Below are 57,671 nucleotides of genomic sequence, written 5' to 3'. Positions count from 1 at the left end.
TTATAAGCAACTTAAAAGCTCGATCGGTAAAGCTCATTCATCTAACCTTGTATCTTCAGAAAACCTTGGTATTGATTGGCTGCAGACACGTATTTCAGCCGAGATCGAGACATACAAAGAATTAACAGAAATCACAAAGAAAATTGTTGAACAAACATTTTCTAATATAGAAATAACTCCAAGTGTTACTTCTACACACGACATCGTCGCATGGATTAATCAGAGAGTATTGGACCTTGGATTAAGGACTTCCTTTTATCCAACAGTGGATATTCAACGAATGGATGGATCTGCTGACAGAATAGAAGGAACGATATTGCAAGGTGATATTCTGCATTTAGATTTTGGCATCGAATATCTTGGTTTGTGTACAGACTTCCAACAATTAGCATATGTTTTAAAATCAGACGAATCAGAAGTTCCATTCGAATTAAAAAAAGCAATGAAGATTGCTAATTCGTTTGAAGATATTTTCTTTTCTGCATGTGAAGCTGGTATGACAGGTAACGATATCTTCCAAAGTGTTTTAAAAAAAGCAGCAGAACATGATATTTCTGCCATGCTTTATTCACACCCGATTGGATATCATTGTCACGGAGCCGGCCCTCTAATCGGATTATACGATAAACAAGAATCTATACCTGTAAGAGGAGATTTGCAGATTGAAGAAAATACATGCTACGCTTTGGAATTTAATATTAGACATTTTGTTCCTGAGTGGAACAAAGACATTCCAATCTATCTTGAAGAAACGGTATGTTTTAAGGACAATAAAATGCAATATTTGACGAATAGACAAAAAGAATTTTACCTCATTCATCCAAATTGTTAATAAGTAACATTTGAAATGTTTCACCGCCTCTAGTACAATGAGAAACTGTGTGTTTCAGCTTCTTGTATGAGGAGGAGATTTTGTGTTATTACTTGGGCAAGAACAAGAAAAGGAAACAAAACTTGATCGGAACGAACTTGAATTTCAGTTATTACGCATGCAGAACGACATGAAGCAAATTGCAAAAAATTATGACGTGATAGGTGTAGATCAAACAAAAGAAGATAATCTTGTTATTGTATATAAATCTGAGCAGCTTGATCAGTGCAAGATTATGATTAATGATTGTGAATCGAGATATGATGGCTGGGACTTTTCAATTGATGCTGTATACGAAGATGAAAATACGCTTCATATTGGGGATATCAAAGGACCTGCGAATAAAGGATACGGTTCCATCTGTATGCAATATTTAAAAGAAACGGCAACTGAAAAAAATATTCCCATCATAAAAGGTGATATTGCAGCAAGAGACTGGGGCCATGTTGAAAGACTCGTCCACTTTTATGAAAAGCATGATTTTGAAATTGAACTGGATTCAGATAATAAGTGCGGAAAAATTGAATGGAAAGATTATTAAACAAAAGATGTGTATATAGATACGCGTCTTTTTTTTGTTCATTTTTCTGAGTAATCATTACACTATTTATAAAATAAACGAGGAAGCATTTTGTTAGTACCGATAAAAATTAAGCACTGAAAACCTGCTCATATACAGAGAGCAGGTTTTTTCGTTGACATATTAAACAAGGTGTTTTAAGATATAAATCGAAATGATTACGATTTAAAGGAGTTAAACATGATACATACACTTAAGAGAAGAGTACCTGTTACAGTATTAAGCGGTTATTTAGGAGCGGGAAAAACCACACTATTGAACCACGTTTTATCAAATAGGGACGGATTAAAAGTTGCCGTAATCGTTAATGACATGAGTGAGATCAATATAGATGCTTCCCTAGTTAAGAACGAGACAAAGTTATCAAGGACAGACGAAAAGCTCGTTGAAATGACTAACGGCTGTATTTGCTGCACATTAAGGGAGGATCTCTTAATAGAAGTTGAACGTATCGTAAAAAATGGAGAAATTGACTATATTCTGATTGAATCTACTGGAATCAGTGAACCAATTCCTGTTGCACAAACTTTTACTTATTTAGATGAGGAATCAGGTGTTGATCTCGCTTCTTATTGTAAATTAGATACAATGGTCACAGTAGTTGACGGGAATCGTTTTTGGAACGACTTTGCTTCAGGAGAAAGTTTGTTAGATCGGAAAGAAGCTTTAGATGACCTCGACACAAGAGAAGTAGTAGACTTACTGATCGATCAGATTGAATTTTGTGATGTTCTTATTCTAAATAAATGTGATCTTTTAGAGGAGGATGATCGAGAAGAGCTAAAGAGAGTCCTAAAAAAACTACAGCCTCAAGCAAAATTAATTGAAACAGAATTCGGAAAAATCGAACCGAAAGAAATTCTTTCTACTGGCTTATTTGATTTTGAGAAAGCTAGTGAATCCGCTGGTTGGATGAAGGAACTCGAAAATGAACATATTCCTGAGACAGACGAGTATGGTATTTCCTCTTTTGTCTATCGAAAGAAAAGACCCTTTCACCCCGAAAGGCTATATAATTTTTTAGAAAATTGGCCATCAGAAATTGTTCGGGCAAAAGGTTTTATCTGGGTTGCCTCTAGAAATGATTGGGCTATACTCTTAAGCCAAGCAGGAACGAGTATCATTTTTCAGCCTGCTGGACAGTGGGTTGCAGCATTACCATTAAGTGAACAAGAAGAGCTGTTAGATGATGAAATGAATCAAAACCCAAACTGGGACAATGAATTTGGAGACCGAATTACAGAACTGGTTTTAATAGGTATTGATTTTAATAAAGAAAAGATTATATTCGATTTAGATCAATGCCTTTTGAGTGATAAGGAGATGAGTGATCTTCAATGGGAAAACTTGAACGATCCATTACCCCTTTTCCCAGAAAGTGAGTAACTGCAATAAAAACGAATCCAAGAATGGGTTCGTTTTTTGTTTAAGTTGTTTTCTAGATTATTGTGGCCGTCGGCGAGGAAGTCCACTTCGTTAATATTGTACTTGTATACGCAGGAGCACAAATGCTGTAATGAATGGAATGTCCATCTTCATGGTGGCCTACCGGAAAATGAGCATATTGAAACGAAAATCAACCACTTCCAAAAGCATCATATACGTGAAAACAATTTTGGTTTAATATGTGAACATTTAAGGGTAGTAAATGGGTAGTGCAGTATAAATAAGGGGAGATAAAGGATGACTGTTACTCACATAAAATCAAATAAACAAAACAGCTTATCGGAAAGATTTGAAATTTCCTTTAACCAGATCCACAAATGCTTAATAGACAAAGTAAAAGATACGAAAGATGACAGATTTAAAAACTTAGTAGAAACAGGCATGTCGAAACATTCTCTTATTCGTTCTTTTTATAATGAACTCATTCAGTTTGCTAAATTGAGGAACGCCATTGTTCATGAAAAGATAGATCATGATTATTACATTGCAGAACCTCATTTAGAAATCGTTGAGCGAATTGAAAAAATCGCAGGCTATTTTATGAAACCCGAAACGGCTTTAAATATTGCAACTAAGAAGGTGCAACATTTTAAAGAAAGTGACCGTCTTGAAGATGTGTTAAGCTGTATCAGAAAAACATCTTACTCTCGTTTTCCCATATATAATGAAAAAGGAGAGTACCTTTGGCTTTTAACAGCAACTTACCTTTTGAACTGGTTGACTGATCGCCTTGCTGATCAAGTAATTGACTTAAACAACGCAAAAATTTCAGACATTGCCGACAATGCAAATAAACAACTAGTTGCATTTATTTCAAAAACTTCAAGTATTTTTAAAGCAGAAGAAATATTTGAGAATATTCATAGAGAAGGTAAAAAGCTGGAAGCCATCATTATCACCTTAAATGGAAGTGAAAATGAAAAACCATTAGGCATCGTAACCTCTTATGATCTTATTGAAATTGACCTAGATAACTAACTGTTAAGACACTCCATTGAGAGTGTCTTTTCAATTGCCTAATAAAGTGATCCGGTACTGATTAGACCTTTTTGTTTAAGGAGATAACGATTAGGGAATCGGGAAATTAAGATGACTGAATTTTTTGTAAGTTAATTTCTTTATGAAAGGGTGAAGATCATTTGTCAGATTTCACAATTAAAATTAATGGCTCAGAAAAAAAAGCAATGAAAGATCAAACGATACTAAATTTACTCACTGATTCCCCTGATCAAGTTCCCCATGTTTGTTATCATCCAAGCCTTGGACCTATCGAAACTTGTGACACCTGTATCGTAAAAGTGAATGGCGAATTTGTAAGAGCGTGTTCAACTACTGTGAATAAAGGAGACGAAATCGATACGAATTCTGATGAGGTAAAAGAAGCCCAAGTTATTGGTATGGACCGAATCCTCTTTAACCACGAGCTTTATTGTACGGTGTGTGATTATAACAATGGTGGATGCGAAGTACATAATACGGTAAAAGAAATGAAGATTAACCATCAAAGCATCCCTTTTGACCATAAGCCATATGAAGTGGATAACTCTAATCCATTTTATAGATATGATCCTGATCAATGTATCTTATGCGGACGCTGTGTGGAGGCCTGTCAGGATGTTCAAGTAACAGAAACGCTCTCAATAGATTGGGAACGCGAAAGACCTCGAGTGATTTGGGACAAAGATGTTCCTATCAATGAATCTTCTTGTGTATCTTGCGGACATTGTTCAACAGTCTGCCCTTGTAATGCCATGATGGAGAAGGGCATGGAAGGTGAAGCAGGGTATATGACCGGGATCAACCGTGAGACTCTGCGCCCGATGATTGAGATAACGAAAAGTGTTGAAACTGGTTATGGATCCATATTAGCCATTTCAGACATGGAAGCGGCCATGAGAGAACAAAGAATCAAGAAAACGAAAACGGTCTGTACCTATTGCGGTGTCGGATGCAGCTTTGACGTTTGGACTAAAGGCAGAGAAATTCTAAAAGTAGATCCACAAATTGAGGCACCTGCAAACGGGATTTCAACTTGTATAAAAGGAAAATTCGGCTGGGATTTTGTTAATAGTGAAGAACGCTTAACAAAGCCATTAATCCGTGATGGAGACTTCTTTAGAGAAGCATCTTGGGATGAAGCATACAACCTAATCGCATCCAAGTTTACAGAGATTAAAGAGCAGTATGGGTCACAAGCATTAACATTTATTAGTTCATCTAAATGCACGAACGAAGAATCTTATTTGATGCAAAAATTAGCACGGGGAGTTATTGGAACTAACAATATTGATAACTGTTCACGCTACTGCCAGACCCCAGCCACCATGGGGCTGTTCCGTACTGTAGGACACGGGGGTGATTCTGGTTCAATTAAGGATATTGAAAAATCAGAACTCGTTATTGTAATTGGGTCGAACACATCAGAATCTCACCCTGTATTAGCAACACGTGTTAAGCGCTCTCATAAATTACACAACCAAAAACTAATTGTAGCTGACCTTAGAAAACATGAAATGGCTGATCGAGCCGATGTATTTATTCAACCACGTGCAGGATCTGATCTTGTGTGGCTTTCAGCAGTTACCAAATATATTTTAGATCAAGGCTGGGCTGATTACGAATTCTTGCAAAAACATGTTAACGGTTTAGACACGTTTAAAGAAAATCTTGAAAAGTTCACATTGGATTATGCTGAAAAAGCAACAGGGCTTTCCAAAGATATCCTTATTCAATTAGCTGAAACGATCTCTCAATCAAAAAGTGTGTGTGTCCTTTGGGCGATGGGTGTTACACAGCATATGGGCGGAAGTGATACTAGTACAGCTATATCCAACATGCTATTAGTTACTGGAAATTATGGACGGCCAGGTGTAGGATCGTATCCGTTACGCGGACACAACAATGTTCAAGGAGCTAGTGATTTTGGAAGCATGCCAGATCGTCTTCCTTCTTATGAGAAAGTGGCTGACGAAAAGGTAAGATTCAAATATGAACAAGCATGGGGTGTGAAGATTCCTGAAGAACCAGGCCTTAACAATCACGAAATGGTTCAGGGAATACATGATGGAAATGTAAAAGCAATGTATTTAAAAGGAGAAGACATGGGAATTGTTGACTCAAACATCAACCACGTTCACGCTGCATACGAGAAACTAGACTTTTTTGTGGTTCAAGACTTGTTTTTAACAAGAACAGCTCAGTTTGCTGATGTCGTTCTTCCCGCTAGTCCAAGTCTTGAGAAGGAGGGCACATTCACGAACACGGAAAGAAGGATACAACGACTTTATCAGGTGATGGAACCACTAGGTGACTCCAAACCGGACTGGGAAATCATCCGCGACATTGCTAACCGACTGGGAGCCGGATGGGATTACACACATCCTAGTGACATTATGGCTGAAGCAGCTCAATTAGCACCGCTTTTTGCAGGGGTTTCTTACGAAAGATTAGAGGGATACAAAAGCCTTCAATGGCCTGTAGCAGAAGATGGCACAGATACTCCTATTCTTTTTACTGAAGGATTTCCATTTGAAGATAAAAAAGCCCGTTTGTTTCCGGTTGACTGGACACAGCCAAAGGAATTTGGAGAAGAATATAATATCCATGTAAATAATGGAAGATTATTAGAACACTTTCATGAAGGCAACATGACATATCAATCGAAGGGAATAACGTCAAAAACTCCAAATACTTTTTTAGAAGTCTCTCATGAACTAGCCATAGAAAGAGGACTGAAAGACGGTACGCTTGTGAGATTATCCTCTCCTTATGGAAGTGTTAAGGTTCATTGTTTAATAACTGATCGGGTAAAAGGAAAGGAGGTCTATCTCCCTATGAATGATAGTGGAGAAGCAGCTATCAATCTACTTACAAGCAGTTATTCTGATAAAGATACTGATACACCTGCATATAAAGAGACAAGTGCTAAACTAGAGATTTTAAAAGAAGAAGGTGTTAATCCACTTCCAAAGACAAACTACCGCTATGGCAATCCACAGCCGCAAGTGGGAGTTGGAGTTGAGAAAAAGTGGGCACGAAAGGATTATATCTTTCCAGGAGATGCTGTGAAAAAGGAGCGTAACCAACATGGCTAAGGCGATTAAGAACATTCATAAACTATCGATATCAGACGAAGAAAAACGTTCAAATGACCTGCGTGAGGTAGAAGATGCTCTCATCGAAAACAAGGCAGCCATTTTGCAGACACTGGAGATTATGAACCATATGCAAGACAAAGGGCTTCTCACACTTCTAAACGGGTTATTTGGTCAAGGAGATAAAGTACTAGATATTGCGGTTAAAACGATGGACAAGCCAGAAAACACCAATACAATGAAAAACCTTCTCTTGCTTCTTGGTACACTTGGCATGATCAATGTGAAGCAGCTTGAACCGTTCTTATTAAAGATCGATGCGGGAATTGCTCGAGTCGCAGAACACAAAGACACGGAAGAGAAAACCAGTTACTTTGATTTGGTTCGTTCATTAAAAGATCCAGAGATCAACAGAGCAGTCACGATACTCATGCAGTTTTTAAAAGGAATGGGACAAGAAACAGAGCCTTATGAAAAAACAACTCAAAATACGCCACAAAAACGTGTTAATCAAACTAAAGATAAAACGTTAGAGTAAATCCAACTAAAGGAGAAAAACGGATGGCTAAAAAAGTGAAGAACCGCTGGTTGATTGCTGCGGCAGCTGTAGGAATACACATTTCTATCGGATCCGTATATTCCTGGAGTGTATTTACAAATCCACTTCGGGAAGAACACAACTGGGGACTAAGTGAAATTTCATTAACATTTAGTATTGCGATTCTTTTTTTGGGACTTTCTGCAGCCTTTATGGGTCATTTTGTTGAAAGATTCGGTCCTAGAATTTCGGGAATGATAGCTTCGATCTGCTTTGGTGCCGGACTGATTGGAGCTGGGTTTGCTGATAGTATAGGTTCATTGTATATGCTTTACTTTTTTTATGGAGCTCTTGGAGGAATTGGACTTGGTATCGGCTATATTACACCTGTTTCCTCTCTTGTAAAATGGTTTCCTGACAGAAGGGGATTAGCAACTGGTCTTGCCATCATGGGGTTTGGTTTCGCATCTCTAATAGCAAGTCCTGTCATTGCAAGATTAATATCTGGGATCGGGATTTCAAACACATTCTACTTATTAGGAGCTGTATACTTCACGATTATGTTTCTATCTTCTCTGTATCTTTCTCCGCCTCCAAAAGATTGGAAGCCAGAGGGAATGAGCGAAGAAAAGGTGAAAGACGAGAAACAAACAAAAGATCTTGCCCAATTAACCGCTAACGAAGCAGTTAGAACGATTCGTTTTTGGGCATTGTGGGCAATGCTTTTTATAAACGTGACATGCGGAATTGCTATTATTTCCGTAGCTTCACCTATGGCACAAGATATTGCTGGCTTAAGCGCTGCAGCTGCAGCAACTATGGTAGGCATTATGGGATTATTTAATGGTTTCGGTCGAATAGGATGGGCATCTGTGTCCGACTATATCGGTCGGCCAAATGTGTATACAACATTCTTTGCGCTGCAAACTGTAGCCTTTGTGTTGTTACCCAATGTTACTAACGCCTTTTTCTTTCAATTGTTAGTGTATGTCATCCTTACTTGTTATGGTGGTGGTTTCGCATCCATACCGGCTTATATCGGTGATCTATTTGGGACGAAGCAGCTCGGAGCTATTCACGGTTATATCCTAACAGCATGGGCCGCAGCAGGTCTTGTCGGGCCGCTAGTTGTTTCATGGATACGCGAATCAACAAACAGCTATTCTTTAACGCTTTATATTTTCACAGGAGCATTTGTTATCGCACTTGCTATATCTTTACTTATTCGGATTAATATTCGCAACGTTCGAAAAGAGAGCAGCCAATCTCATGCTGCTAGTTAACGAGAACTTAAACAACAAACACAATATGAGGCAGAGTTAAGAGAAGCCTGGCTTTATGCCGGGCTTTTTTCATTTGCAATAGGTGTTGATTAATAGATGATTTATAAAAAAACAGAATCTAATTAAGTAATAAAGAGCGATAATCACGGAAATTTTGATGATAATCACGGAAAAAATGCCATTAATCAAGGAAAAGTGATAACATCTGAATTCTTGTCCTTCCCAAAAGGACACTGCTTCTAAATCCACACAATAAAACCGATTGCTCCTTATTAAAAGGGAACTACCGTATATAAAAAGAGACATTTTATTGATATTGCTCTAAAACCGAGAAGAATTTAATGACAAATTCATAAAATACATGTTCTGCTGGGGCTAATTCTCGGCTGCGCGGTGTAATAATTCCCACTGTCCGTTTTACGTCTGGGATATCAATCGGAATCTTAACCGTAAAACGTGGTTTCGTTTCATAAAAGGAACTATCGGGTAAGAGTGTAACACCCATACCAGCAGTAACTAATCCTTTTATCGCATCTAAGTCTTCACCTTCACACGCAATTTTAGGAACAAAGCCTGATTCTTTACAAGCATTAACAACTACATCACGTAAGATATACCCATCTGGGAATAGAACAAATTCATCATTTCGTAAATCGCTTAATAACAAACTTCTTTTTTCAGATAAATGGTGCTGATCAGGCAATAATGCCGATATTTTTTCGGTAAAAAGAATATGCCCTTCTAAATCAGGATCATTAGTTGGTACTGGTCCTAAAAACGCGAGGTCAATATCACCGTTTTTTACGCTTTCAGTTAAAAAGCGGTAAGATCCTTGCCTTAAATGAAAGGCAATATTGGGATGTTCCCTTTTAAAAGCAGACACAACAGTTGGGAGAAGATGGCCGGCTAAACTTGTTGGGAAACCAATCTTAATCGTACCTCTTTCAGGATCAAGATATTCATCAATTTGCTTTTTCGCATGTTCTATTGCTTTCATAGCTGTTTTAGCATGGGTTAGAAACAAACGTCCAACTGGCGAAAGTTTAATGTTTCTTCCTTCTCTCTCAAATAATTCAACACCTAACTCTGACTCTAAGTTAGCGATCTGACGGCTGACAGCAGATTGTGCTACATGTAGAGCCAAAGCTGCTTCAGACACGTGTTCGCGCTCAGCAACTTCAATAAAATACTGTAATTGTCTGATTTCCATTACATTGTCACAACCAATCATTCTCATTTTGAGATCGTTTTAATCTAAATTATATATTGTTTCGATTAATTATTAAACTTAAACTAAATGAAAGAAAGTTTCGAATATTCAAGTTGAAAATGTTAAGGGGGAGTTAAAAATGACCTACAGTCAATTTCCAGCACCACAAGGGTTATATAGTCCGAAAAACGAACATGATGCTTGTGGAATTGGTCTATATGCTCATCTAAAAGGGCATGCTACCCATCAGATTGTTAAAAAAGGACTTCATATGCTATGTCAGCTTGATCACCGCGGGGGACAAGGAAGCGATCCTTTAACAGGTGATGGAGCAGGCTTAATGACTAAAATACCGTATAAATTCTTTAATAAGGTAACGAATTTTGTTCTGCCTGAAAAAGGACGTTACGGAGTTGGAATGATCTTTTTCCCAAATGACAAAGACGCTCAAGAAAAACTAGAAAATCAGATTAATTTATTTATTGAACAAGAACAACAAACACTTTTAGGGTGGAGAGAAGTACCTGTAAATACGGATTCTATTGGAAAGAAAGCTCAAGAGACTTGTCCTGTTATAAAACAAGTCTTCATTGCTTGTAATGATTCGATCACTGACGAGCTTATATTTGAACGAAAACTGTTTGTTATTCGGAAACAAGCTGAACATTGGGCTAGACAAAACGGACTTCAAACGTATTTTGCAAGTTTGTCTTCACAAACAATCGTTTATAAAGGACTTTTAACACCAGAACAAGTGGATACTTTTTATTTTGATTTACAAGATGAGGATTTTTTGTCCCCATTCGCTTTAGTGCATTCCCGTTTTAGCACAAATACATTTCCGACTTGGGAACGTGCTCACCCTAACCGTTATATCATTCATAACGGTGAAATCAATACGTTGCAAGGCAATATGAATTGGATGAAAGCTCGGGAAAAGCAGTTTGTATCTGAAGCTTTCGGAGAAGACATTCATAAGCTTCTTCCGATTTTAGATGCTGATGGAAGTGATTCATCCATATTGGATCAAGCATTTGAATTTTTTGTACTTGCAGGGAGAAAACCTTCTCATACCGCAATGATGCTAATTCCAGAACCTTGGAGTGAGAACCCCCATTTAGACGCAGAAAGAAGAGCATTCTATGAATATCATAGCTGCTTGATGGAGCCATGGGATGGCCCAACAGCGATCTCGTTTACAAACGGAAAGCAGATTGGAGCGATTCTTGATCGAAATGGGCTGAGACCTGCAAGATATTACGTTACGAAAGATGACTATATTATCTTTTCTTCAGAAGTTGGTGTAATTGAAGTTGAAGAAGAGAATGTTTTGTATAAGGAACGATTAAGTCCCGGCAGAATGCTTCTAATCGATTTAGAACAAGGACGAATCATAACTGACAATGAAATCAAAACAGAAATGGCAAGTGAACATCCTTATGATGTCTGGCTGACTAACGGACTTCATCATCTAAATGAAGAGGGCGAAGAGCCGTCTGTTTCATTAGAGAATGTCAGAAGCAAACAAAAAGCTTTTGGCTATACGTATGAAGATATTCATAAGTACTTAATCCCGGTAATAACAGAGGGTAAAGATCCAATCGGTTCTATGGGTAACGACACACCACTCGCTGTATTATCCGATAATCCTCAATCCTTATTTAATTATTTTAAGCAATTGTTTGCACAAGTGACGAACCCGCCGATTGATGCTATACGAGAGAAAATTGTAACTTCAACAATGACATTGCTCGGAGCTGAAGGAAACCTTCTTCATCCTGGACCGCAAAATGCGAAAAGAATTCAGTTAGATTCACCAGTACTTACAACAAAAGAATTTAATCAGATTAAGAATTTTACAATCTCTGACTTTAAAACGGCAAATCTGCAAACTCTTTTTTCGGAAGATTTGGAAAATGGTTTGGAATCTTTATTTCAAAGTGCTGAAAAGGCTATATCTGATGGAGCAAGTCTATTGATCTTGTCTGATCGCGAAATGAACGAAACCGAAACACCTATCCCTGTGTTGCTTGCTGTAAGTTCTTTACATCATCACCTTGTGAAAAAGGGATTACGAACGAGAGTAAGTTTAATTGTGGAATCTGGGGAAGTAAGGGAAGTTCATCATTTTGCAAGTTTAATTGGATATGGAGCTGATGCGATCTATCCATACTTAACCTACAGAACATTAGAAGAGGCGATTCAAGAAGAACATATTCAACTATCACTTACAAAAACGATCGCTAAATATAAAAAAGGAATTACAGACGGAATAGTAAAAGTGATGTCTAAGATGGGGATCTCAACTGTACAAAGTTATCGTGGTGCTCAGATTTTTGAAGCAGTAGGAATTGGTAAAGAAGTGATTGACCGTTACTTCCCCGCTACAGCTTCTCAGATCGATGGTATTACGTTAGCTGAGATTGAGAGAGAAACAAGATTACGTCATCAGCAAGGATTCGAGCATACAATCGATGACACATTAGACTCAGGAAGTGACTTCCAATGGAGAAATAAAGGTGAACATCATGCCTTTAATCCAAAAACTATTCATACGTTACAATGGGCTTGCCGAAAAAATGATTATTCGTTATTTAAAACCTTTTCTAAACTGGCAGATGATGAGAGAACAACCTTCTTAAGAAACTTGTTCTCATTCAAACCAGAAATGAATCGAGTTCCGCTAGAAGAAGTGGAACCGGTTGAAGAGATCGTTAAACGATTTAAAACAGGAGCTATGTCATTTGGTTCACTTAGTCAAGAAGCACATGAATCACTCGCTATCGCAATGAATCGTCTAGGCGGAAAAAGTAACAGCGGAGAAGGCGGAGAAGATCCTGCTCGATTTGTTCCAGACGAACTTGGCAACAACCGAAGAAGCAGCATCAAACAAGTAGCCTCTGGAAGATTCGGTGTTAAAAGTCACTATTTAGTAAACGCTGATGAACTGCAGATAAAAATGGCACAAGGAGCTAAACCGGGTGAAGGCGGGCAGCTTCCAGGAAACAAGGTATATCCATGGGTAGCAGATGTCCGAGGATCAACTCCGGGAGTAGGATTGATTTCACCTCCACCACATCACGATATTTATTCGATTGAAGATATGGCTCAATTGATTCATGATCTAAAAAACGCTAACAGAGATGCAAGAATAAGTGTGAAACTCGTTGCAAAATCAGGTGTTGGTACGATTGCGGCGGGTGTTGCTAAAGGTTCAGCAGATGTCATTGTAATCAGCGGATATGACGGAGGAACTGGAGCTTCTCCAAAAACGAGTATCAAGCATACGGGACTGCCGTGGGAACTTGGGCTTGCTGAAACTCATCAGACGCTGATGCTAAATGGACTCCGTGAACGTGTCACCCTCGAGACGGATGGAAAACTGATGACAGGGAAAGATGTTGTTCTTGCCGCTTTATTGGGTGCTGAAGAATATGGGTTCGCAACTGCTCCACTTGTTGTTTTAGGATGTGTGATGATGCGCGCTTGTCATTTGGATACATGTCCTGTAGGTGTTGCTACGCAGAATCCGGAACTTAGAAAAAAATTCATGGGTGACCCGGATCATGTGGTAAATTACATGCGGTTTGTAGCAGAGGAAATTCGTGAAATCATGGCAGAACTCGGCTTTAGAACAATGGAAGAAATGGTAGGACGTACGGATGTACTAACGGTAGGAGAGAAGGCAAGAAATCACTGGAAGGCAAAGCATCTTGATCTTTCAAGACTTCTTTATCAGCCTGAAGGCGTTCGTACACGACAGACTTCACAAAATCACAAGATTGAACAATCACTAGATATAAAGCAAATTCTGCCACAGCTGCGTCCTGCGTTAGAAGATCAGAAGCCTGTTTCATTAAATCTTTTAATTAAAAACACGAATCGCGTAACAGGAACAATCGCAGGAAGCGAGATTACTAAACGATATGGGGAAGAAGGACTTCCGGAAGATACTGTAACCCTTACTTTTACTGGATCAGCAGGTCAAAGTTTTGGCGCATTCATTCCACGAGGTATGACGATGTACCTGAATGGAGACAGCAATGACTACTTCGGTAAAGGATTATCTGGAGGTAAGATGATTGTTGCTCCTCCAAAAACGTCTGAGTATCTGGCTGATGATAATACGATCGTAGGTAACGTAGCATTTTATGGTGCAACGAGCGGTGAAGCATATATTAATGGCCTTGCAGGTGAAAGATTCGCAGTTAGAAACAGTGGTGCTAACATTGTTGTTGAAGGTATCGGCGACCATGGCTGTGAGTATATGACAGGCGGCCGAGTAGTTGTATTAGGTAATGTAGGAAAGAACTTCGCTGCTGGTATGAGCGGTGGTATTGCGTATATCTACACACAACAACCTCTACTGTTTAAACGTTTATGCAATAAAGAAGGCATTGAATTTGAAAGATTGATTGATTTGGAAGAAACAGAAGCTGTTAAACAACAAATCATTAATCATTACGCTTATACACAAAGTGAAAAAGCTGCAGCAATTCTACAAAACTGGAAAACGGCACAATCACATTTCGTAAAAGTGATTCCTAAAGATTACAAAGAAATGATTAAGAAAATTGACGAAGAGAAAAAAGCCGGATTTACGGAACAAGAAGCCATCATGAACGCATTTGAAGCTGGATCAGCTCCAAAAAAAGCATCAGGCAGACCAGGCCCGACAAAATTAATTCTGAAATGAGCTGAGATGAAAGGAGAGATTTAACATGGGTAAACCAACTGGATTTTTGGAATTCCCTCGTGAAGACACGATAGAGAGAAAACCTCTCCACCGTCTTAAAGATTGGAAAGAATATACTGAGAAACAACCTGAAGATATGTTAAAAAGACAAGGTGCAAGATGTATGGATTGTGGAACACCTTTTTGTCATATCGGGTTTGAAATTAACGGGGCAGCGGCAGGCTGCCCCATTAACAATCTGATACCTGAGTGGAGTGATCTTGTTTATCGCGGAAAATGGAAAGAAGCTCTCGAACGGCTGATGAAAACAAACAATTTCCCTGAGTTTACAGGACGGGTTTGCCCAGCTCCTTGTGAAGGTTCATGTACCGTCGAACTAGCTGGACCAGCTGTAACCATTAAAAATATAGAGAAGGCGATTATTGACAAAGGCTTTGAGAACGGCTGGATCCAACCTCGAATTCCTGTAAAAAGAACTGGAAAGAAAGTAGCGATTGTTGGTTCAGGGCCAGCTGGACTTGCAGCAGCTGATCAATTAAACCAAGCAGGTCATTCTGTAACTATTTACGAACGAGATGATAGAGCAGGTGGATTGTTAACATATGGAATACCTAATATGAAGCTGGATAAAGATATCGTCGAAAGAAGGATTTCTTTATTAAGACAAGAAGGAATTGACTTTGTTTTAAATACTGAAGTGGGTAAAGATATAATGCCTGAAGAATTAAAGTCTCAATATGATTCCATTATTCTTTGTACAGGTGCTCAAAAACAGAGAGATTTGAACCTTGAAGGTAAAGACTCCAAAGGCGTTCATTTTGCGATGCACTATTTGACTCAGGCGACTAAAAGACTGTTGAACATTGAAGTGAATGAGCCTTTAATTGACGCAGCTGGGAAAGACGTTATTGTAATTGGCGGTGGTGATACAGGTGCTGACTGTGTAGCTACGGCTCTTCGTCAAAAATGTAAAAGCGTTGTTCAATTCGGTAAACATCCAAAACTGCCTAATGCAAGAAGCGATTCTAACATGTGGCCAGAGCAGCCTAACATATTTACAATGGACTATGCTTATGAAGAAGCTACAGCTCAATATGGGCATGACCCTAGAGAGTACTCTGTTCAAACAAAAAAAATTGTATCTGATACAGAAGGTAATTTAAAAGAACTTCATACCATTCAAATGAAGAGAACTTCAGATGATAAAGGTAATATTGTATTTGAAGAGATTGCTGGATCCGAAAAAGTATGGCCGGCAGATCTTGTTTTCATTGCAATAGGTTTTGAAGGTACTGAACAGCCAGTTTTAAAAAAATTCGGAGTAGAAACAAAGAACAATAAAGTAGATGCTAGGCACGGCGACTATAAAACAAATGTAGATGGAATATTTGCAGCAGGTGATTCAAGACGAGGTCAAAGTTTGATCGTTTGGGCAATTCAAGAAGGACGTGATTGTGCTCGTCAAGTGAATCTATCATTGATGGGAAGTACGGTTTTGCCTTAGAGCTTTTTTCCATGCTACAATAAACTCCAAAAGCCAAAAGCTGTTTTTATATGATAGAATAAGGCTTGGCTATCAAAAAATAATTTATGTATTTATAAGGAGTAGAAGCATGGAAAAAGTACTTATTTTTGGACACAAGAATCCAGATACTGACACGATTACTTCAGCAATAGTTTACGCTGATCTTAAGTCTAAATTAGGACAAAATGTAGAAGCAATCCGCCTAGGTGAAATTAATGGTGAAACAAAGTACGCTCTAGATTACTTTAAAGCTGACTCTCCGCGTTTAGTTGAACATGTTTCTGCTGAAACAAACTCGGTTATTTTAGTCGACCACAATGAACGTCAGCAAAGTGCAAACGACATCGACAAAGTTCGAGTACTAGAGGTCATTGATCATCACCGAATCGCAAACTTTGAAACAAGCGATCCTCTATACTACCGTGCAGAGCCTGTTGGATGCACTGCAACCATACTGAACAAGATGTACAAAGAAAAAGGTGTTGAAGTAGAGAAAAATATTGCAGGACTTATGCTTTCTGCTATTATTTCTGATTCTCTTTTATTCAAATCACCAACTTGTACAGAAGAAGATGTTGAAGCAGCACGTGAGCTAGCTGAAATTGCAGGCGTAGATGCTGAAACTTACGGACTTGAAATGCTTAAAGCAGGTGCTGACTTAAGCGATAAGTCAGTTGATGAGCTTATCTCTTTAGATGCTAAAGAATTCAATATCGGACCTAGTAAAGTTGAAGTAGCACAAGTAAATACTGTTGATGCTAGTGATGTATTAAAGCATCAAGCTGAACTTGAAAGTGCGATTTCAAAAGTGATTGATGAAAAAGGCTTAGATCTATTCATGTTCGTTGTAACAGATATTTTAACGAATGATTCTACAGCTCTTACACTTGGTAAAAGAGCAGAATCCGTTGAAGATGCATACAATGTGAAATTAGAAAACAACACAGCGGTTCTTAAAGGCGTTGTTTCTCGTAAAAAGCAAATCGTACCAGTACTAACTGAGGCGATGAGCAAGTAATTGTTGGCTGTAAAGGGCGAAACCAATTTAGGTTTTAGCCCTTTTTATTTTGATTTCCTGAATCTACTCGCTCACCGCACGCCGTCATGGAATAGAATTCAACCATTTCCAAGAGAGAGTCTAAAATTGTCCTCCCGAAGCAGACTTACTCAAAAACTGTTGACAATCAAAACTAGCCTGCTATTATTTAAAACATACAACCAACTAAATATTAAAAACCACTAGGGGTGCCTTTCATAAGGCTGAGATCGAAGTGTGACTTTGAGACTCTTAGAACCTGATCTGGATTATACCAGCGTAGGGAAGTGGTGTTGCGGAGACCTATATCATACATAGAGTTTAATTCTCCATATACAACCACTTTCTCGCTGAAAGTGGTTTTTTTGTTGGGTTCTTTTTAAAGGCTTTTTTTTAAAGATTGTTGCTTTTGAGGAATTTCGTTCAAGCCTCTTCTTAGATAAGTTGATTGGAGTGTAAGGGTGCGTGCCCGCCACATGATAAGCTTCTTGCAAGGCATGCGACGAGGAAACTTACAACGGCAGCATTAACTTGTAGACGCAGGAGCAAGGAATCTTCCTTGAAGCGGTCAGGTGAGACCCTTTAGGGCGCAAAGCGGCAAGGGGCTCACCGGTCGCCCCGCGGAAAGGGAGCACCTGAAACGGAAATCAACCACTTTCACAAGCAACAAATTTTGCGAAAATAGCATAAAAAACAAGGAGGATTCACATGAAAACATTCACCGAAACTTTACGAGAAAAAGCCAACCCAATTTGGGAAGCAAATCTCCATCATCCTTTTGTAAAAGGTATTGCAGAAGGAGACCTCTCTTTAGAATGCTTCAAATACTACGTATTGCAAGATTCCTATTATTTGTCTCATTTTGCTAGAGTTCAAGCAATAGGAGCTGCAAGGGCTGAAGATCTATACACCACTTCAAGAATGGCTGCTCACGCACAGGGTACGAATGATGCAGAGTTAGCACTTCACGAAACATTCATGAAACAGCTACAGGTTACCGAAGAAGAATTAGCGAACTTTGAACCCGCTCCAACCGCGTACCATTATACATCACATCTATACCGAGTAGCAGAGTCTGGTAGCTTAGGAGAAATTATTGCTGCTATCCTCCCATGTTATTGGATTTATCACGAGATCGGTGAACGCTTTAAAGATGCCACACCACTTGAACCGATTTATCAAGAGTGGATTTCAGCTTATGGTGGTGAGTGGTTTTCACAACTTGTCCAAGAACAAATTAACCGGTTGGATGATTTAGCAGAAATAGCAAGTGAACAGGAAAAGGATAAGATGACTCGCCATTTCTTAATCAGCTGTGAGTACGAATATTTATTCTGGGAAATGGCTTATACACTGGAAAAATGGCCAGTTGCATACGGCACAGCTGCAACAAAAGTTGGGAGGGAAACAAAAAATGTATAAAGGACTGAAGTTAACTGATATTCTAGTAACCATTGTTATATCCATTGGGTTCGGCATTATTTATAAAATGTGGGGACCTCTTTATTATGCGGTTAAGCCGCTCGGGCTTCATATTGATCAATTGATCTATGGAATGTGGTTTATGGCTGCAACCGTTGCTTTCTTGATCATTCGAAAACCAGGGGTTGCTCTTTTAGCAGAAATTGCCGCTTCCTCAGGAGAATTTCTAATGGGGTCTGAATTTGGGCTTGAAGTTTTATTATATGGTGTTGTTCAAGGACTATTTGCAGAATTAGTCCTTATGACGTTTCGCTATAAGCGGTTTGATTTATTTGTTATTTCTCTCGCAGCGATAAGCGCTTGTGCAGGCTCTTTCATTTTAGACTTTTATAAAGGTTACGTTGGTGATCTATCAACATGGAATCTTACACTATTTATTATATTCAGGCTCATTGGCTCCATCATCTTTACTGGAATGTTAGCTGTTTCAATCGCTAAAGCACTAGAAGCAACAGGAGTGACTAAACTGGTTCGCCCCTCATCAAAGGAAGATTATGAGGCACTGGATCAATAAATGAGGTGGCTGAAATGGATACCGCAACATCTGTAAAACATTTAAGATTAAAGTTTCCAGGGGAAGATGACTTGCTCTTTAAAGATATAAATTTATCTTTCCAAAAAGGAGAGAAAGTGCTTTTGCTCGGACCTTCTGGATCTGGAAAATCTACTCTCCTGCAAGTTCTTTCTGGACTTATTCCTCATTCTGTAGAAGTTCCTATTAAAAGCGAAGGTATACAGAATCCTGATAAATGGGGGTTTGTGTTTCAAGATCCTGAAACACAGTTTTGTATGCCGTATGTCGATGAAGAAATAGCATTCGTGTTGGAGAACTTACAAGTCCCAAGAGAAGATATGCCAAGCAGGATAGAGGAGTTATTGCATGAAGCAGGTTTACATTTGAATGATATCCATACACCGATTCAGAACCTTTCGGGCGGAATGAAACAGCGTTTAGCTATCGCATCGGTGTTAGCACTCGATCCCGATGTCATTTTTTAGACGAACCTACTTCACTAATTGACGAAAGTGGTACTGAGCAAATTTGGGAAACGGTAAAAAAGATTGGCGAGGATAAAACGATAATTATAGTGGAGCACAAAATTGAACTGATCGTTGATTTTGTTGACCGTATAATCGTTTTTACTCCTGAAGGAAGAATTCTTGCTGATGGGGATTCTTCCACCATTTTTTCACATTACAAAGAGAAACTTAAACAGTATGGCATTTGGTATCCAGGTGCATGGAACGAATACAAAAAGGAAAGCTGTTCGACGATCCAGTGTATGCAACATAACAAATTGTATCTAGAAAGCTTTAAGGGGTATCGTAACAAGCAATTAAAAATATCGTTAGAAAGCACAACCGTTCATTCTGGAGAGTGGATAATGGTAAGAGGAGAGAACGGTGCAGGTAAGAGTACGCTATTGTTATCGCTAATGCAGTTGATAAAAACATCTGGCACCTATCAGATGAACGATTTTACCATAACGAAAATTAATGATTTGTATGGCTTAGCTTATCTCGTTTTTCAAAACCCTGAATTTCAATTTTTAACAAATTCTGTATACGATGAAATGACATATGGATTAGCTATAGATCATGAAATTACAGCTAGAGCAGAAGAAATACTAACTACTTTCGGGCTAGCAACAAAAGAGAAGCATCACCCGTATCACCTTTCTATTGGTCAAAAGAGAAGGTTAAGTGTCGCTTCAGCATTCATACAACATCCAAAGGTCCTATTGCTTGATGAACCAACATTTGGTCAAGATTCTATAAACACGTTTAAGATTCTAGAGTGGTTGGAAAACGAAAGGCAAAAAGGAACCATTATTATAATGGTGACACACGACTCCAAAATCGTTCAACATTTTGGAACAAGGCTATGGGAAGTGAAGAATGGAAAGGTAGTCACTGATTGCAAAATAAATGGGTCGTTGAGGTCTAAAGAGGAGCACTTATATGAATACAGTCTTTAGAGGCAAAGGGACTTGGCTGCATAAAATTAATCCTTCATTAAAACTTCTAACGATGATGATTTTATTTGTTTTTGCAATCACTATTCATCAACTAAATTTTATGATCGGATTTTCAGTAGTTATATCTCTACTGTTTCTATTCGGTACAGGATACTCATATAAGCATATCCTTCTACTTTTGATTCCATTTTTACTTATATTTTTATCAACATCTTCGTCTATGATCCTGTTTGGGAAAGGAGAAACCACGTTATTTAAATGGGCGTACGTCCATATAACAGAAGAGAGTTTACTTCGGGGTATTCATTTAGGATTTAGAGCTTTATCATTTGCCATGCTGAGTTTAACGTTTGTCTTAACAACACAGCCTGTTAAACTGTTTTATTCATTAATGCAGCAGCTTAAACTTTCACCAAAGTACGCATATAGCTTTATGGCTGCTATTCGGTTAATTCCAATTTTGATAGAAGAATTCCAAACCATACGTAACGCCCAAAAAGTAAGAGGGGTTATAGGGTATAAGAATCCGTTGAAAAGATTGCAGCATCTTGTAATCCCTTTGTTATCACAAAGTATTCGGCGAGCACATCGAATTGCAGTTGCTATGGAAGCAAAAAGGTTTGATTCAAGTAAAAAGCGAACCTTTTACTATGAAGTTGGGTTCTCAAAGTTCGATTCTCTTTTTGTGAGTTATTTTCTAATCATGTTTACGCTTGCGTACATTTTCTCCATGTACTTCCCATTATTTTCTACAGATGTTAGATTTTAAACAGACAAAGAAGCTGAATTTACATTTCAGCTTCTTTGTTTTAACAAGGTCATGTTGTCTTTTTGCTTTATTACAACAGCATAACGATCTTCTTTAATATTTTTGTATATGTAATAAGGCACCGTTAACTCTTTCCCGTCAGTAAATACAATTTTATAGCTCGGCTGTGTAACAAGTGAAGTACCTATATCTTTAGTCAGCTCAATTCTCTTTTTTTCAATCACGTGGCCACGATATTTGATAACCTCAAATTCTTTTTCAACATAACCAGACCAAGCGAAAAAAAGTAAAAATCCAGAAACAAAAGTGCATAGTATGGAAACCATTCTCATCATAAGATCACCTCTGTCTATTGTTAGTTAAAAGTCTAAAATTTATAGAAGAGGGAAATCACATAAAAAGGGTTTACATTGAAATTATCTAATATTATTCAAGACCTTTGTTTTTCTTTAAAATCATGATCATGTATTAAACGGTTATGCCAGCGAGTTAATAACAATAGAACAATGATTGAACCGATCAGTGTAAGTGACATATCCCATTGTGCATCCCACATGTCACCTTGTGCACCAACAAAGTCTTTTGTTTCACGTTTAGCTATTTTTCCTGCAAGCCACTCTATGATTTCATAGCAAGCAGACACCGTTAAAGTCATACAAAAAGCGAGAAACTGAACCCATTTTCCAGATGTTAAAGGTGTTTTTAAAATTAAAATTTCACGAAAAACAATGACAACTAATCCTTTCAAAAAATGTCCAAACCGATCGTAATCATTTCTCTTTAGATCATATTGGTTTTGCAGAAAATCAAATAGGGGAACATCGTCATAAGTATAATGTCCACCAATAAAAGTGAGGATGGCCAATAACGCAATAATACAATACGAGAGAGACGTAAGCCTTATTTTATTATATTGAGAAATTACAATAATTAATATTATCACTGATGGGCCAACTTCTAGAATCCAAATGGGATAATGTGATGGTTTAATGATGGACCATATAAAAAATCCACTAACAAGTATAAGAAGGAAAACATGAAACCGATTTATCTTCAATAACAACACCTCGCATTCTGGGTATTAGTATTGATGATTATCCATACACGTATTCTTTCATTATAAGAATCCACTAATATATAAAGGACGTGAAAGAACAATGACAAGAAAAATAGCTGTAGCGATTCTGCATGGGATCGGTGACCAAACGGAGGATTTTTCAGATTTATTTTCTGAAGTTTTAACAAAAAGATTCTCCCAAAACATCAAGCCTTATTTTCCTACACCTGAAAAAGAACTGATTATTCAGCCCATTTATTGGGGAAGTGTGTTCAATGAAAAAGAAAATGTTTTGTGGCAAAAACTTAATCAAGAAACAGAATTGGATTTCAAGAAATTAAGGCAATTTGTCATTCACTTTTTTGGTGACGCAATTGCTTATCAGCCAACGGACCATCACAATCCCAATTACATAAAAGTCCACGAGGTATATGCAAGAGGATTAAAAATTTTAAGTGAAAAAGCTGGTGAGGATGCTCCGTTGTTTGTTGTTGCTCATAGCTTAGGGACAGTTATTACTAGCAATTACTTTTATGATTTGCAATTTATCTCTGATCGGATTCATGAAGATATAAAACAAACTATAAATGAAACACCATTAGAGAAAGGGGATACGCTAACCGGATTCTATTCACTAGGCAGCCCGCTTGCTTTATGGAGTCTTCGATATGCTGATTTTGACGTTCCGATTCAAGTTCCATCACCTCATTTAAAAAACTATTACCCCGCTCTTGAAGGTAAGTGGATTAACATGTATGACAAAGATGATGTATTTGGTTATCCATTAAAATCGTTAAATGAATCATACAAAAGGGCAGTTGCAGAAGATATTGAAGTGAATAGCGGAGATTTCATCAGCAGCTTCACACCAATTTCCCATAAACATTATTTCAAAACGAATGAAGTGATCAATGAGATAGGTGATACGTTAGCAGAAACCTGGAAACAATTAAATTTGGCAACAAAAAGTAAATAACCATCACTCCCGTCCAAGAATACATTAAAGAATCTTAATATATGGACGGTTTTCTATGGATAATCAGCTAAAGCAGCAAGTGGGTACTGTCATACAAGCGATCGGAACCGTTATTTCAGCGATAGCAAACACACCGATATCTTTTTTGAGTGATTCTTTTCAAGATGATCTCGATTTAATAGGGAACACATTGCAAGCTGTGGGGAGTGGTCTAGTTGCAGACGGACTGCAGCCCTGCTCTTTAAGCAGAATCGGGAATGAAGTTCAAGCGATCGGCAATACAACCGTTATTGCTGGTATGCTTTTACCATTAGAAGACAAAACATCTCAAATACTGAATATTAAAGGTAACTTACTTCAAGCATTTGGAGCTGGAATAGAGCTAGGGGATGAGCTTGATGAAGAATCTTCAACAGGAGAAGCTTTATCTGTTATCTCTAATCTGCTGCAAGTTGCAGGAAACTCATTGCAGGCGCTTGGAGGGAAGTATGAACTGGATAACCCAAATGGCGATGATGCCTATAGTCAATCGTTAACAGTAGCTGGCAGTTGGATTCAGGCAGTGGGTGCAGTAATTTCGGCATTACCGCAACAATGAAAAGGAGTATTTGTCATGGAAAATGTTCATACAGTCATAAAAGAATTCATAAAAATACATAACTTAGAAGCGTCACATATTGTTCTTTCAGAATCGTGCCATACCGTACAAGATGCCGCTAATGCGATAGGTGCTTTTGGTCATGAATTTGTGAAGAATATTTGTATGATGGATGCTGATAACCATTTGATCGTCGCCATCGTAAATGGAGAAGATCGAGCAAGTACATCACGCGTTGCAAAAGCGCTGAACATAGAACGACCTCGACTAGCAACAGAAGACGAAATAATATCCCTTACAGGATTTCCTCCTGGTGGAATTCCATCTTTTGGGTTTAAAGCAACGTTTTTAATTGACCCAAAGGTAACAGAGCTTAATCACATTTATACAGGAGGAGGCTCACCTTATTCTTTAGTGAAAATTAATGTTAAAACGATGATACAAGTTAACGGCGGACAAGTAGTTCGAATTAGAAAATGAGTGTTGTTTAAGGATTAAATTATTTCTAGGCCCTAATCAGACATTTATAGACCTTCAAAAAGAAATATGGTCCTACAAATATTTTTATAGTCCTTCAAAAAAATTTATAGTCCTTCAAATTCATTTAAAGGCTGTTCGACTTTTATGAGCTTTTATCGCCTCTTCTTATTTAGCGTTCCTCCTTACTTCATATGCAACCGCATCACCCATTTTAATAACGGTGGTACAGCAAAAAAGATAAATAATATCCTAAAGAGTTGATAACCTGTGATCATTGAAACATCTGCTCCTAATTCGTGTCCTATAATCCCCATTTGATCGGCTCCTCCAGGGGCGAGACTAAGGAAACTAGTTATGGAAGAAAAATGGTAGAGGTTAATAAGCAGAAAACTAAGAGCCAGTGCAATACTCACTAACAACATTCCACTAATCAGGGCTACTGGAATCATCCTTGCATTACTTTTTACCTTTTCCGGTTTTAACAACAACCCAATATATCCTCCTATTAATAATTGAGAAACATCAAGCATAGATCCTGGCAGTGAAGGACCTGTAATTCCGGAAACATTTAATATTGCGATTCCCAAGATCGGACCTAAAAGGTGGGCAGTTGGTAATTTTATTTTCTTTCCAATAAAGGCCATTAAAATGGAGAAAAGGGCATATATGATGATTTGAGGAAAAAAAGAACTTTGTGTACCTTCCATAAAAACATCTGGTACAGATTGAACCCCTTCTTTCGAAAATAATGGGCTAAATATGAGAAACGGTACAGCAAAGATTATAACAATGAGACGTGTTACTTGAAAAAACGTAACTGTTGTTATATCTATACCTTTTGTTTCTTCTGCAAACGTGATGATTTGTGATAAGCCACCCGGAATAGAGCTTGTTAGTGCAGTTGGGAAATTGATGCTGGTTAATCGGGATATGATAAATGCCATACCAGCACAAATTATTAATAGAAGGATCGTCATGAACGCCATGGATGGAAGCTGTGAAATCATTAGTTGTAAGGTGTGTTTTGTAAAGGTTAATCCTATTGAATAACCAACTATGATTAAACCTGTATTTCTCAACACGATCGGCCAATACAGTTTTGTCCAACTCAATTGGTTTACTAGTAAAACAGCAGTCATGGAGCCTAACAGCCAAGGAATTGGCCAATTCATGATGGTGAAGATCAAACCGCCAATACTTGCCGAAATTAGTGTGAGTATTAGTTGAAAAAGCTTTCTCTTTTCATAACTTTTACATCTCATAATAAAACCTTCTTTTTGTATTCCTAATCGTTTAACTAGCTATCTTCTTTTTTTCCTCTATTGAAAACAATAACTTATTTATCCACTTCTTACATAATAAAAAGGACCTTTGGTAGATCGGACTTTGTATGAACGTGTAGATGAATGTGAAAACAAAGACATGGCCTCCAATAGCAAAGCCAATTACAAGTATGAGGCACTCAACCATTATTCTAACTCGGCTAATAGATAGTCCCGTTTTTTCTGAAATAGAAAGCATAAATCCATCTCTTGGACCAGCTCCAATTTCAGCGGCAGAATACATTCCTCCACCAATACCCATCAAAATAATACCTGAAAACAACAGTGAAATATCAAAATATAAATTGCTCGCAGAAGGAAGTAGCTGAAAATACAAGAATAAGTCCACAAAGACTCCTACCAAGACAGCATTTAAGAAAGTGCCAATGTTTATGTACTTCCTGTTAATTAAAAGTGTAGCTGATATCAGTATGAGACCTACAATGATGTTCCACGTTCCAATAGTAAAGCCGAATATCTCAAATAAAGAAATATTAAGTACATCCCATGGACTAACTCCTAAATACTTTACATTGATGGCCATTGCTATACCATAGCTAAAGATTAATAATCCTACAAAAAAGAAGAGAAGTTTAAGTCCGATCCTCATTTACTTTGCCTCTTTTCCAGAATAAGTCTATGAATATATAAGACTATAAAGCAATCCGTAACAAAAATAAACCAAGATGCAAGCTCTTTTCCAAAAAGATTGTTGCTTATTGGAGTCTAAGGTTGGTAGATTCTTTGGGATTAGCAACATGAGAGACATTAAAAAGCGAAATATACAAATGTGGCTCACCGACTGCCCCGCGGAAAGCGAGCACCTGGAACGGAGATCAACCACTTCCAATAACAACAAAGTTTACGAACACAGCCTTTGAAAAAGAAGGAACTGTTTATTTTTGGCGAAAAGTTAATGTCTAGAATAAAAAGCAAGGGAGTTTAAATATGAGATCTTTTGTTGAAGCAGAAGAGAAATATCTTGATCAAATAACAAAAATGGGTATGGATTTGTGGCCTGACAATAATTCGGATGAGTTAAAGGAGGAATTCGCACAACTTCTTTCCTCCCATAAAGATAAAGTGCTGTTATGTCTAAATGATGATGAACCGATCGCATTTATTCATGTTTCGCTCAGAATTGACTATGTTGAAGGATCTCGATCTAGTCCTACAGGTTTTGTAGAAGGAATCTATGTAAAACCTGAATATAGAAGGAAAGGGATTTCCAATAAACTAATAGCTGAAGGGGAGCGTTGGTTAAAAACTAAAGGATGCAAACAAATTGGTTCAGATATTGAGTTAACCAATGATACAAGCTATCACTTTCATACGAGTGTTGGTTTTATAGAAACAAATCGTTTGATCGCATTTATTAAAGATATAAATTAAGACTTTTTTTAAAACGCTCTTTTCTAACAGATTGTTGCTTTTACATTTTGTCTTCTACGATTGTTGATTGGAGTGTAAGATGCGAGACTCCTGCGGGACAGGCGGGCAGTCCTAAAAGTGGAAGTGGCTTGTTTAGCCCCGACAAGCAAAAGGTGAATGGGCTAGCAAGGCGCACTTTGCCTTGTGGACCATTTAACTTTTGACCTCGAGGGGCTAGCCACTTCAACTAGACAGGTGTGACACTTAAGAGTGAAACGTTACGAATGTGGCTCACCGCCTGCCCCGCGGAAAGCGAGCACCTGAAACGGAAATCAACCACTTTCTAAATTAATAATCATTTAAAGGCACATCATAGTGTCTTTTTTTATGGATAAAATTAGAGTATACAAAGTTTTTATTATGTGAAACCTGTTAATCGACTCTATTTTAATGATGGGGTGTTATGAGTGTTTCTTAAAAATGTTAATCCTTTTGAACGTAAATGTTTATATTTTTCATTTTTTGTTATCCTTTTATATTTATCTCCCTTACTCATTTTAGGTGAAAATGCACACATTCGTGTCCACGATAATCTTGATTCCAACCTTGCTTGGTACAAGGTACTTAATGAGAGCGGTATGCTGTTTGGAAATGTTAATTCAACAATTCCTCAAATTATTAACGGTCTCCCAAGAAACGCATTAGGAACAGAATTTAGCGGTATCGTTTGGCTGCATGCCATTTTTCCCACTATGACCGCTTATTTTATCAGCCAAGCGATCACTAGAATTTTCGCATTTATCGGCATGTATTTATTATTAAAACAACATTATTTGCCTGAGCAAAAGTACACTCTAATCACGATTGGCACAGCACTTGCATTCGCACTTACTCCATTCTGGCCTTCTGGAATGCTTAGTACACTTGGTATGCCCTTAGCATTGTGGGCTTTTCTAAATATCCGTAATGGAGAAAAAGCGTGGAGAAACTATTTGGTTCTCACATTGCTTCCGTTTTACTCAAGCTTTGTGCTCGGTTTTTTCTTCTTCTTATTTGCCTTAGGAATCTTTTGGCTTATGGATGTTATCCGAGGAAAAGGGTGGAATTGGCGATTTTTCTTATCCATTGTCTTTATGACTTTCGTTTTTCTCCTCATTGAGTATAGACTTGTCTATTCGTTTATTTTTGATGATGAACCAAATACAAGAGACGAATATTTTCATGCACGATTACCCTTTTGGTGGGTAACGAGACTCACTTTTAAGAATTTTGTGCTCGGACATACTCATGTAATGACCGTTCATGGTTTATTTATACTTCTCGCAACCATTCTTGCATTATTTTTAGTCTTGTTTAAAAAACTATGGAAACAAGAGAAAGTTTTTGTTTTTTTATTTGTTTTTAATTTCTCATTATCTGCTTGGTACGCTTTTTGGTTTTATAAAGGGTGGCTGCCATTGACAGAACGTTTTCACTTTATGGACACGTTTAATTTTGCAAGGTTTCACTTTTTACGTCCACTCGTTATATACATGGGATTTGCTCTCGGTCTGAAGATAATTATGAATCATGGCAAGGTACTAAAAGCCGCCATTCCTTACTTTATCATTGGTCAAATTATCATTCTCTTTTTGTTTAACGATGAAATCATTTATAGAAAAAAGCCGAGCGTAAAAGAATTTTATGCAGAAGACTTGTTTCAGGAGATTGAAGAGTACATAGCAAAACCATTGGCGAGTTACCGTGTTGCTAGTATTGGCATTCATCCTGCAATTGCACAATATAACGGTTTTTATACTCTTGATACGTATAACAATTTCTACCCATTAACATACAAATATAGGTTTCGGGAAATAATGGAGAAAGAGCTCCAAAAAAACAAAAGACTTCGTAGGTATTATGATGAATGGGGAGGACGCTGCTACATATTTACCGATCAGCTCGGTAAGCATTATATGTTTAAAAAGAACTCAACAGAGAGGCTGAACAACCTCCAGCTTAATATTGAGCCTTTTAAAAAGTTAGGCGGAGAATACATATTTTCAGCTCTGCCAATCGATCATGCGGAGGATCTTGGATTGAAGCTAGAAAAGATTTTTGAATCGGATACAGCAGCGTGGAAAATTCATTTATATAAAGCGAGGTAAACAGCCAGGAGGGCACATATGAAACAACCGGTTTTAACGATTGTTGTTCCTTGTTACAACGAGGAGGAAGTATTGCCGGCAACAATTGATTGCTTGCATAAACTTTTGATTACAATGATAGCCGAGGAACAGATCTCAAGTGAAAGTAACTTGTTATTTGTTGATGATGGCAGCAAGGACCTAACATGGTCGATCATCCATAAAGGAAGTTTAACAGACAATCATATCAGAGGATTAAAGCTTTCTCGAAATGTTGGACATCAGAATGCTTTACTAGCTGGTCTTTTTACTGCAAAGGATACATCAGATTGTGTTTTATCCATTGATGCTGACCTTCAAGATGATATTCAAGTAATCCCGACTTTTGTTGATATGTTTAAAAAAGGGCATGACATCGTATATGGTGTGAGGAAAAAAAGAGATTGTGACACATTTTTTAAGCGTAACAGCGCAGAGTTCTTTTATAAATTAATGAATAAAATGGGTGTAAGCCTTGTTTACAATCATGCAGACTTTCGATTAATGAGTAAACGAGCATTGCAAGAATTAGAAAAATTCGAGGAAGTCAATATGTTTTTACGAGGTATTGTGCCTTTAATCGGATATAAATCAACTTCTGTTTATTATGATCGAAAAGAACGTTTAGCAGGAGAGACAAAATACCCGCTGAAAAAGATGCTCTACTTTGCATTCGATGGTATTACCTCTTTTTCTGTAACCCCAATAAGGTTTGTTCTCATTACAGGTCTTGTTTCTTTCTTCGTCAGCCTTCTATTCGGTGTATATTTTTTCTCCTTAAAATTTATTGGGGATACCGAAACAGGGTGGACGTCCCTTATTACATCCATTTGGCTGATTGGAGGACTCCAATTAATAGGAATTGGACTGATCGGTGAATATATAGGAAAGATTTATAAAGAGTCAAAGCGCCGGCCGAAGTATACCGTTGAAATTGATTCAAAAACCTTTACACAGCCTCTTCCATTAAAAAATACACAGAGAGTGAAAGATGAATCTTATAATATCAACCTTCGAAAACTTCCTGAAACCAACTAACTCCTTTATCCGTTTTTTATTGGTTGGCATTGTAAATACAGGCATAGGTCTTTCCATCATTTTTCTCTTGATGAACGGAATTGGATTAAACTTCTGGATGTCTACATTTATCGGCAACACATGTGGTGCTGTAATTAGTTATATATTAAACCGTAATTTCACATTTAAAAGCAGCAAATCATTGGAAGCAAGTGGCCTACGCTTTGTGGCCATTATTGTAATTTCATATTTTGGTGCTTATGGTTTAAGTCATTTAATATGGTCCGGAATACTTAACCATACAAGCCTCATACTCGTTACGAATAAAGAAGCTTCTGTATTTTTCGGAGCTTGTTTCTATACCCTAATGAACTATTTCGGACAAAAATACTTTGTATTTAATAAAACGAGGTGACCATATCGTGAAACGTAAATTTCTTCTAATACTAAGTGCTGCGTACGTCATATTTATGGCTTGCCTTTGTTTTTATTATTTTTCGAAAGGTGAAACACATAGTTATCAAGTTGCATTTGGGGCAATATTATGCGGACTTATTCCGCTATGTTTAATCCTTTTCACGAAAATAAAGTTCAATATGCCGATCATGATATCCTATTTTGCCTTTTTATTTGCTTCACAATATTTAGGGTCCATTTTAGGATTTTACCATTTAGGTTGGTGGGATACCTTCTTACACCTATTAAGTGGCGCTTTATTGGCCTTTGTGGCCATCGCTCTTTATGAACGAATGACACATCAACATACTAGGAATGATATTTCTTATTGGCTCGTATTCTTATTCGTACTTGCCTTTTCCGTTTTTGGCGGGGTTGTGTGGGAAATTTATGAATTCAGTATGGATCAATTTTTTAATATGACCTTACAAGGCGGAGGAAACTTTGATACGATGGTGGATTTACTTGCCGATACAGCAGGAGCAATCGTTATAGCAGCTATTGCAGCAGTTAAGACGAAAAAACGTTTTAATATGAGTTAACACTAAAAAATAATGTAAACCACATGCTAAAAACGCATGTGGTTTTTTTTCGTTGGTAACCATCTTTACAAATAAACAACGCTCCTTTTACTATATCTTAATAACTTTTTAGTAAAGTGAAGAAATCAAATATTTAAGGAGGCATAAATGAAGAACGTAATATTTTCATCACAGAATAAGTTTATTAAGAGAACTTCTCATATCACATTAACCGCATTAATGATGCTTTCTATACCAGCTTTTACGGATGGTCATATATCAAAAATAAATACTGTTGAAGCAGAGACAAAATCACCATTTAAGGAGATTACAAATAAAAAGACTCGGCAAATACAAGAAGGTGCAACATATTCTCGAATTGTATATGGAAAAGCAAATCAGAACGATGCGTACATGGTGGACGTAGATTTTCTTAACGAAAGAGAAGATGCTATTAAGCTTAAAGAAAAGCTTACGTCTGATGGTTACACTTCATTTATAAAAACCATCAACGAAAGAGCACAAGATGACCCAGAACAAAAACCACTCGGTTATATAGTAAGAATCGGTTCCTATCAAGAAGAGTTGCAAGCTAAAGCTATTCAAGAAGACCTAGTATCAAAGGGTTACAAAGATTCAAAGGTTATTTTTACTGCGGAAGATGGAGAACCCACTACAGGGCCGTGGACTGTAAATGTTATTGAGATTGATCCGAAAACCTTTAAAGGAAGTGTAACGCCAGCAATAGCTACTGAACAAATTCCTGGAAAAGAAACATTGACAAGTATGTCAAAAAGGTTAAATGCACTAGGCGGAATCAATGGCGGTTACTTTGTAATGGGCTCGAAAGATGGAACAGAAGGGGATCTTGCAGGCGTTTCAATGATAGATGGCGAGCTTACAAGCGAAGCGGTAAACGGCAGGACAAGCCTAATACTAAACGAGAAAAATCATGGAAGCATATCCACTGTTTCAACAAAGCTCACTATACAATCATCAGATGATAGCAACCGAGAAATAGATGGGCTAAACCGAGCACCAGGACTCATTAGAGGATGCGGTGGAATCGGTGATAAAGAATCTGATCAGCCAAAACATGACTTTACTTGTACCGATTCAAGTGAATTGATTCATTATACATCACAATTCGGTTCAGATACGCCTATAGGTGAAGGTGCTGAAGCCGTAATGAACAGCAAGGGAATAGTCACTGAAATTAGAGAGTCACGTGGAGGCTCAATTCCACTTGGAAGCACTGTACTAGCTGGAACCGGAGAATCAGCCAATTGGATACTTAAAAATTTACAAACTCAAGAAATAGTGAACTTAAAGAAAAAGGTTATTGCAGATGATTCCACACTTCCAATAGGAAAAGGAACTAACATCATTAATGGAGGACCTAGACTTTTAAAGGATGGAAAGATAACCATTCCTTCGACTGCAGAAGGATTTCACCAGCCTGATAACCCAGAATTCTTTTATCAGTTCGGCCAAAAACGTCATCCTCGCACCGTTGCAGGTATAAAAGCTGACGGTTCTATACTTTTAGTGACAATCGATGGTAGAAAACCAGGAAAAAGTGTTGGAGCAAACTTTAAAGAAAGTGCACAGCTTTTGAAGTCTTTAGGTGCGGTTAACGCCGTGAACCTTGACGGAGGGGGCTCAACAACCATGACAATAAATCAGAAAATGGTAAGCTCACCTTCAGATGCCACTGGTGAACGTCCTGTTGGTGATGCGATTTTACTATTACCTAAAAATCGTTAAAACCAGAAGAACCTGAGGAGGATAAATGATGAAAAAAATGTTTTTCACAGTAGCTATTGCTGTTTCAATTGTTTCTGTTACAACTGCGTTTGCAAATCCAGATGGTCTTCAACAAAAGAAAAACGAAAACCAATTTGCAGAAAGTTTCAAGCAATTGTCCCGTGATACAGCTTGGGAGCAGAAAGAAAAAGTTGATTTGAAGTTTAATACCTATCATCCACAAGGAATGACAAAAATTGGGGACTTATATTACATGTCCTCGGTTGAGATCCTTGAAAAGCCTGTAAAATATGAAGAGCCTCGTGATGGTTACGACCGCACAACAGGAAAAGGAATAGGCCATCTGTTCGTTTTCAATCAACAAGGTGAGCTCTTAAAAGATATTAGACTCGGTGAAGGGGATATGTACCACCCTGGAGGTATTGCATTTGATGGTGAATCAATTTGGGTATCGGTGGCTGAGTACCGACCAAACAGTGAATCCATTATTTACAAAGTTGACCCGAAAACGATGCAGCCCCAAGAAATGTTCAGAACGAATGACCATATCGGCGGAATATTGCGTGACGGTGAAAAAGGAAACCTAAAAGCTGTAAGCTGGGGTTCAAGAACATTTTATGAGTTTGATTCAAAAGGAAAGGTATTAAGCAAAGATAGTAATCCCAGTCACTTTATTGATTACCAGGACTGTGAAAGTGCAGGTAAAGACAATATGATTTGCAGCGGCATTACAGAATTGCCTCAGCAAGGAAGTAGTACAGGTAAATATGAACTAGGCGGACTGGCTTTATTAGATATGAAAACAATGGAAATTGAACATGAACTGCCAATCTCTCTGGTTTCATCTCAGGGACATACTGTTACACGTAACCCCGTATATCTTGAAAATACGGGTGAAGCAATAAAATTATTTGCAGTACCCGATGATGACAAATCCTCTATGCTTGTTTATGAAACAACAAAATTGAATACAAAATAAATGAAATCGATTGTATGAAAACACTTTGAGAGCTCAAGGTGTTTTTTTATGCTCTAAAATAACAAAAAATAAAAAATAATAACGGATACCTATTGACCTTCACGTTGCGTAAAGGTGTAAAGTGAGAGTTGTCAGGAGGTGATCACATGGAATACACCATTCAGAAACTTGGATTATTAGCTGGAGTCAGCACCAGAACTTTACGGTATTATGATGAGATTGAAATTCTTAAGCCGGCAAGAACCAACTCATCAGGATATCGTATATATGGTGAGGTTGAAGTGAATAGACTTCAGCAAATTTTATTTTACAAAGAACTCGGGCTTCCATTAGATCAAATAAAGAAAATCATAACATCACCATCATTCAATGCAGCTGATGCACTACATGAACACCGTGAAAAACTCCTGAGCAAACGACAACAGTTAGACCGTCTAATCTCAAATGTGGATCAGACTATTGCAGCTAACGAAGGGAGAATTACGATGACTGATAAAGAGAAGTTTGAAGGATTTAAAAAGCAAATGGTTGAAGAAAACGAACAAAAATATGGTAAAGAGATTCGTGAAAAACACGGAAATAATGCGGTCGATCAATCAAACGAAAAAGTATTAAACATGACTCAGAGTGAGCACGATAAAGCAACAAAGCTTGCAGAGGAAATTCACACGACACTTGCTGAAGCCTTTAAAACAAGTGATCCTGCAGGAGATTTAGCTCAAAAAGCAGCTGATCTTCATAAACAATGGCTCATGTTATACTGGAACGAATATAGCAAAGAAGCCCACGCAGGCCTTGCACAGATGTATGTGGATGACGAACGGTTCACGGCGTATTATGATAAAGAAAAGCCAGGAACTGCTGAATTTCTAAGAGATGCTATCCACATATATACTGGTATGAAAAATTAATCATTAGCACGACCTTATACAAAGAGGAGATAACCATCAAAGGTTATCTTCTTTTTGTTTTATTCATCATTCATGTTAGTTTAAACTAAGAACAGAGAGTATGGAGGGATGACAGGTTATGACCGAAAAATTATATTATTCTTCACCATATACAGCCGAATGGGAAACAACCATCAAACAAACATATGAAAAGGACGGGCAATTTTTTGCTGTTTTAGAGGATACCGCATTTTATCCGACAGGTGGCGGCCAGCCGAATGATACTGGGACCATCAATGGCATAAATGTATTAGATGTTTTTACTGAAAAGGATGAAGTGATTCACCATTTAGAAAGACTGCCTGAAACTTCTTCTGTTAATTGTAACTTAGATTGGCATAGAAGGTTTGACCACATGCAGCATCATACTGGGCAGCATCTGTTATCAGCTGTTTGTTATTCATTATATGATGCACGAACAATCAGTTTTCATCTAGGAACAGAATATGCAACAATTGATATTGAGATGGATACGCTGAATCAAAAACAAATGGATATGCTCGAAAAAGCAGTTAATGAAGAAATTTATAAAAATAGAAATGTACATACTTACACTGTTACCGATGAAGAGCTTCAAAAATTACCATTATTGAAAATGCCTAAAGTTATAGAGAACATACGGATCGTTGAAATTGAGGGAATTGAGTATAATGCTTGCGGAGGCACACATGTCCGTTCAACTGCTGAAATTGGGATCATTAAACTATTTAAAGCCGAGAAACAAAAAAGTGCGTTAAGGTTGTATTTCAAGTGCGGACAACGTGCACTTTCTGATTATAATGAGAGCTTGAAGATACTTGGATTGATATCTGCGAAGTTTAATACCGGCCGAAATGAAGTCTTAAATCGGATTGAGAAGTGGGAAGCTGATCAGCTAGATATGGAAGCAGAAATGAAGCGTCTAAAAGAAGAAAACAACAATTATTTAGCAAAAGAACTTCTTACACATGCAAAAAACGATTTCCTTACGTATGTATTTGAAGGAAAATCGTTTGATGATACAAAAGAACTTGCAATAAAAATAGCAAATGAAAATGATTTACTCCTTTTATTTGCTGCAATACCAGATAATCGTATTATCTTAATGCATAACGGAACAAATGAAATTTCGTGCGGCACGTTTTTAAAAGAAAACCTTAGCCCATTTAACGGGAAAGGCGGCGGAAGCGATAAATCCGCTCAAGCTGGTTTTTCTTCAATAGAAGACATGCACCGTTTTATGGAGTTTGCTCGGGAGAAACTATCGAAGGATTAAAACAAAAGATATTGCGACAAAAGGAGTGAGGCACTTGGCCACACTCCTCTTATTTTATATCAAGAAAATCGCAACAATCGTTGTTACAACTAAGCCAATGGTCACCGGTTTTAAGTTTCTTCTAGCCAGTTCAAATGGATCGACTCCACAAATTGCCGCCGCGGGAATCAATGCCCAAGGCACCAACGTTCCTCCACCAACCCAAATGGCTGCGATTTGACCCAACGCTGTCAGAGTAGCGGCACCTGCACCAATTGCTGTTCCAAATATGTTCGCAACCGAGCCTGCTAACGAAATCCCCGAAAAACCTGAACCATCTAGACCCGTAATGGCTCCTACAGCTGTTAAAGTTATGGCACCAATCTCCTTGCTTAATGGAACAACAGATGCAAGTGCTACGCCAAGATCGTTCACAATTCCGTGAGATGTTTTTGGAAGAAACTCTCCAATAATTTTAGCAAAACCTGAGTCACCAAGGTAAAAGAAAGCGGCAATTGGAATTACAGGACCAAACACTTTAAACCCAAACTGAAAACCATCAATTAAATAAGAAGTTGTTTTTTCTAGCCCCTTATTCTTATGACTCACCATCGTAATTAAAAGTAGAATAAAGACTGATGTCCCACCAATCAAAGCTGTTGCATCTCCGCCTTGTAAATTGAGAATGGACATGGCTGCGACATCAAGTGCAAACATTAAAGGAATAAACAGAGCAAAGAACCGCTTCTGTCCTTGTGACAACAGACTTAATTCTTGATCAGTTGTTTCCTTTACAGGTTCAGCCGTTACCCCTGTTCTGCTATTCAACTTTCCTGACTTTAAATCTCTTTTTAAAAAGTAAAACGCCGCTATTGTAGTAACTAACCCCATCACAAATACGAGCGGAATACTTGCATCGATGACTTCGCTTACCTGAAGCCCGGCAGCGTCAGCCGTTAATTTTGGAGCGGCTTGAATGATGAAATCCCCAGAAAGAGCTATACCGTGACCAAACAAGTTCATGGCCATTGCTACTCCTAGAGCTGGCAGACCAACTCGAATGGCTACTGGAAGAAGAACTGCACCCATAAGAGCGACTGCCGGCGACGGCCAGAAAAACCAGGAAATTATCATCATAAGAATCCCTATCGTCCAATAAGCAAGCGCCGGAGTACGAATAAGTTTTGAAAATGGCGAGATCATTACGTCATTAATTCCTGTCGTGGTTAATGTTCTGCTCATGGCAACGATGATAGAGATAACAAGGATCGTAGGAAGAAGCTCTTTTATCGCATATATAAAACTATTAAATATACTGCTGATCGACCCGCTTAATGAACCTGTTGCTGTAATGGCAATTAAGAAAATACCGACTATACAAATTAAAGTAGTATCACGCCTCTTTACCATGAACCCAATAATTAAACCGATAAACACAACATAAATCCAATGCAGCGCTGTTAGTTCAACGCCCATCTATATTCCTCCCCTGTGAATGGGTGATTAGCCCTTTTGTAATGTAATACAGAATATGATGGGGAAGAAAAGGGGTGAGAGGAACTTTTACTGCTTTATGCTGCGTTTTATTTTTTGAAGAATATCATAAGTGAAATACGAAATTGTAAAGATAAAGAGGGTATAGCACAAATTCCATATGAAGTTCTCAGATAACCGTTCCAAATCCAAAAATTTAATGAATTTATTAAACAAATCTAAGAAAAACACATGGATGATATATATGCCTAAAGCATTGGCCCCTATTTTTGTTATATATAAACCTTTTCCTAACGATTTATAATGAAGGGCAAATAAAAATAAGAAGGCAGTTAAAAGGATCGTTGAGAAAAAGTATTCACCATGGCTACCTGACAAGACTTTATCTAATAGATAACCCTCCATTGCTTGAATAACTACACCGATAAGAGCTAGACCCAGAAATGTCCGTCCACTTATTTTCTTCAAGCCGCTAAATTTACTATTTAATGAAAACATAATGCCAAGTGTTGTATAAAACAAACCAAAAAACATGGCATCACGTGTACTGTTGATCGGAAATTTATTAAACATCGTGTATGCCTGTCCTAAAAGCCCTAGCAAGTTTAATCCAAAGCTAATCAAAAATAGCACAGTTATTTGTTTAAACTTAAAAAATATATAAATGACGATTGTTGACCAAATTAACGCTGTTAAAAACCAAAGCTGATATCCGCTCGTTCCTTTTCCGTAATAAATAAGATTTAACAGCGTAAATTGTTCAAAGTATGACCTCAGTTTTTCCTGAACAGCTCCTCCCTCTAAAAGAACAAGGAGAACATCATAACTCGTGTAAAATATCAGCCACACTAAATAAAGCTTAACCAGCTTTATAATATAGCTTTTAAAATAATGAAAAGAAGCCTCTTCATGTTTTATCTTTTGTGCAAAAAAGTAACCAGATGCCGCAAAGAAGAAGGGTACGGCAAACCTAGCGGCATTATCGATAATAAAATAACCAGTAAACCCATCTAGAGGAAAAACGTGTATGACAACTACAGCAAAAATCGCGAAAAATTTTATGTAATCAATGGAATAAATGCGATCCATTTCTGTGCCACCTTTAAAAAATTATATACTACTAACAGTATGAACATATCTTTATCATTCCAAAAATCAATGCCTAATTTCCTTGTAATTTTACAACTGTATGGAGTGACACTAAACTGGAATTATTGTAAAATTATTACTGTTATAAAGTGCGTTGATGAACAGAGGTAACATGAATGTTATCTCTTTTCTTTTTTTACATGGCTGTTTTCGTATTCATTGTTGCTTTTGAAAGTGGTTAATCTCCGTTCCAGGTGCTTCGCTTTCCGCGGGGCAGGCGGTGAGCCACATTCGTACGTTTCATGTATAAGTGTCTCACCTGGCCGCCTGTCCCGCAGGAGTCTTGCACCTTGCACTCCAATTAACTTGTCAAAGAAGCGAATAAACAAAATCATTAAAAACCAACAATCCGTTATAAAACAGCCTATTACATACATTCCATAAAGGGAGAATTCTAGGGGGTTATACATTGAACCAATCCAAATTCATGAAAGATCTTAATGAGTTAAAAGACGGAGGTTATATAAAAAAGAAAGATTATTTAAATGTCCTTGATGGCTATTACAGATATAGAGATGACCTACAAAAAAATGAAACAAAAGAAGAAACAATGATACTGACAGAAGCATTAAATCCAGGACTAGAACCTATTCCAGAAACAAGACTTGAGCACGAACCTATACCTGAAAAACGTATAGCACCAGCGAAACCGAGAGTCGAAATCACTCCTGAACAAAGAAGAGAAAGAAATATCACAACACTCATGGCTGCTGGCGTGATTCTTCTTCTACTTGGAGGGCTAACACTTGCGACAAGCAATTGGGATGTTTTTAGTTCATTAACTAAAACGATACTTGTAGGCGGAATTGCTATTTTATTTGGAGGCTTAGGAGCGCTTTCTGAGAAAGTACTTCAAATACGAAAAACGGCTTTTACTTTCTTTGTTTTGTTTGCACTATTCATTCCCATTACGGTTCTTTCAGCAGGTTATTTTGAATTATTTGGTGAATGGCTGAGTTTTTACGGTGGTGGAAGATATGTTTTAGGGATTCTAACAACGGCAGTCTGTATCCCTATTTATTTTTGGTTCGCCATCTACTTTCAGTCAAAACTATTCAGCTGGTTTACTTTTATTGCAAGTGCAATCGGGTATGGGTATCTAATATTGTCGTTCGGTCTGACAAAAGAAGCTTTTTACTTTATCTATGCTTTAGGGAATGTAGGGTTCATTGCTCTATATCACATTAAGAAAGAGAAAAACCAAACTATATTTTTAAAAACATTACCTGTGTTCATACAAGCGAATCTTATTCTATCAACCGTTCTCATTCTTACAATCTTTGAAAGTCAACTTCATCAAAGCTTCAACATCATTTTAACTGCTGTTTTGTATTTAGCGATGCGAATGGTTAACCAAAGAAAAGAATACGAGCTATTATTTATTGGTTTTATCACATATGGTTTATATCAACTCATACAGAATTCTATTTTAATTGAATATCGTTTGTTACTAGTCGTTTTGGTCCCGCTCGTTTTGTTGCTTGTTGGTAGATTTTCAGACCAAAAGTTACGGATGTATTATCAACTTGCCAACGGCGCTATATCCATTCTTGCATTCTTATATATCACGGTTGAGGGAGTCTTATTATCTGTTGGAGAAGGTAGTGTATGGCTTCTATTGGGTTATCTCGTTCTCGCTGGAAACTTTACCTACTTAAGCTACAACTCTACATTTTCATTCTTTAAATACTTAGCTCCTTTTTACCTTTTTTGTACCTTTATGGAAGTGTATCATCTGATGGGTAATGGAAATGATGATTATTGGGGTATGGCTATTGGAGTATCTTCAGCTCTATCCTATACGATTGGTCAATTGGTTAAGACTTTAAACAGATCTAGTCTTATGGTTGGCGGGGGAGGAGTACTGTTAAGTTTTCTATTAACCTCACTAACTGAACAATATGGGCAAGCAAGTGTTGTTTCGATTATTTTAACCGTGATTTCTGTACGTCATTTCTTAATCGGTACTGTGTATGAAAAACGAATCTCAGCCTGGCTGGTTCCTGCTTTTGTATTTTTTTCGACCTTCTTTTTTGGGATGAAGTTTTTACCAGAACCTACATTGTCACTCTCATTAACGACAGGAAGCATGGTATTATTAGGAATCTATATTTGGCAGAAGAAGCAGAAGGAACTTGCTGCTGCATTTATTACAACCGTTGCCATTACTTCAATTTTGAATTTTTTAGCAGCATCTCTTCAAGGAGATTATACGTGGGTTAAATTGTTATCTTCTATACTTGTTATGATCGTGTTATGGTTTGTCACACAGCATTTCACATTTATTTTGGGATATACAGGCATTCAAATTGGATTGTTCTTTGCATTAAACTATACGGCAGATCTTCTTGGGCTTGAATTAGCAAAAGAAACAACGATTTACGTTTATATCGTGATTGCCTACATTCTATATATAAGTCAGGAAGTATTTCAGCGAATTGATAACAAGAGTGAATACCCTATAAAAGCTGTATCTCATCTAGTTATTTTATTAACGTTTATTTACTGCTTATTGATGACAACAGCAGCCATTCCATATGTCCTTATTGCATTTCTGTACGGTATTTATGTGTTCCGTGCTAAAAAGGAATATGAAATTAGATTTAATTTTTACGCTGGCTTAACACTGGCAGCTATTGCTTTTCATTATGCTATTAGAGAATGGCTATCAAACGAAGGTCCGGTGATCTACAGCATTCTTCTAGTAGGTCTTTACTTCTTATTGAACACAGAATGGAAGAGGCATTTGCAGTTTTATGTTGTTCCTTTTTCACTGATTTTCCTTGGAGAGTATATGACTAGCAGTGTTCTAAATGAGTTAAAACTCCTTTTACATGCTGCAACATTAGTAGGTTTTGTACTTTTTTATATGTCATTAAAAGGTTACTGGAAATACGCTTCTGTTATTATTCTGGCATACTTGATGATTGATTTAGATGAATGGTTAATGTTAATCGGAAGACCTCAAGACCTTCAATCACTCATCTGGTATACGGCAGGGATATTCGTTACCCTTGCAGGAATGTATTATTTTAAGAAGATTTTTTGTGAAACTCCATTTGTTCAATTTGACTTTTTCGCAGTATTTGGCGTTATTTATGTCTTAACCGGACTTACACGTTCTGAAAACCTGATTACAACACTCGGCCTAATTTTGCTAGCTGTACTTTTCTATGTGCATGCAAGACGATTCATGGAAATGCAAATCGGAAAAAGAATACTTCAAACCCTTTCAAGTTTGTTTGTACTATTTGCTTATTATTCGTTCATTGATCAATTTGAAATACCAGCAATAATTAAGACAGAACTTAACGTGTTGCCCTGGATTTTCATAAGTTATGTGATTACAAGGAAAACATGGAAAGTGCCAGAGAGAACAGCTAATTTGATTCAATATTTCTTGCTCGGAATCATCGGCATTATCTTAATGATTGATGCGATGCAAAGCTATCAAATTATGGACGCCATCATACTTGGCACCTTATCGTTTATTAGTATTATTTACGGATTCATCTCCAAACAGAAGAGTTACTTCTTTACAGGATTAATCATTCTACTTTTAAATGTTTTGATCCAAACTCGTCCATATTGGGGAAATATGCCGTGGTGGGTCTACCTATTATTAACAGGGATATTACTAATCGGGTTTGCCAGTTTCAATGAATATAAGAAGCAAAAAGGGATAGACTCTCCACCAATAAAGGATATAATTTTAAGTAAATGGAAAAATTGGTTTGGTGAGTGGAAGTAAGGGCTCGTCAATAAGGAGGATCTATCAGTGGAACTACAACAAAACAAACCCAAGATTTCCATGGGTATGCTTTTGAAGAACAGAGTAATAAGGACGATCCTTTTTTCGGTCTTCTTTTTACAGATTGGCATTTGGGTGCGTAATTATTCCATTCTTTTGTACGTTATTGAAAAAACGAACGAAAATCCAATCGCTGTATCATTAATATCAGTCGCAGAATTTGCTCCGATTTTTTTGTTTTCTTTTATCGGTGGAACGTTTGCTGACAGATGGAAACCGAAGAAGACAATGATTTGGTGTGATTTATTAAGCGCCGCGTCAATCTTTGTCGTATTATTAACGCTTTTATTTGGAAGCTGGAAAGTGATCTTTTTTGCAACGCTTGTTTCATCGATCCTTTCGCAATTCTCTCAACCTTCAGGAATGAAGTTATTTAAAATACATGTTCCTGAAGAAATGGTACAGCTCGGTATGTCAATGTATCAAACACTCTTCGCCGTATTTATGATTCTCGGTCCAATTCTGGGTACGTACGTGTACCAGCAATTCGGAATCAATGCAGCGATTGGCATCATGGGAGTGGCTTTTGTACTGTCAGCGGTTATTCTTTTGTTGCTGCCACCGGATGAAGAAGTGGAGAAGAAGGAGGAAAAGCCTTCGATCTGGTTAGAAATGAAAGAAGGTTTCAGTTATGTTCTCACCAGACGATCTTTGACGCTGCTTGGTGCCTGTTTTGCCGTAGCAGGATTAGCTTTAGGATTAACACAGCCTCTTACTGTTTTCTTAGTAACGGAACAGCTTGGACTTCCAAAAGAACAGCTGCAATGGCTCATGGCGGCTTTCGGTACTGGAATGATTTTAGGCGGAGGCTTAACGATTGGGATTGCAGGTAAAGTGAAGCCTCAGTTGCTCCTGTCTCTAGGTATGGGGGCAAGTGCAGTCGGATTTATGATCATGGGTGTTTCTGAACAATTCTGGTTAACTCTTTCTGCAGAATTCTTAAGCGGGTTATTCATGCCATGTGTGCATATCGGAATTAATACACTTATTTTGCAAAATACCGAATCAGCTTTTATTGGACGCGTAAATGGAATATTGAATCCATTATTCATGGGGGCTATGGTTTTAACGATGTCCATTAGCGGTTGGTTAAAAGATACGCTTTCACTTGTTGTAATGTTTGAGGCAGCGGCACTGTTGTTTGCACTCGGTATTTTAACAATGCTTCCACTGATAAAACAGAAGGCTGTCCCTGTGGCTAAAATAGAAAAAGCATAAAATTAAGATGACTCTTAAAGGCATATGGCTGCCTTTAAGAGTTTTTTGTAATCAATGATATTTGCATCATACGTGAAATGATATACTTTATTACTTACCAACCACTTATTATCCCTCTTACATAGACTAATGAGTTCATCGTTTTTTATATGGTGTAAATGGGTAATATAGATATATTTACATCACAAATCCGGACTCATGAACGTCTAATCATAAGGGGAATCAATGATATGTCTATTTCACCAGATCAACGAATTACATTACACGGATTTAATAACCTCACAAAATCACTAAGCTTTAATTTGTATGATGTTTGCTATACGAAAACAAAAGAAGAGAGAGAGGCTTATATTGAATATATCGATGAACAGTATAATGCTGAAAGACTCACAAATATATTACAGACTGTCTCGGATACAATTGGAGCGCATGTCTTAAACGTTGCAAAACAAGATTATGTCCCTCAAGGGGCAAGTGTAACCGTGCTCGTTTCTGAAGGACCGATCGTAGAAGTACCGACTGATACTTTTGATGAAAATACAACAGCTATGCCGGAATCAGTTGTCATGCAGCTAGATAAAAGTCATCTGACGGTACATACATATCCAGAGTTTCATCCAGAAGAGGGAATCAGTACGTTTAGAGCGGACATCGATGTTTCTACTTGTGGAGAAATCTCACCGCTTAAAGCGTTGAACCATCTAATCAACTCATTCGATATGGATATCGTAACGATGGATTACAGAGTAAGAGGGTTTACAAGGGATATTAAGGGCCAAAAGCTGTTTATCGATCATGATATAAACTCTATTCAAAATTATCTTTCTGAGGAAATTAAGAATACGTATGCGATGATTGATACGAACATCTATCAAGAAAATATCTTTCATACTAAATGCAGATTAAAAGAATTTGAGTTAAACAATTATTTGTTCGGTTATACAAAAGATGCATTGGATCATGACAGTCAAGAGCATATTACAAGGCTGTTGAAGGCAGAGATGGACGAGATCTTTTATGGAAGAAATATTAACAACTCGCACCGATAACACATACAAACTAACTGACCACTGGATCATTCCAGTGGTCTTTTTTCGTGAACATTATGAACAAAATGCTCTTTATGTTGTTAAACTTCCTTTTCCAGTTGTACATGATAGGATAATTAAAAGATTTATGAAAGCGCTATCATTATAAGGGGGATACGAAATTGAAAAAAAGCAAATGGAAAAGTTGGATCGCAGCTGGCGTATTGTTAACATCACTTACCGCATGCAGCACTTCTGGATCAAGCAGTACAGATGAAGGGGCTTCTGATTATCCGAAAAAAGCAATAACCGTTGTTGCTCCATCTGGCGCAGGAGGTGGATGGGACTTAACCGCTCGAGCTTTAACTAAAGTGCTTGGCGAAACAAAGTTAGTCGATCAAACAATGACAGTTGAAAACAAGCCTGGTGGAGGTGGAGCTGTATATTTAGCAGAATTTGCAACACAGCATAAGAAAGACGACTATAAGCTTTATGTGAATTCACCACCAATCTTGATCAACAATCTAAAAAAAGAAGGCAATAGTCCTTATGGGTACCAAGATACGACACCACTTGCTCAATTAACAAAAGACTTTGGAGCAATCGTTGTTAAGGCAGATTCAAAATATAACAATCTTAAAGATTTAATGGATGCTGTAAAAAAAGATCCTAAATCGGTAACAGCTGCCGGTGGATCTGCCCCAGGCTCTATGGATCATCTTGTAGCTGTGCTGCCTGCTTTTAAATCAGACATTGATCCAAAAACCGTGAAATATGTTTCTTACGATGGCGGCGGGGAAGCAATTGCAGCTTTATTAGGCGGAAACGCAGATTATATCGCTACAGACGCATCTGCCGTTGGTGAATACTTAAAAGCAGGAAAAGTAAAAGTTCTTGGTATTTCCTCAACAGAGAGATTAAAAGGAGATTTAGCAGATATTCCTACATTTAAAGAAGAAGGAATTGACGCAGAATTTACGATCTGGAGAGGTGTTTTCGGACCTAAAGAAATGTCAGACAGTGCTAAATCATATTGGGATAGTACGTTAAAGAAATTAAATGAGAGTAAAGAATGGCAAGCCGAGCTAGAACGCAATGGGTGGGAATCGGAATTTAAAGACGGAAAAGAATTCGAGACCTTCTTAAAAGATCAGGAAAAACAAGTTGAAGATCTTTTGAAATCATTAGGAATGAATAAATAATTATGGGGATGGAGGAGTAATAGCTACTTCTCCATCTTTTCAAATATCTAGGATTATCAGAGGAGGCTAGTCAAATGCAGACTGGGAGATTTGATCGGTATGCGAGTGTCTTATTTGCATTACTTGGAGCGGCCTTTCTATTTGAAAGCCGCAACATAGCAGATAGTGCCTATGGCAGTGAAGTTGGACCAAATGTTTTTCCTTTTCTTTTAGGACTTATTCTTATTTTACTAAGTGTAAAACTTTTTATAGAATCTTTTAAAAACATTAAGCCGGATCAGAAAGGACAGAGCGGATTACAAATCAAAAGGTTTCTTATCATTTTAATTGCAAGTTTGTTGTACGCAGCATGTATTGAGTACTTGGGGTACATAATCAGTACTTTTGTGTTTTTGTTCGTTTCTTTTCAAGCCATGGAAAAAAGCAGCTGGATAAAAAACGGAGCCGTCGCTGCTGGTTTTTCCTTATGCGTCTATTATTTGTTTGTAGTGGTGTTAAAAGGCTCTTTGCCTGGTCTGCCAATATGGTTTAGTTAGGAGGAAGAATGATGGGTGTAATGGATTTTTTAATGCAAGGATTCCAAACAGCAATACAGCCACAGAATTTATTTTTCGCCTTTATTGGCGTATTAATCGGAACAGCTGTCGGCGTGCTGCCAGGCATCGGTCCGATGAGCGGGGTAGCACTTCTGATTCCCGTTACGGCCACACTTACTAGCGGAATGGACCCTTCTGCTGCAGCAACCAGTTCGATTATCCTTTTAGCAGGCGTTTATTACGGTGCCATGTATGGCGGATCAACTACGTCCATCTTGTTAAACACACCTGGTGAATCTTCATCAGTAGTAACGACACTTGATGGCTATCAAATGGCCAAGCAAGGCAGAGCAGGTGCAGCCTTGTCCATTGCCGCAATCGGTTCCTTCTTTGCGGGTGTTGTATCCATCATAGGGTTAGTGTTACTTGCAGAGCCGCTTTCGGAGATGGCCTTAAAGTTTGGACCTGCAGAATACTTTTCTTTAATGCTTTTAGGACTAGCTGCTGTTAGCGGTCTTGCTGGTGGGTCGATCACAAAAGCATGGATGATGACGGTAACAGGTCTTTTACTCGCTACAATCGGCATCGATGCTGTTTCAGGTGTCGCACGATTCACATATGATATCCCAGTCCTTTTTGGGGGACTTGAATTCTTAACCGTAGCTGTAGGTTTATTTGCGTTAGGTGAGGTATTTAAGACCATCCTTCACAAAGAAGAGGATGGTGAGAAAGTTGCAAAAGTTGGTAGAGTTCTCCCAACAAAATTCGATCTCAAGGAAAGTGCAGCTCCGATCGCACGCGGATCTTTCTTAGGATTTTTTATAGGTGTCTTGCCTGGAGCGGGCGCAACACTGGCTTCCTTCTTTTCCTATATAGCTGAAAAAAAGTTAAGTAAAAACCCAGAGAAATTCGGAAAAGGCGCTATTGAAGGTGTAGCAGCCCCTGAGTCTGCCAACAATGCCGCTTCTGGAGGCGCTATGATTCCGCTCTTAACTCTTGGCATTCCAGGGTCTGGAACTACGGCAATCTTAATGGGTGCACTGATTATGTACAATGTTCAGCCTGGACCGTTATTATTCAGCGATCATCCGGATGTCGCTTGGGGATTGATCGCATCGATGTTTATTGGAAACTTGATGCTTCTCATTTTGAATATGCCACTTGTAAAAGTTTTTGCGAAAATTATTGAAACACCTCAAAAGTTTTTGTTGCCCATTATTATTGCTATATCAGTTTTTGGAGTCTATGCTGTGCAAGTTACAACATTTGATCTGTTTTTATTAATTGGTTTTGGAGTAGCAGGATATTTATTAGCACAAAATGATTATCCGCTTGCTCCTCTAGTTCTAGGTCTCGTTTTAGGACCAATGATTGAAAACAATATGCGCCGAGCCTTGACTACTTCTAACGGTGACTTTTTAATTTTTATTGAACATCCAATTTCAGCATTTTTTATCGTATGCTCTGTATTGTGGATTTTAGTTCCTTTCATTCTACGATTAAAAGGAAAAAATGTTGTGATAAACGTTGAAGGATAAAAGAAGAGTGAAAGAGAAGACTTTCTATTTGGGAAAGTCTTTTCAATTTTTATGGAGGGAAACTATGAAACTGCAAACAAAATTAATCGTCATCAGCTGTTCCCTTATCTTTATTGTGATTACCATTTTAGCTGTTATTTTTCAAGTGATGTTTGAAGATACGATGAAGAAGCAGATTGGGGAAAGGGCGCTTAGTGTTTCATATGCTGTTAGTAATAATCCAATGGTGATTGACTCATTTGAAACAGAAAACCCTTCAGAAAGGATTCAGCCTTACGCGGAGCAAATTAGGAAAAAAACAGGAGCTCATTATGTTGTAGTAGGGAACAAAGAAGGAATCAGGTATTCCCATCCTGTAAGAGAAAGAATCGGCAAAAAGATGGTAGGAGGAGATAATGAGTCAGCATTGTCAGGTGAGCCGAGTATTACTGAAGCGACGGGTTCGCTCGGTCCTGCCGTTAGAGGGAAATCACCCATTATTAACAGTGAGGGTGAAATAATAGGATTGGTGTCTGTTGGGTACTTAACTGATCGTATTAATGAAGATATGTGGCCGTATAAATTCAAGATTCTAATAATTGGTATTTTAACGCTATTGTTAGGTGTGATCGGATCTGTTTTAATCGCAAAAGGTGTGAAACGAGCGACACATGGATTGGAACCAAAAGAGATCGGGTTATTATACAAAGAAAAGACTGCAATCTTAGAAGGAATTAGAGAAGGAGTGATTGCTGTCAATCGTGAAGGTGACATTACTCTAGCCAATCAAACTGCTCTGCAGATGTTAGAAACAAAAAGCGAAAATCTTGTTGGGAACAATGTACTACATTCCATTCCTAACTCGAGGTTAGTAGATGTGATGGCCTCTGGCAAAAGTGAATTTGATGAACAAATGAAATTAGGAAACACCAAAGTTGTAGCAAACCGTGTACCTATACTGGATGATAACGGTAAAGTTATGGGTGCTGTTGCAACGTTTAGAAACCGAAATGAACTTTATAGATTGAATGAAGAATTAGCTCAAGTAAAAGGCTATAGTGAAGGATTAAGAGCACAAACTCATGAATTCTCAAATAAATTATACTTAATTTCTGGTTTGATTCAGTTGGGTTCCTATAAAGAAGCACAAGATATTATTACGAAAGAAGCTAATGTACATCAGCATTTTACCCATATAATCATGAACCAGATTTCGGATCCTTATATCGGAGGGCTTTTAATCGGTAAGTTTAACCGCTCGAAGGAGTTGAAAGTTGATTTATCGATTGATCCTGCAAGTCATTTTAAAGATATTCCCGATGAGATCGACAAACAATTATTAGTCACGATAATAGGTAACTTAATAGACAATGCTATGGAAGCAGTGGTCGAGAGCAAACACAGTGAGAGAGCTGTAAAGGTAAGTCTCACTGATTTTGGCAGCCAGCTCATATTAGAAGTCGAGGATTCAGGGGCAGGAATTCAAGATACAATCGCTAATAAACTATATCAGAAGGGATTTTCAACAAAAGGACAAGACCGTGGTTATGGCTTATATTTAATCAAGCAATCTGTTGAACTGTTAAACGGAGAACTTTTTTATGAAAGAACAAAAGCCAATACAACCCTATTTACGGTTATAGTCCCTAAAGAATAGAGGTTAGAGCATCATGCATTCATGGGAAGTTTTTATCGTAGAAGACGACATCCGAATAGCTGAGATAAATCGAAAATTTGTTGAAAAGGTAGAAGGGTTTTCGGTGTGCGGGGTTGCTCTTACTGAAGAAGAAGCCAAAGAACAAATTAGCATCCTTCAACCTGATTTAGTACTTTTAGATATTTATTTTCCAGATATGAATGGGTTAGACCTTTTACGCTGGATTAGAAGTGAGTTTCGTGGAATTGAAGTGATCATGGTAACTGCAGCAACAGAAGTTAACACATTAAAACATGCACTGGCTGATGGAATTTTCGATTATATTGTAAAGCCCGTAATCTTTCAACGATTTAAAGATACGTTATTGCACTTTAATGAATATAAGATGTCTATTCATCAACTCTCAGCTGATAAAGAAGTTAATCAGAACGTAATCGATTCGATTATAAAACGTGATAAGTCAGAAGTCATACATCAATCTCTGCCAAAAGGAATTGATCCAATTACTTTAGATAAAGTCCTTTCCATGTTAAGTCAGCATAAAAAAGGGTTCACTGCTGACGACCTTGGACAGCTGATTGGAGCAAGCCGAACAACAGCAAGACGTTATTTAGAGTATTTGGTTTCTGAACAAAAGGTGAGAGCAGACATTACTTACGGAGGGGTAGGCCGCCCGGAAAGAATATATCAATACGGTCTTTAACAATTAGGTCAGTAACTTATAACCAATACGTTTTGTTGAGGTATTGCTTTCATTTGGTCTGTAATACTACTAAAATCCGCTGCGTTTGATGTATAATGTTTTACATAGATTCAAAGTTGAAAGAGAGTGAACAAAATGGGACGTAAGTGGAATAACATCAAAGAGAAAAAAGCATCAAAGGATGCAAATACAAGTCGTGTTTATGCTAAATTCGGACGCGAAATTTATGTAGCAGCAAAGCAGGGTGAACCTGATCCAGAATCCAATCAAAACCTAAAAGTTGTCTTAGAACGGGCAAAGACATATAGTGTACCGAAAGCCATTATTGACCGTGCAATTGAAAAAGCAAAAGGCGGTTCAGACGAAAATTACGATGAGCTTCGTTACGAAGGCTTCGGCCCTAATGGTTCCATGATAATCGTGGACACATTAACAAATAACGTTAACCGCACAGTAGCAGAGGTGCGGTCTGCATTTAAAAAGAATAACGGAAACATGGGTGTATCTGGAGCGGTTTCATTCATGTTTGACGCAACAGCTGTAATCGGCCTTGAAGGAAAGTCAGCTGATGAAGTATTAGAATTACTGATGGAAGCAGATTTAGATGTACGTGACGTGATTGAGGAAGATGATTCAGTCATCGTGTATGCAGAGCCCGACCAATTTCACGCTGTACAAGAGGCCTTCAAGAATGCAGATATTACCGAATTTACAGTAGCGGAACTTACGATGCTTGCTCAAAACGATGTAGAACTACCTGAAGATGCGCAAGTTCAGTTTGAAAAACTAATTGACGCACTAGAAGATTTGGAAGACGTTCAACAAGTGTATCACAACGTAGATTTAGGGTAATAAGATAGAATAAGCAGATCCATTAATGGGTCTGCTTTTTTTAGATTGCAAAGCATTGTATGGAAGTTGGAACGCTAATTAAGTCATTAATCTATCTAATTAGGCGATTTTCAAGTGGAATAAAGCGATTATAAGGTATAATTAAGCGATTTCGAAGGTATATAGGCGATTCTTCATATCTCGACAAATTTCTCCATTCATTTAAGTCACTTTCACAATAATCCCTTCATCCATCTTCATTCACAATTAAAAAAAGCAACCGATTAATTCGATTGCTTTCTCATCCATAACATACATATTGTAATTGTTGTAAATCCAACAAACGCCAATAGTGGAATCGTAATAAAACCCAGCCAGTTTATATATTGCCCAGAACAAGGTACCCCTGACGTGCACATTTCAAAGGCCTTTAAAGCAGGTATCTTTTGTAAAGAATAGTGATAACCAGAAACCAAAATACCGAGCATGGAAAGCGGAAGGACATAGCGCGTTATCTTTTGATCTTGATAGTAAAAGGCTGCTCCAAGTAAGATGACTAACGGATACATGAGAATTCGCTGATACCAGCAGAATGTACAAGGTACAAAATTTAGAACTTCACTAAAATACAGACTTCCTACCGTGGAACCGATAGCTGCTAACCAGGCAATCAATAAAGGTTTATTTACCAACTTTATTTACTCTCCTTGGCAGCATCATCGACCATTTTCTTTAGATCTTCAATAGAAGATCCCTCGAATTTTTTACCATTAACAAACAATGTAGGTGTACCCGTTACACCTAGATCACCAACTAGCGCTTCATCCGTTTCAACAGCTTTTTTACTTTCGCTGTCCTCTATTTTCCCGCTGACTTTCTTAACGTTAGCTTGTGTTGTTACTTCACCTAGCGTCTTAACTAAGAATTTTTCTGTGAAAATGTCCTTATGCTCAAGGCTTTGATCTTCTGGCTGCTTTTCATAGAGCAGCTTATGAAACTTCCAAAACGTATCGTTTCCTAATTCTTTGTATACTGTCTCACCAAATAGAGCAGATCTCTTTGAATCAACATGAATAAAAGGATAATTCAAAAAGTAGAATTTTGCTTTGCCTGTTTGAATAAGTTCTTGGTCGATCAGCGGGAAAAACGACTCGTTAAAACTTTTACAGACGGGACACTTGTAATCTCCAAACTCTACAATATTAACCGGCGCATCATCATTGCCTAAGTAAGGTTGATTTTCATACGAGATGCTAGTATTAGAAGTGTCTTTATCATCAAGTGCACCACTAAACAAAAAGATGATTAATCCTAGCGTTACAATTCCAATCGTCCAAAAAAGCCAAACAGGGGACGAACTTGTTTTTTTCTTGCTTGAATTCACGTGACCATTTTTCTTTTTTTGTTTACCCATTGTTCACCTCATAGATTTTTTTACTAAATAAAAAGAAGTTACTAGTATCGTATACAATCTTGTTTGTTTTTACAATGAAGAAATATTGAACATTATTGATAGAGGGCCATATACAACCTCCATTTTCGAGATGAAAACAGCGATGGAACATTATTCAAACACAATAAAATAATGGTAGAAAAAACCTGTATCCAAAAGAAGATAATGGAAGTATAATTTTCTAGAAATTATATTAAAACACTTTTTGGGGGTCAGGGATGAAAAACGTATTAACACTTCTATTGGCTATCACACTTAGCCTAGGCTTATTGCCAGTATCAGCGTTTGCAATTGAAGCAAATGACAAAGAATTTAAAGCTTTCTTACAAGAAATTGGTTGGACTTCACAGGATTATATTGAATACTTAGAAAGCAAAGAATGGTATCTCGAGGATTTTGAATCGATTGATGAATTAGGCACACCTTTATCAGAAGAAGGGGTTCAGTCTGTTTTACAAGAATTTGAACTTACACGTGAAGAATTAAATGAAATGCTTGTTGAGTATGGAGATATTGAAGCCGGACAAGATGTTCTGGACGGTACATATCTTATTTTTGAAGAAGAACTTCAAAGTGAAATTGACTTTATTATCAACGGTTGGGAAGGTACTCCAATCAATGATGAGAATCTTCAACAATTATTAAACGATTACAACCTAAAATCTATTGAAGAACTTAAAGCATTATTAAAAGAAAACGATGATTCACTTGAAAACTATGAATATATTGAAGATCTTGAGTGGACGGTTGATTTTTATATAAACGGCGATGACTATATGGATGAAGAAATAGCAGATCTCTTTACACAGATTGATTTAACAGATGAAGAGATGGAAAAGCTTTTTGCTCATTTAGAAACACTAAATTGGGAAGATCCAGCTTTTCTTGATCAAATGATGCTACTTGCTGAACGAATGATGGCTTTTGAAGATTTTGAAACAGCAGATGAACTTTCTGCTGAACAAGTTGCTGAACTGCTTTCGATCTTCTCTGAAATGAAGCAGCTCTTACAAATTGAAACAAAATATTATCTTGTTGTTGATGGACAAAAGCAACCCATTTCAATGGACACGTTGATGACGATGGATTCAACAAATGGAAATGACTTAATTATGGAAATCCTCAACTTGAATGGTGAATTATTAGCAGATATCCGTATCACTGCTGATATGTTTGGTTCTGAAATTATTCAAGAGACAGGTAAAGATATTCAAAAAGTTGAAGAAGTTGTTTCGGCACCTCCAACCAAAGCCAAACCACCTGTAAAAACAGTAAAAGGCGGAGAACTTCCTAAAACAGCTACCAACCACTTAGGGAACGTAGTGCTTGGACTAGGAATTGCGGCTGCTGGGATTTTACTATTTAGACGAATGAGAGTAAAAGGATTTTAAATGAAAAAGAGAAGTAAATCTCGGATTGTACTTCTGACATTATCCGTTGCTTTTATTATGTTTGGGATTTGGTTCAGCAGTACAAATGCCTTTACATTTATGAAAGGGTATTTGATATTCAAAACCGGACAGATTGAAGCTAAAGAGGATAATAAGCCTGTTGTACAAAAGCAAGTTGTCCCTAAAGAGAATAGCCTATATCCCGAGAGACCTAAACAAGGCGACAACATCGGCAACCTTATAATCCCCAAGTTGGATGCATCACTTCCTATTTTTCATGGAACAGATGAAGAAGAATTAGAAAAAGGTGTCGGCCACTTCGCTAAAAGTGTCTTGCCGGGCGAGAATGATAATTCTGTATTATCAGGACACCGTGATACCGTTTTCCGCAAACTTGGAGATGTTGGTAGAGGTGATCTCCTGATCGTTGAGACAGCAGCTGGAACATTTACGTATAAAGTAAAAAATGTTCGAATCGTCGATAAAGATGACCGAACAGTAATTGTCCCAAAACCAAGAGCAACATTAACGGTCTCAACTTGCTATCCCTTTGATTTTATTGGAGCGTCGCCTGAACGATATATCCTTGTGGCAGATTTGATTTCACAAAAATAACCTAATGAAGAAACAGCAGAAGATTTGTATTCTGCTGTTTTTATTTTTGTTTTAGTAAGTTCTTCTCTTGTTCGGTTTATCTTTTTTTGTTTAAAAAACCTCTAAAACAGGTATGATTACAGAATAATGCAAGAGGAAGCTTAAAGCATTACCATCTGATACATACTTAGAATAATCAACTAGAAAGCGGTGGTTGGAATTAAAAGAAAAAGCACTTTGATTATCGTAGCAAGTTTATTGGTTTTATTTAGTATTAGTTTAGTGGTGTATTCCTTTAACTCTGAAGAAATGGAAGTCACTGCTCTTGGAGATTCATTAGCGTACGGTCTAGGAGACACTAGTGACAACGGTTATATTGGAGATGTAGAGAAACGTTACGAAGATGACTTAGATAAACAACTTGTTGTTCACGATTTTGGTGTACCAAACGATACAAGTACAGATTTACTTAAGCGATTAAGCAATCCGGAAATTATAGATACAGCTAAAAAATCTGATTTTATTCTCATTAACATAGGAACCAACGACTTTTTAAAAAGTACGAATCATTTAACAAAGTTCAACAAAGAAGAGCTTGCTGCAAATGAGGAAATTTATAAAGAAAATCTAAATCAAATCATTCAAAAAATCCAAAAGAAAAACAATCCGAAAACGATCTATATTCTTGGCATTTATAATCCAAAAGTGAAATGGAGCGATATGTACGATGTGAACGAAGCGGTTTTAAACTGGAACACATCAACCATAGAAGTAACAAAAAAGCACAAAAACACAGCATTTATTCGTACAGATGATTTATTTATCAATAAAAAGAAACAAGAGTATTTCTCTGATAAGCTCCACCCCAATGAAAAAGGTTATGCTTTGATCGGGAAAAGAGTGTACGAAACCATTAAGCAAAGTTCAAACGAGAAATAAGCACATTTAGGGTTTTCTTTTATAATTATTTCCCGTATAATCTGAATTAACTTCATAAGCTCGTATAATCGCAGGGATATGGCCTGCAAGTTTCTACCAAACCCCCGTTAAGGGTTTGACTACGAGTGACGCAAATTTTTCCAAACATCCTTACATCAAGGGTGTATTGGGTTATTTTTATTCCGTTTTTTATACCGGAGAATTGCTTCACTCGAACAGAGAGAAGCGGTTCTCCGGTTTTTTGTTTTTCAAAAATAGATTAAGAGGTGGACCAATGAATTTTTTAGAAAAGAAAATCTGCGATGAAGGTGTCGTCTTGTCCTCATCAGTACTAAAGGTTGACTCGTTTTTAAATCATCAGATCGACCCTGAATTTATGAAGCAGATCGGAACGGAGATAGCGAACCGGTTTAAAGCGGAAGGCATAACAAAAATTGTAACGATTGAGTCTTCCGGCATCGCACCTGCCGTATTTGCAGGATTAGAACTCGGAGTTCCAGTCGTTTTCGCTCGCAAAAAGAAATCATTAACACTAACAGAAGGCTTGATCACATCTACCGTTTATTCATTTACAAAACAAGAGAAAAATGAAATTTCCATAGCAAAGAAATTCATTGAATCTGGTGAGAAGGTTCTAATCATTGATGATTTCTTAGCACACGGAGAAGCGGCCCTCGGACTTGCCGATCTTGTAATAAAAGCGAATGCTCATATTGCGGGTTTTGGCATCGTCATTGAAAAATCATTTCAAGTCGGCCGACAAAAGCTTGAGGAAAATGGGTACAGAGTAGAATCCATAGCTAGAGTGAAAGAGATGAGTACGAACGGAATTACCTTTATTCAAAGTGAGGTGATGTCATCATGAAGAAAGGAAAAGTATTCTCACTAGGAATTCAGCATGTTCTAGCGATGTATGCTGGAGCGGTAATTGTTCCGTTAATCGTAGGCGGTGCACTCAAACTATCACCTGAACAGCTTGCCTACTTAGTCGCAATCGACCTTTTAACCTGTGGATTAGCAACACTTCTGCAAGTTTGGCAAAACCGTTTCTTTGGGGTTGGTTTACCCGTTATATTAGGCTGTACGTTTACTGCCGTGGGACCGATGATTGCGATTGGCAGTCAATATGGAATGAGCGCTATTTATGGAGCTATAATAGCAGCTGGACTGTTCGTGGTGATTTTTGCAGGGGCTTTCGGAAAAATACTTAAGCTGTTTCCCCCAATTGTAACTGGATCAGTCGTTACCATTATCGGAATTACATTAATTCCAGTCGCTATAAAGGACATGGCAGGCGGGGCAGGGAGCACGAACTTTGGTTCACCGCAAAATCTCCTTCTTTCATTCGGGGTTCTCGGCTTCATTTTACTGCTTTTCCGTTTTTCTAAAGGATTCGTCAGATCTGTATCCATCCTGATCGGTCTGATTGCAGGAACCATTGCCTCTTCATTTATGGGATTAGTTGATTTTACTCCTGTTATACAGGCTTCATGGGTTCATATGCCAAAGCCATTTTACTTTGGAGTTCCAACTTTTGAAATCGGAGCGATCATTACGATGATCCTAGTTGCCATCGTAAGTTTGATTGAATCTACTGGAGTTTTTATGGCACTTGGTAAAATATGCGACCGCAATCTCACACCGAAAGATTTAACAAAAGGGTATAGAGGAGAAGGTCTTGCCATTATTCTTGGTGGTATCTTTAACGCTTTTCCTTATACAACATATTCTCAAAACGTCGGTCTT

General features: G+C 37.7%; 50 protein-coding genes and 2 riboswitches (2 of these 52 only partly in view). Of the genes, 41 read left to right on the top strand and 9 right to left on the bottom strand.

Going from position 1 to position 57,671, the window contains the following annotated elements; genetic code table 11:
* The 7 genes from P8610_RS07105 to P8610_RS07075 all read left to right on the top strand — a co-directional run.
* Positions 1 to 832, top strand: partial view of a M24 family metallopeptidase gene (locus tag P8610_RS07105; protein ID WP_394603748.1) — the 3' portion only. 446 nt of this gene lie to the left of the window's left edge; 832 of the gene's 1,278 nt are visible here — the last part of the coding sequence; its start codon lies off the left edge, out of view; it ends in the stop codon at positions 830 to 832.
* Positions 833 to 914: 82 nt separating this feature from the next.
* The gene (locus P8610_RS07100) at positions 915 to 1,412 is read left to right on the top strand and encodes a hypothetical protein (RefSeq protein WP_289495470.1); all 498 of its coding nucleotides are present in this window, start codon (positions 915 to 917) and stop codon (positions 1,410 to 1,412) included.
* A 219-nt stretch (positions 1,413 to 1,631) separates the two neighbouring features.
* Complete coding sequence (locus P8610_RS07095) at positions 1,632 to 2,837, top strand: GTP-binding protein (protein WP_394603747.1); 1,206 nt, start codon at positions 1,632 to 1,634, stop codon at positions 2,835 to 2,837.
* A 297-nt stretch (positions 2,838 to 3,134) separates the two neighbouring features.
* The gene (locus tag P8610_RS07090) at positions 3,135 to 3,875 is read left to right on the top strand and encodes a CBS domain-containing protein (protein WP_394603746.1); all 741 of its coding nucleotides are present in this window, start codon (positions 3,135 to 3,137) and stop codon (positions 3,873 to 3,875) included.
* A 161-nt stretch (positions 3,876 to 4,036) separates the two neighbouring features.
* Positions 4,037 to 6,991, top strand: a complete 2,955-nt coding sequence (fdhF, locus tag P8610_RS07085) for a formate dehydrogenase subunit alpha (RefSeq protein ID WP_394603745.1) — start codon at positions 4,037 to 4,039, stop codon at positions 6,989 to 6,991.
* Entirely contained in the window at positions 6,984 to 7,529 is a 546-nt protein-coding gene (locus tag P8610_RS07080) for a DUF1641 domain-containing protein (RefSeq protein WP_289495466.1), read from the top strand. Before fdhF ends, P8610_RS07080 begins: the two co-directional genes overlap by 8 nt.
* Positions 7,530 to 7,552: 23 nt before the next feature.
* Complete coding sequence (locus P8610_RS07075) at positions 7,553 to 8,812, top strand: L-lactate MFS transporter (protein WP_394603744.1); 1,260 nt, start codon at positions 7,553 to 7,555, stop codon at positions 8,810 to 8,812.
* Positions 8,813 to 9,119: 307 nt separating this feature from the next.
* Here the strand turns inward: P8610_RS07075 and P8610_RS07070 are convergent, their stop codons facing one another.
* Positions 9,120 to 10,022: a LysR family transcriptional regulator gene (locus tag P8610_RS07070; protein WP_289495464.1), complete on the bottom strand. Its 903-nt coding sequence runs from the start codon at positions 10,020 to 10,022 to the stop codon at positions 9,120 to 9,122.
* Positions 10,023 to 10,161: 139 nt separating this feature from the next.
* Between P8610_RS07070 and gltB the strand changes: the two genes are divergently transcribed.
* The 8 genes from gltB (at position 10,162) to P8610_RS07030 (ending at position 21,509) form a co-directional block, all read left to right on the top strand.
* Positions 10,162 to 14,718, top strand: a complete 4,557-nt coding sequence (gene gltB, locus P8610_RS07065) for a glutamate synthase large subunit (protein ID WP_394603743.1) — start codon at positions 10,162 to 10,164, stop codon at positions 14,716 to 14,718.
* Positions 14,719 to 14,743: 25 nt separating this feature from the next.
* Positions 14,744 to 16,222, top strand: a complete 1,479-nt coding sequence (locus P8610_RS07060; protein ID WP_394603742.1) for a glutamate synthase subunit beta — start codon at positions 14,744 to 14,746, stop codon at positions 16,220 to 16,222.
* 109 nt (positions 16,223 to 16,331) lie between these two features.
* Complete coding sequence (locus P8610_RS07055) at positions 16,332 to 17,261, top strand: manganese-dependent inorganic pyrophosphatase (protein WP_394603741.1); 930 nt, start codon at positions 16,332 to 16,334, stop codon at positions 17,259 to 17,261.
* A 213-nt stretch (positions 17,262 to 17,474) separates the two neighbouring features.
* Positions 17,475 to 17,582: riboswitch (TPP riboswitch) on the top strand.
* A 405-nt stretch (positions 17,583 to 17,987) separates the two neighbouring features.
* Positions 17,988 to 18,701 (top strand): thiaminase II, encoded by a 714-nt coding sequence (tenA, locus tag P8610_RS07050; RefSeq protein ID WP_289495460.1) that lies wholly within the window; start codon positions 17,988 to 17,990, stop codon positions 18,699 to 18,701.
* On the top strand, positions 18,694 to 19,275 hold the full coding sequence (locus tag P8610_RS07045) for an ECF transporter S component (RefSeq protein ID WP_394603740.1): 582 nt from the start codon (positions 18,694 to 18,696) through the stop codon (positions 19,273 to 19,275). Before tenA ends, P8610_RS07045 begins: the two co-directional genes overlap by 8 nt.
* Before the next feature lie 14 nt (positions 19,276 to 19,289).
* Positions 19,290 to 19,760, top strand: coding sequence for an ABC transporter ATP-binding protein (locus tag P8610_RS07040; RefSeq protein ID WP_394603739.1), 471 nt, complete (start codon positions 19,290 to 19,292; stop codon positions 19,758 to 19,760).
* 89 nt (positions 19,761 to 19,849) lie between these two features.
* Positions 19,850 to 20,740 carry an ABC transporter ATP-binding protein gene (locus tag P8610_RS07035; protein WP_394603738.1) on the top strand — a complete coding sequence of 297 codons (891 nt, stop codon included), beginning with the start codon at positions 19,850 to 19,852 and terminating at the stop codon, positions 20,738 to 20,740.
* On the top strand, positions 20,724 to 21,509 hold the full coding sequence (locus P8610_RS07030) for an energy-coupling factor transporter transmembrane component T family protein (RefSeq protein WP_394603737.1): 786 nt from the start codon (positions 20,724 to 20,726) through the stop codon (positions 21,507 to 21,509). The genes P8610_RS07035 and P8610_RS07030 overlap by 17 nt, the downstream gene beginning before the upstream one ends.
* A gap of 26 nt (positions 21,510 to 21,535) precedes the next feature.
* On the opposite strand, the gene P8610_RS07025 is transcribed toward P8610_RS07030, so the two are convergent.
* Together P8610_RS07025 and P8610_RS07020 are read right to left on the bottom strand one after the other, a co-directional pair.
* Positions 21,536 to 21,841, bottom strand: coding sequence for a hypothetical protein (locus P8610_RS07025; RefSeq protein ID WP_394603736.1), 306 nt, complete (start codon positions 21,839 to 21,841; stop codon positions 21,536 to 21,538).
* A gap of 98 nt (positions 21,842 to 21,939) precedes the next feature.
* Positions 21,940 to 22,575, bottom strand: a complete 636-nt coding sequence (locus P8610_RS07020) for a DUF2238 domain-containing protein (protein WP_394603735.1) — start codon at positions 22,573 to 22,575, stop codon at positions 21,940 to 21,942.
* Positions 22,576 to 22,666: 91 nt separating this feature from the next.
* Here P8610_RS07020 and P8610_RS07015 point away from each other — a divergent pair, with 91 nt between their 5' ends.
* Genes P8610_RS07015 through P8610_RS07005 form a run of 3 tightly spaced genes read left to right on the top strand, consistent with a single transcriptional unit; the run spans position 22,667 to position 24,620 of the window.
* Positions 22,667 to 23,542, top strand: a complete 876-nt coding sequence (locus P8610_RS07015) for a chemotaxis protein (protein WP_394603734.1) — start codon at positions 22,667 to 22,669, stop codon at positions 23,540 to 23,542.
* Positions 23,543 to 23,597: 55 nt separating this feature from the next.
* On the top strand, positions 23,598 to 24,140 hold the full coding sequence (locus P8610_RS07010) for a DUF6944 family repetitive protein (RefSeq protein WP_394603733.1): 543 nt from the start codon (positions 23,598 to 23,600) through the stop codon (positions 24,138 to 24,140).
* 15 nt (positions 24,141 to 24,155) lie between these two features.
* Positions 24,156 to 24,620, top strand: coding sequence for an aminoacyl-tRNA deacylase (locus P8610_RS07005; protein ID WP_394603732.1), 465 nt, complete (start codon positions 24,156 to 24,158; stop codon positions 24,618 to 24,620).
* A gap of 182 nt (positions 24,621 to 24,802) precedes the next feature.
* Here P8610_RS07005 and P8610_RS07000 read toward each other — a convergent pair whose 3' ends face one another.
* Together P8610_RS07000 and P8610_RS06995 are read right to left on the bottom strand one after the other, a co-directional pair.
* The gene (locus tag P8610_RS07000) at positions 24,803 to 25,882 is read right to left on the bottom strand and encodes an AbrB family transcriptional regulator (RefSeq protein WP_394603731.1); all 1,080 of its coding nucleotides are present in this window, start codon (positions 25,880 to 25,882) and stop codon (positions 24,803 to 24,805) included.
* 31 nt (positions 25,883 to 25,913) lie between these two features.
* Positions 25,914 to 26,552, bottom strand: coding sequence for a YczE/YyaS/YitT family protein (locus tag P8610_RS06995; protein WP_394603730.1), 639 nt, complete (start codon positions 26,550 to 26,552; stop codon positions 25,914 to 25,916).
* Between the two features lie 338 nt (positions 26,553 to 26,890).
* On the opposite strand from P8610_RS06995, the gene aac(6') reads away from it, so the two are divergent.
* The 9 genes from aac(6') (at position 26,891) to P8610_RS06950 (ending at position 36,423) form a co-directional block, all read left to right on the top strand.
* A complete protein-coding gene (aac(6'), locus tag P8610_RS06990) occupies positions 26,891 to 27,334 on the top strand; it encodes an aminoglycoside 6'-N-acetyltransferase (RefSeq protein ID WP_394603729.1) in 444 nt (147 codons plus the stop codon).
* Positions 27,335 to 27,780: 446 nt separating this feature from the next.
* Entirely contained in the window at positions 27,781 to 29,460 is a 1,680-nt protein-coding gene (locus P8610_RS06985; RefSeq protein ID WP_394603728.1) for a DUF6044 family protein, read from the top strand.
* Positions 29,461 to 29,478: 18 nt separating this feature from the next.
* Positions 29,479 to 30,516, top strand: coding sequence for a glycosyltransferase family 2 protein (locus tag P8610_RS06980; protein WP_394603727.1), 1,038 nt, complete (start codon positions 29,479 to 29,481; stop codon positions 30,514 to 30,516).
* Complete coding sequence (locus tag P8610_RS06975; RefSeq protein WP_394603726.1) at positions 30,470 to 30,910, top strand: GtrA family protein; 441 nt, start codon at positions 30,470 to 30,472, stop codon at positions 30,908 to 30,910. The genes P8610_RS06980 and P8610_RS06975 overlap by 47 nt, the downstream gene beginning before the upstream one ends.
* A 7-nt stretch (positions 30,911 to 30,917) precedes the next feature.
* Complete coding sequence (locus P8610_RS06970; RefSeq protein ID WP_394603725.1) at positions 30,918 to 31,493, top strand: hypothetical protein; 576 nt, start codon at positions 30,918 to 30,920, stop codon at positions 31,491 to 31,493.
* A gap of 147 nt (positions 31,494 to 31,640) precedes the next feature.
* The gene (locus P8610_RS06965) at positions 31,641 to 33,239 is read left to right on the top strand and encodes a phosphodiester glycosidase family protein (protein ID WP_394603724.1); all 1,599 of its coding nucleotides are present in this window, start codon (positions 31,641 to 31,643) and stop codon (positions 33,237 to 33,239) included.
* A gap of 28 nt (positions 33,240 to 33,267) precedes the next feature.
* Positions 33,268 to 34,218 (top strand): DUF6454 family protein, encoded by a 951-nt coding sequence (locus P8610_RS06960; protein WP_394603723.1) that lies wholly within the window; start codon positions 33,268 to 33,270, stop codon positions 34,216 to 34,218.
* Positions 34,219 to 34,364: 146 nt separating this feature from the next.
* On the top strand, positions 34,365 to 35,129 hold the full coding sequence (locus P8610_RS06955) for a MerR family transcriptional regulator (protein ID WP_394603722.1): 765 nt from the start codon (positions 34,365 to 34,367) through the stop codon (positions 35,127 to 35,129).
* Between the two features lie 118 nt (positions 35,130 to 35,247).
* Positions 35,248 to 36,423 (top strand): alanyl-tRNA editing protein, encoded by a 1,176-nt coding sequence (locus P8610_RS06950; RefSeq protein ID WP_394603720.1) that lies wholly within the window; start codon positions 35,248 to 35,250, stop codon positions 36,421 to 36,423.
* A 54-nt stretch (positions 36,424 to 36,477) separates the two neighbouring features.
* Here P8610_RS06950 and P8610_RS06945 read toward each other — a convergent pair whose 3' ends face one another.
* Positions 36,478 to 37,878, bottom strand: a complete 1,401-nt coding sequence (locus tag P8610_RS06945; RefSeq protein WP_394603719.1) for a hypothetical protein — start codon at positions 37,876 to 37,878, stop codon at positions 36,478 to 36,480.
* 87 nt (positions 37,879 to 37,965) lie between these two features.
* Positions 37,966 to 38,985 carry an acyltransferase gene (locus P8610_RS06940; protein ID WP_394603718.1) on the bottom strand — a complete coding sequence of 340 codons (1,020 nt, stop codon included), beginning with the start codon at positions 38,983 to 38,985 and terminating at the stop codon, positions 37,966 to 37,968.
* Between the two features lie 469 nt (positions 38,986 to 39,454).
* On the opposite strand from P8610_RS06940, the gene P8610_RS06935 reads away from it, so the two are divergent.
* The 9 genes from P8610_RS06935 (at position 39,455) to P8610_RS06895 (ending at position 51,569) form a co-directional block, all read left to right on the top strand.
* On the top strand, positions 39,455 to 42,796 hold the full coding sequence (locus P8610_RS06935; protein ID WP_394603717.1) for a hypothetical protein: 3,342 nt from the start codon (positions 39,455 to 39,457) through the stop codon (positions 42,794 to 42,796).
* A gap of 60 nt (positions 42,797 to 42,856) precedes the next feature.
* Positions 42,857 to 44,074 carry an MFS transporter gene (locus P8610_RS06930; RefSeq protein ID WP_394603913.1) on the top strand — a complete coding sequence of 406 codons (1,218 nt, stop codon included), beginning with the start codon at positions 42,857 to 42,859 and terminating at the stop codon, positions 44,072 to 44,074.
* A gap of 230 nt (positions 44,075 to 44,304) precedes the next feature.
* Positions 44,305 to 45,123: an adenosylmethionine decarboxylase gene (speD, locus tag P8610_RS06925; RefSeq protein ID WP_289495437.1), complete on the top strand. Its 819-nt coding sequence runs from the start codon at positions 44,305 to 44,307 to the stop codon at positions 45,121 to 45,123.
* Positions 45,124 to 45,284: 161 nt separating this feature from the next.
* On the top strand, positions 45,285 to 46,304 hold the full coding sequence (locus P8610_RS06920) for a Bug family tripartite tricarboxylate transporter substrate binding protein (RefSeq protein WP_394603716.1): 1,020 nt from the start codon (positions 45,285 to 45,287) through the stop codon (positions 46,302 to 46,304).
* A gap of 74 nt (positions 46,305 to 46,378) precedes the next feature.
* Positions 46,379 to 46,840, top strand: a complete 462-nt coding sequence (locus P8610_RS06915; protein WP_394603715.1) for a tripartite tricarboxylate transporter TctB family protein — start codon at positions 46,379 to 46,381, stop codon at positions 46,838 to 46,840.
* Positions 46,841 to 46,851: 11 nt separating this feature from the next.
* Complete coding sequence (locus P8610_RS06910) at positions 46,852 to 48,378, top strand: tripartite tricarboxylate transporter permease (protein WP_394603714.1); 1,527 nt, start codon at positions 46,852 to 46,854, stop codon at positions 48,376 to 48,378.
* Between the two features lie 64 nt (positions 48,379 to 48,442).
* Positions 48,443 to 50,014 (top strand): ATP-binding protein, encoded by a 1,572-nt coding sequence (locus P8610_RS06905; protein ID WP_394603713.1) that lies wholly within the window; start codon positions 48,443 to 48,445, stop codon positions 50,012 to 50,014.
* A gap of 13 nt (positions 50,015 to 50,027) precedes the next feature.
* On the top strand, positions 50,028 to 50,717 hold the full coding sequence (locus tag P8610_RS06900; protein WP_394603712.1) for a response regulator: 690 nt from the start codon (positions 50,028 to 50,030) through the stop codon (positions 50,715 to 50,717).
* A gap of 135 nt (positions 50,718 to 50,852) precedes the next feature.
* Positions 50,853 to 51,569, top strand: a complete 717-nt coding sequence (locus tag P8610_RS06895) for a YebC/PmpR family DNA-binding transcriptional regulator (protein WP_289495431.1) — start codon at positions 50,853 to 50,855, stop codon at positions 51,567 to 51,569.
* 263 nt (positions 51,570 to 51,832) lie between these two features.
* Here P8610_RS06895 and P8610_RS06890 read toward each other — a convergent pair whose 3' ends face one another.
* The gene (locus P8610_RS06890; protein ID WP_394603710.1) at positions 51,833 to 52,240 is read right to left on the bottom strand and encodes a disulfide oxidoreductase; all 408 of its coding nucleotides are present in this window, start codon (positions 52,238 to 52,240) and stop codon (positions 51,833 to 51,835) included.
* Between the two features lie 2 nt (positions 52,241 to 52,242).
* Complete coding sequence (locus P8610_RS06885) at positions 52,243 to 52,962, bottom strand: DsbA family protein (RefSeq protein ID WP_394603709.1); 720 nt, start codon at positions 52,960 to 52,962, stop codon at positions 52,243 to 52,245.
* A 257-nt stretch (positions 52,963 to 53,219) separates the two neighbouring features.
* On the opposite strand from P8610_RS06885, the gene P8610_RS06880 reads away from it, so the two are divergent.
* The 5 genes from P8610_RS06880 to P8610_RS06860 all read left to right on the top strand — a co-directional run.
* Positions 53,220 to 54,392: a processed acidic surface protein gene (locus tag P8610_RS06880; RefSeq protein WP_394603708.1), complete on the top strand. Its 1,173-nt coding sequence runs from the start codon at positions 53,220 to 53,222 to the stop codon at positions 54,390 to 54,392.
* Entirely contained in the window at positions 54,393 to 55,007 is a 615-nt protein-coding gene (locus P8610_RS06875; RefSeq protein ID WP_394603707.1) for a class D sortase, read from the top strand. It abuts the gene before it with no gap.
* Positions 55,008 to 55,223: 216 nt separating this feature from the next.
* Positions 55,224 to 55,925 (top strand): GDSL-type esterase/lipase family protein, encoded by a 702-nt coding sequence (locus P8610_RS06870; protein ID WP_394603706.1) that lies wholly within the window; start codon positions 55,224 to 55,226, stop codon positions 55,923 to 55,925.
* A gap of 40 nt (positions 55,926 to 55,965) precedes the next feature.
* Positions 55,966 to 56,067: riboswitch (purine riboswitch) on the top strand.
* 132 nt (positions 56,068 to 56,199) lie between these two features.
* Positions 56,200 to 56,790 carry a xanthine phosphoribosyltransferase gene (locus P8610_RS06865; protein ID WP_394603705.1) on the top strand — a complete coding sequence of 197 codons (591 nt, stop codon included), beginning with the start codon at positions 56,200 to 56,202 and terminating at the stop codon, positions 56,788 to 56,790.
* Positions 56,787 to 57,671: the 5' portion of a nucleobase:cation symporter-2 family protein gene (locus P8610_RS06860; RefSeq protein ID WP_394603704.1), read on the top strand. Its footprint extends 420 nt past the window's final position; only the first 885 of its 1,305 coding nucleotides appear in the window; its start codon is at positions 56,787 to 56,789; the stop codon falls past the right edge of the window. The genes P8610_RS06865 and P8610_RS06860 overlap by 4 nt, the downstream gene beginning before the upstream one ends.

The organism is Fictibacillus sp. UD, from assembly GCF_043558025.1.
Taxonomy (GTDB): Bacteria; Bacillota; Bacilli; order Bacillales; family Fictibacillaceae; genus Fictibacillus.
The sequence above is the reverse complement of the archived record's forward strand: the minus strand, read 5'-3'. Positions and strand labels throughout refer to the sequence as shown.

What these genes read in the sequence shown, in the direction of transcription:
- P8610_RS07095 (WP_394603747.1), top strand. Translation starts at nt 1,632, where the DNA reads ATGATACATACACTTAAGAGAAGAGTACCTGTTACAGTATTAAGCGGT.
- P8610_RS07090 (WP_394603746.1), top strand. Translation starts at nt 3,135, where the DNA reads ATGACTGTTACTCACATAAAATCAAATAAACAAAACAGCTTATCGGAA.
- P8610_RS07080 (WP_289495466.1), top strand. Translation starts at nt 6,984, where the DNA reads ATGGCTAAGGCGATTAAGAACATTCATAAACTATCGATATCAGACGAA.
- P8610_RS07075 (WP_394603744.1), top strand. Translation starts at nt 7,553, where the DNA reads ATGGCTAAAAAAGTGAAGAACCGCTGGTTGATTGCTGCGGCAGCTGTA.
- P8610_RS07070 (WP_289495464.1), bottom strand. Translation starts at nt 10,022, where the DNA reads ATGGAAATCAGACAATTACAGTATTTTATTGAAGTTGCTGAGCGCGAA.
- gltB (WP_394603743.1), top strand. Translation starts at nt 10,162, where the DNA reads ATGACCTACAGTCAATTTCCAGCACCACAAGGGTTATATAGTCCGAAA.
- P8610_RS07060 (WP_394603742.1), top strand. Translation starts at nt 14,744, where the DNA reads ATGGGTAAACCAACTGGATTTTTGGAATTCCCTCGTGAAGACACGATA.
- P8610_RS07055 (WP_394603741.1), top strand. Translation starts at nt 16,332, where the DNA reads ATGGAAAAAGTACTTATTTTTGGACACAAGAATCCAGATACTGACACG.
- tenA (WP_289495460.1), top strand. Translation starts at nt 17,988, where the DNA reads ATGAAAACATTCACCGAAACTTTACGAGAAAAAGCCAACCCAATTTGG.
- P8610_RS07045 (WP_394603740.1), top strand. Translation starts at nt 18,694, where the DNA reads ATGTATAAAGGACTGAAGTTAACTGATATTCTAGTAACCATTGTTATA.
- P8610_RS07040 (WP_394603739.1), top strand. Translation starts at nt 19,290, where the DNA reads ATGGATACCGCAACATCTGTAAAACATTTAAGATTAAAGTTTCCAGGG.
- P8610_RS07030 (WP_394603737.1), top strand. Translation starts at nt 20,724, where the DNA reads ATGAATACAGTCTTTAGAGGCAAAGGGACTTGGCTGCATAAAATTAAT.
- P8610_RS07025 (WP_394603736.1), bottom strand. Translation starts at nt 21,841, where the DNA reads ATGAGAATGGTTTCCATACTATGCACTTTTGTTTCTGGATTTTTACTT.
- P8610_RS07015 (WP_394603734.1), top strand. Translation starts at nt 22,667, where the DNA reads ATGACAAGAAAAATAGCTGTAGCGATTCTGCATGGGATCGGTGACCAA.
- P8610_RS07010 (WP_394603733.1), top strand. Translation starts at nt 23,598, where the DNA reads ATGGATAATCAGCTAAAGCAGCAAGTGGGTACTGTCATACAAGCGATC.
- P8610_RS07005 (WP_394603732.1), top strand. Translation starts at nt 24,156, where the DNA reads ATGGAAAATGTTCATACAGTCATAAAAGAATTCATAAAAATACATAAC.
- P8610_RS07000 (WP_394603731.1), bottom strand. Translation starts at nt 25,882, where the DNA reads ATGAGATGTAAAAGTTATGAAAAGAGAAAGCTTTTTCAACTAATACTC.
- P8610_RS06995 (WP_394603730.1), bottom strand. Translation starts at nt 26,552, where the DNA reads ATGAGGATCGGACTTAAACTTCTCTTCTTTTTTGTAGGATTATTAATC.
- P8610_RS06980 (WP_394603727.1), top strand. Translation starts at nt 29,479, where the DNA reads ATGAAACAACCGGTTTTAACGATTGTTGTTCCTTGTTACAACGAGGAG.
- P8610_RS06975 (WP_394603726.1), top strand. Translation starts at nt 30,470, where the DNA reads ATGAATCTTATAATATCAACCTTCGAAAACTTCCTGAAACCAACTAAC.
- P8610_RS06965 (WP_394603724.1), top strand. Translation starts at nt 31,641, where the DNA reads ATGAAGAACGTAATATTTTCATCACAGAATAAGTTTATTAAGAGAACT.
- P8610_RS06960 (WP_394603723.1), top strand. Translation starts at nt 33,268, where the DNA reads ATGAAAAAAATGTTTTTCACAGTAGCTATTGCTGTTTCAATTGTTTCT.
- P8610_RS06955 (WP_394603722.1), top strand. Translation starts at nt 34,365, where the DNA reads ATGGAATACACCATTCAGAAACTTGGATTATTAGCTGGAGTCAGCACC.
- P8610_RS06950 (WP_394603720.1), top strand. Translation starts at nt 35,248, where the DNA reads ATGACCGAAAAATTATATTATTCTTCACCATATACAGCCGAATGGGAA.
- P8610_RS06945 (WP_394603719.1), bottom strand. Translation starts at nt 37,878, where the DNA reads ATGGGCGTTGAACTAACAGCGCTGCATTGGATTTATGTTGTGTTTATC.
- P8610_RS06940 (WP_394603718.1), bottom strand. Translation starts at nt 38,985, where the DNA reads ATGGATCGCATTTATTCCATTGATTACATAAAATTTTTCGCGATTTTT.
- P8610_RS06930 (WP_394603913.1), top strand. Translation starts at nt 42,857, where the DNA reads ATGGGTATGCTTTTGAAGAACAGAGTAATAAGGACGATCCTTTTTTCG.
- speD (WP_289495437.1), top strand. Translation starts at nt 44,305, where the DNA reads ATGTCTATTTCACCAGATCAACGAATTACATTACACGGATTTAATAAC.
- P8610_RS06915 (WP_394603715.1), top strand. Translation starts at nt 46,379, where the DNA reads ATGCAGACTGGGAGATTTGATCGGTATGCGAGTGTCTTATTTGCATTA.
- P8610_RS06910 (WP_394603714.1), top strand. Translation starts at nt 46,852, where the DNA reads ATGGGTGTAATGGATTTTTTAATGCAAGGATTCCAAACAGCAATACAG.
- P8610_RS06905 (WP_394603713.1), top strand. Translation starts at nt 48,443, where the DNA reads ATGAAACTGCAAACAAAATTAATCGTCATCAGCTGTTCCCTTATCTTT.
- P8610_RS06900 (WP_394603712.1), top strand. Translation starts at nt 50,028, where the DNA reads ATGCATTCATGGGAAGTTTTTATCGTAGAAGACGACATCCGAATAGCT.
- P8610_RS06895 (WP_289495431.1), top strand. Translation starts at nt 50,853, where the DNA reads ATGGGACGTAAGTGGAATAACATCAAAGAGAAAAAAGCATCAAAGGAT.
- P8610_RS06885 (WP_394603709.1), bottom strand. Translation starts at nt 52,962, where the DNA reads ATGGGTAAACAAAAAAAGAAAAATGGTCACGTGAATTCAAGCAAGAAA.
- P8610_RS06880 (WP_394603708.1), top strand. Translation starts at nt 53,220, where the DNA reads ATGAAAAACGTATTAACACTTCTATTGGCTATCACACTTAGCCTAGGC.
- P8610_RS06875 (WP_394603707.1), top strand. Translation starts at nt 54,393, where the DNA reads ATGAAAAAGAGAAGTAAATCTCGGATTGTACTTCTGACATTATCCGTT.
- P8610_RS06865 (WP_394603705.1), top strand. Translation starts at nt 56,200, where the DNA reads ATGAATTTTTTAGAAAAGAAAATCTGCGATGAAGGTGTCGTCTTGTCC.